Genomic DNA, 57,671 nt, shown 5'->3' with positions numbered 1-57,671 from the left:
AACTGTGGTAGAGGAAATCTTGGACTTCCACCCCGCGATTTAACTGGAGGGCCCCGGTGGCGATCGCCTCGAACGGGCGATCGCGTCGGACTTTTGACTCGTCGAAATATTCCCCGATCCAGCGTTGGACCGCCGGAATTTGCGCCGTTCCGCCGACCAACAGCACCCCATCGATATCGTCCACTTCCACCCCCTGACGGCGGGCTTGTTGCAGGACTTGAGTCATCGCCTCATCCAAACTGGCGAAAAAGTCGTGTTCGGCGAGGATTTGCTCGAAGCCGTCGCGATCGAGCGCCAGTTCGTAACTTTCTAAAGTTTCGTCGTTAAAATAAACCTCTTTTGCCTGTTTTTGCAGCGACAGCGAGATTTTCAGCCGTTCCGCCAACCGAGTGGTCAGGGGCGTTTTCTCGACCCCTTGAGTCGCGGCGAAATAATCCACCAACCAGTTATCCAGATCGCTACCGCCCAAATTTTTGCCCGCTTTCGCTAAAACCCGCGCCGTTTTTGCCTTCTGTCCCGAACTTTCCGCGAACATTTTTTCGCCCCACTTGAGGATAAACCCCAAGGGACGATTCCCGGCAGTTCCGTCGAGGCGAACCAGAGATAAATCTAACGTTCCACCGCCGAAGTCCACCACTAACAACAGTTCCCGTTCGGCGAGTCCGTATCCCAAGGCGGCGGCGGTCGGTTCGTCCAACATCCGCACTTGTTCCACCTTCAAATGTTGGCAGACGCCGCCCAACCAGTGGCGATAGGCTTCAAAACTATCGACGGGAACGGTAACCACGAGGGAATCGACGGAGAGGGGAACGTCGCGAATCCCCTGTAGCAGTTGAGTCAAGAAACCGCGTCCCACTCGTTCAAAGGTCATGGTTTGACCGTCGAGTTCCGGTAAAAAGCCTTGAATGTCGGTTCCGATCCCCCGTTTGAAACTGCGGAAAAAGCGCGGATCGGTTTTGAGATCGAGTCCTTTGTCGCGGACGGCCTGACCGATGACGAGGCGATCGCGGCTGGCGTCTTCGACGTAAACTAAGCTGGGAATCAGGGGAGGATTTTGCCCGACTTGCCAGGTCAAACCGGGTAATTTGACCAGTTCGGCTTGTTCGGTCGCCGGATTCCACCGGGCGATAACGGTGTTACTCGTTCCAAAATCGATCGCGATGGACATGGAGCCAACTGATACAGGGGATTAAGCTTCATTTAGCTTATCGGATTGGTGGCATTAAGCCAATACAGGCGGGCGAGCAGACGGGCGAGAATGACGGTTTGACGGTCGTGCTATAAACAAATTGAAGCAACGGCGATCGTAGTAATTGGGAAGAAATGACGATGGGTTACAAATTTTTATCGACGATGGCAATTGCGGTGAATATGGCTTTTTTTCCATTCACGGCGATCGCCCAGGAAATCCCGAGTGAATTGAGCGAGGGGATGCCCTACTCTGAAGCGAGAGAATTGATTTTAGAGGAGGGTTGGCAAGCCCCGGATCTCCGACCGTCCAATCCCTTAAACGGATCGCGAGAGTATCAAGAAATTGAAAATTGTTCGGGAACGGGAGTCGGCTATTGTCGCGGTTATTTTGTCAATGGTGACGGCGATCGATTAGTCGTCATTACGGTGAATGGACCTGAAAATCCCGATCTTTCTTCATGGTGGATAGAAACCGAAGAAGAATAAGTAGGGGTTGGGTTACCAAACCCCTACAGGTGATAGTCCGGCGATGGCTTCCTCTCAAGCCGGGCTTTGAATGTTTCTTTTATAAACCGTCTTTTACGACTAAGTAGATTCTTAATTTGTAGGGGTGGCAAGGCCCCTACAGTTTTAACAAGCACCATGGTCACCAGGTGGCGTTAACCAACAAATTTTTTCAGAGGTGTTTCGGCAAGCAAGCGCACGCCCAAACAGGTAAAAATAACGGCCAAACTTGTATAAACTAAACGCAAAAGGTTAAAGTTTCCATTGAAGAGGGGAATAAATTTGGTGACGTCATATTCGGCGTGCAGATAATTGGCTCCCGACCAAAAGGCAAGCTGCCAATATTTATGTGTTGCAAAAATACCGAGGGAGTATTTCGACAAGAAACGAACGATATCGGGTAGATTTTGCAACTTCAAAGAATAAACAAATCCAAATAAAGTTAAGGCCATCCAAACCATTGAAGAACGACCGTAAATATTGAGGGTATTTCCTTGCTTCATTAAGATGAGGTCTTGCAGAGAAATTGCTATATATAAAAACAGGAATAAATATTTGAGTCGAACGATTTTTTCGGTTTTATGAATTAGAAGATAAACAATTAGAATGTAAATCAAAAAATTATCCAATCGCCAATAGGGAATCTGATAATCCAGCAGTTTTGAAGTTTGAAAATAAATGACAAATAAAATTACTAAAGCAATGGAAAGTGGGGTTTTAAGGGCGTCAGGCATATAATTTTCGTACGACCACAGCAAACCACTCAGAACGATCAAAACCATTAAAAAATATAAAACTGAATCACCGACCAACGGTAAACTCGGACCTCCCAACCACAAAACTGTCAGTTGATTCCATGCAGGAATCTGAGTATTGAGGTTTTGAGAGGCGATCGCCACCACAACGATAAGATAAATCCCAGTTTGCACGATCGCCCAAAAACCAAACAGCTTAAGCAAGCGGATCGCCCGTTTTTTCAAATAATCGATATTTTCAGTGATTTTGCGATAGCCCAAAAACAAAGAAACAATAATAAATAAGGGAACGGCTCCCATTGTTAATTGATTTGAAAACACCCAAACGATTCGGGAAACCATCCAAGGTATTGGACGGTTTAATTGGGTAGATTGAGAAAACAGAATCGGCTGAAAATGCAGAAAAAGAACGAAAGAAATAGCAATACTTTTGAGGAGATCCAAGCGAAGGTCTCGGGTCGGTTTTGAGGAAGATTCGGAAACTTTCACGATTTGCTGATGTCGAACTGATAAATTTATTCACTTAAAAATAGAGAGGAAGAGGCTACCCCGTAGGGCGATCGCCCTAATTTTTACCCGAAATTTGAATAAAAAAGATCGCCGCCAATACAATTAATCCCAATAAGGCCAGAGGAACCCAAAGAGCTTGGGGAAAAGATGGGTGAGAAAACATCATGCTGACTCCGATCGCGGCGTCCTCAATCGCGGATAATTGCCAATACGATAGCAGACCCCAGGCCGATCGCCTTGAACCCCTGGAAAGAGAAGCGCTATAGTCGCAAGTAACGCCAATCTCAGGGGAGATCGCCGCCAATGAGTTCATCTACTGTCGTCACCTGGTTGCAGGAACGAACGAGCCTAGCTATTTTATCCGAACGAGTGTTAACCGCGATCGCCGAACTCGTTCAACCTCGGGAACTGGCGGCGGACAGCGAACTCGCTACCGAAGGTCGCCCCCCAGACGGACTCTACATCCTCCAAAACGGTCGTTTGGGCAGTTCCCTACACCAACCCAACACCGCCGCGACGGCGGGGCGATCGCCCGCCTCCTTGCTGCCGGGAACCACCCTCTACCTCGCCGAACTCTTACTCGATCGCCCCTGTCCCACCACAGTTACCGCCCTCACCGACGTTCGACTCTGGTTCGTACCCGCCGACGAGTTTCGACAACTGGCCGATCGCTATCCCGAAATTAACCAAACCCTTTCCCGCCAACTCGCGGATCAACTCGACAGTCTCGCCGACGCCTTCACCTACGAACGCGATCGCATGGAAGCTTTGCGACCCTATCTCGTTCCCAAAGCCAAACGCGGGATCGTCGGTAAAAGCCGCTACGCCGTCCGCCTGCGATCGCAGATCCGCGACGCGGGAGACGATCGCGGCGCCGTGTTCATTTTCGGCGAACCGGGACTCGAAAAAGACAACACCGCCGCCCTCATTCACTACGGTTCTCCCAACCGCCGCCAACCGATCGTCAAACTCAACTGCGGCCTCCTGCAAACCAGTGGCGCCGAACTGTTCGGACGGGCGGGAGGCAAACCGGGACTGATCGAATGGTTGGACGAAGGCACCTTAATTTTCAACAATATCGAAGAACTGCCCGAAGAACTACAACCTCAAATCGTCCGCCTGCTAGAAAGTGGCACTTACGTCCCCGTCACTCGTTCCGGCGAACCGACCGAAACCCCCCGAGTCTGCAACGCCAAACTAATTTTTATCGGCGAACAACATATCCCCGAAATCGAACACCAAGTCACTCACCGCATCAAAATTCCGCCCCTGCGGGTCAGAAAAGCCGACCTCGGCGCCCAAGTCGATTACTATATCAGTTTGTACTGTCGCGCCAAAGGCATCACCAAACCGCGCCTGACTCCGGAAGCCTTGCGGCGCCTGCAAGCCTACGACTATCCGCAAAACATCCGCGAGTTACAAAGTTTGGTGGAACGGGCCTTAGTCCAAGCGGGGGAAACGGAAGAACTCACGGAAGAAATTGTCTGGCCGTCACAAAGTAAGAAAAAGCAATTTCGGTTTAATTTACTCAATGCTTATCCCGGCTTGCGCCACTTTTTACGCAGTCCCTGGTGGCCCGATCGCATTAATTACGGCTTTACCCTGACCTTTTTCGCGATCGTCGTCGCTATTTTGTTATTCGGACCGCAAACCCGAGACCAAAACTTTGCTTTAAATCTATTTTGGGCGTGGTGGTGGCCGCTTATTTTACTCCTATTTCCCTTTGTCGGACGCTTGTGGTGTGCGGTCTGTCCGTTCATGATTTACGGAGAAGTGACCCAAAAGTTATCGTTATGGTTGTGGCCGCGATCGCTCAAACCGTGGCCGCGACAAGTCGCCGATCGCTGGGGCGGTTGGTTTCTATTCGGTTTATTTCTATTAATTTTCCTCTGGGAGGAACTCTGGAATTTAGAAAATACCGCCTATCTTTCCGCGTGTTTGCTCTTATTAATTACTGCCGGGGCGACGATCTTCTCCGCCATTTTCGAGCGCCGTTTTTGGTGTCGCTATCTCTGTCCGATCGGCGGCATGAACGGCATGTTTGCCAAACTGTCTATGACGGAATTGAGGGCGCAGCAGGGAACTTGTTCGGCGGAATGCACTACGTATCAATGTTATAAAGGCGGTCCACAAAAGGGAGAAGGATTGGAAACTGACGGCTGTCCTTTATATTCCCATCCGGCCCAGTTGGAAGATAATCGCGATTGCGTCTTGTGCATGACCTGTTTAAAAGCTTGCCCGCATCGATCGGTCGAGTTGAATTTACGTCCGCCGGGGATCGAGTTGTGGACCACCCACGTGCCGCGATCGCATGAAGTGGCATTAATCATGCTACTGCTCGGCGGGGTCTTTCTGCACCGCTTGCCGGAGATCGGGGTCGAGTTGGGTTTAAGTCTGGATTTGACTCAATTCGGGCCGCATTTGGGCTGGTCGGTGGCGGTGCTGGCGATCCCGGTCTTGGTCCCGATCGCCGCCCACGGGGCGATCGTCGCCTTCAATTCCTCGATCGAGCCGAAGCGCTTTCTCGAATGGGCTTATGGCTATTTACCCCTGGTGTTAGCCGGGAATTTAGCCCATTACCTGCGCTTGGGTCTGACCGAAGCCGGACGGATCGTTCCGGTGACCCTGGCGACCTTTGGCTTGAGTGGAGAAGGTTGGCCGATCTGGGTGGCCCATCCGGCAGTAGTGGAATTTTTGCAGGGAACCACGATCGTCGCGGGGTGGGTGTTGACGGTGGTATTGACCCAGAAAATCGCGCGCCAGCCGTGGCGATCGCTGCTTCCCCAACATCTAGCGTCCGGGATTTTGGCGATCGCCTTGTGGTCAATTATCGTCAGGTAGCCGTAAAACGATAAGATGCCCAATGCAATCTCTTGGGAGATCTCGTAGGAGTTAGCCAATCGTGCGGAATCGAGTTGTCAATATCAAGGCGATCGGGGTCGGCGGCGGGGCGTGTAATGCCATCAACCGCGCGATCGCCCGCAATCTGTCCGGAGTCGAATTTATCGCCGTCAATACCGACGTACAAGCCCTGTCGCAAGTACGCGCCGACCGATGTATTCAAATCGGCGATCGCCTCACCCAAGGCTTGGGAACCGGGGGCAATGCCGAACTCGGCTATAAAGCGGCGGATCGCGATCGCGAAAAAATTGCCGACGCCTTAAAAGATAGCGATCTGGTGTTCGTCACCGCCGCCATGGGAGGCGGAACCGGAACCGGGGCCGCCCCGGTCGTCGCCGAAGTCGCGAAATCGATGGGGGCCCTGACCGTCGCCGTGGTCACCCGTCCCTTTACCTTTGAAGGCAAACGGCGCGCCGGAATTGCCCAACAAGGGATCGAAGTCTTGCAAAGTCGGGTCGATACCCCGATCGCGATCGCCAACGATAAAATCCTCTCCCTCATTTCCCCGGATACCCCGATGCAAGAAGCTTTCGGCGTCGCCGACGATATTTTAATCCAAGGGATTCAAGGGGTTTCCGATATTATTACCATTCCCGGTATCGTTAACGTAGACTTCGCCGACGTGCGATCGGTCATGGCGAACGCCGGATCCGCCCGTCTCGGGATCGGCGTCGGTTTCGGTCAGTCCCGCGCCACCGATGCCGTCCTCAACGCCACCAGTTCTCCCTTACTCGATGCCTCCATTTCCGGCGCCCGAGGGGTCGTCCTCAACATCACCGGAGGCAACGATTTGACTTTGCACGAAGTCCACGCCGCCGCCGAAGCGATTTACGAAGTGGTCGATCGCGATGCCAATATTATTTTCGGTACGGTGGTAGACGATCGCCTCGACGACGAAGTGAGAATTACCGTGATTGCTACCGGATTTGAAGCCGGACGACCTCAATCTGCCAATCCCGTTCGTCCTCCAGTCGCGACCGCGCCGCCGAACCGCACCCCACCCGTCCGCCAACCCCTCAAACCGACCTTGCAAGCGCCGCCGCCACCACCAACCCCCACCCCGACCCCGGACGGTTTGGATTTACCGAATTTCCGCCAGCAACGGCGATCGCGTGAGGGATTTTAGATTGTAGATTCGAGATTGGGGATTCGAGATTGGGGATTCGAGATTGGGGATTCGAGATCGATCGGGTCTTCTCCCTTCTCTCTCCCCTCAACTTTGTTATCCTGGAATCTGCCCTCTGTCTTGTTCTATTTTTCATTATGCATAGGGTATTGACCGGGCCGTTGCGCTTGGAAAAGACCACGGTGGCGATCGCCGACTTGCCCGAACACCTGCACGGGATTAAAATTGTCCAGTTATCGGACTTTCACTATGAAGGTTGGGGACTGTCGGAACAACTGCTGCAAGAGGCGATCGCCACGAGTAACCTCGAAGATCCCGATCTCGTCGTTCTCACCGGAGACTACGTCACTCAAGATCCCGCCCCAATTCGTCAGTTAGTCGATCGCCTCAAGACCTTAAAACATCGCGCCGGGATTTACGCCGTCTTGGGGAACCACGACATCAAACCCCCGGAAACTCAAGTTAAAATCATCCAAGCCCTCACCCACGCCGGAATCCGCGTGTTGTGGAATGAAGTGGCCTATCCCTTCGGCAACGGACTGGCCCTGGTCGGAATGGCCGATCTGTACTCGGGAGAGTTCAAACCCGCCCCAGTTTTAATGCCGATCGCCCCCAAGACTCCCCGGATCGTTTTATCTCACAATCCGGCGACGGCGGAGATTTTGCGAAAGTGGCGCGTCGATTTGCAACTGTCCGGTCATACTCACGGCGGACAAATTGTTTTACCGATTGTCGGACCGATTCCCACCAAACTTAAAGCGATTCGTTCTTGGGTTCCTCAACTTTTGCGGCCCTGGTTGCCGTGGATGCAAGATTGTTACAAAGTTTACAATCACTGGCATTGGTGTGAGGGATTTTACCAAGTTGGTACCAATGCTCTTTATGTCAATCGGGGATTGGGGACGTATTTTCCCGGTCGCTTCTTTTGTCCCCCAGAAGTCACCGCAATTGTTTTGGAATCTGGAGTGTCCGAATAGGATCTCGATCCCGGTTCGTGGCGATCGCCCCCTTCGGATAACACAGTTCGTCGAACCAGTTGCAAAATGACTTGCAAAATTAAATGTAAATCCGATAAATTAATCCTATTGCTTCCTCAATAAATCGCGTTTTTGACTCCTCACACGGTAAAATGAATTCCTACTTTTTGCGATCGCTCAAAGCAATTCTTTTTCTGTTTTTTAGCTTGAGTTTGTTGGGATTGACCGCCTGCAGCCCTACTCCCACGGATTCCACTCCCATCCCTTCTCAAGGTTCCCCCAATCCTCGGCCAACCAGTACCCCCAAACGAGTACATACCGAGTTCGTCAACGCCCATCTCAATTTTTCTTTGAAGCTCTTTTCTCAAATTTACGAAGGGCAAAAAGAGCGCAATATTTTTATTTCTCCTTCCAGTATTTTTCTCGCCCTTTCGATGACCTACAACGGAGCCAGTGGCGACACCCAAACGGCGATCGCCAATACCCTCGGGTTCGGCGAGATGGATTTAGAAAGAGTTAACCAAGAAAATCTCAATTTTCAGAGTTCTTTAGAAAATGCCGACGATCGCGTCACCCTCAACATCGCTAATTCTCTATGGCTCAATCAGAACTTGCAATTTTTACCCGATTTTGTGCAAAGAGTCGGCGAATCGTACCAAGCCAAAATCGAGCGAGTTAACTTTAGCAATACCGCCGTTACCCGCCAAATTAACAACTGGGTAAAAACGCAAACCAATGGCAAAATTGACAGTATTGTAGGACGTCTCGATCCGGAGACTTTAATTTTACTGGTCAACGCACTTTATTTTAAAGGGGAATGGAGCGAACCTTTTCCGGAAGAAGAGACAACCCAAGCGCCATTTACTTTACTCAATAACGAGAAAAAACAACTTCCTTTAATGGCCCAAAGCGGGGACTATCGCTATTTAGAAACGGAACAGTTTCAAGCAGTGAATCTCCCCTACGGAAAAGGTCGCTTTAGTATGTACGTGTTTCTCCCGAAAAAAGAGGTGAGTTTAACTCAGTTTTACGAAAGTTTGACCGTAGAAGAGTGGAAAGAATGGATCGCCGAACTGCGATCGCGCCCGGGAACTGTCAAATTGCCTCGGTTTAAATTAGAATACGACCTCGCTCTCAACGATATCTTAAAAGCATTGGGGATGGAAATTGCTTTCGATCGCGATCGGGCCGACTTTTCCAACCTCGCCGATCTTGAAAAAGCTTATATCGATCGCGTCCAACATAAAACCTTTGTAGAAGTCAACGAAGAAGGAACCGAAGCCGCCGCCACGACTTCGGTAGGCGTTACTACCGCCAGCGCCCCTATGAATCCGTTTGAAATGACTGTAGACCGCCCCTTCTTTTGTGTCATTCGAGACAATCAAACCGGGATGATTTTGTTTATGGGATCGATTGTCGATCCAAGTTGAGCTTAGAGTTGAGAGGTTAGGATTTTAGATAATTAGAGCGAGAAAGTAAGACGGTGCGATCGGTTAAGGGCGGACAAGATGCCCGCCCTACCGATCGAGGGTCGAATTCTATTTTCTAATCGGCTCCACATATTGGGTATTGGCGCGGACAAAACAATTGGAAGTGCCATTTCCTTCGGAACTTTCTACATAAATCCAGGGTTTACCTTGGGGATCGAAAGTAATCACAAAACCGCCGGGACTGAGTTCGGCTTCAAATTCTTGATTGGTTTGTAAGGTTCCGACCACGGGCCAATTCCCGATATCTATCGGGCCGCCCATCGCACTCCACACTTCATCGATCGAAGCCTCACTCATGCGGCAATTTAAGCCGTTGGGGTCGGGATCGACGACTTTCCAATAAGTATGGTCCGATTTGCTCGCATAGTCTCCCGCTTCGTTGCTGCGGGGGAACACGGAACTGACGCGCCGCCGTTCGTCGGGGGGTGGGGTATAGCGATCGTCGGGGGGTGGGGTGCCTCTCCCTTCTAACGGGGGTGGGGTTCCCGGGGGTTGGGTGGGCGGTGTCACCGGAGTTGCGGGGTTGGCGCGGGTGGGGGGCGTTTCGCGAACTTCCGGGGTGGCGGGGGGTGCGGGACTGTCCGGCGGTGGTGGTGGCGGCGGTGGGGTCTGGGTTTCGCTGGGGGTGGGACTGGCGGCGTTTTCGACATCGGCGGGAGGGGAACCGCAACTGAGACTCGTGGTGGCTAACAGTCCGGTAAGGGCCATCAGGGCGATCGCCCGGGACGAGGGGCGCGAGAGTTTGGTGGAACGAAATAGAGGGTGGAAATTCATCATTGGTCCTCTGACTGCTAACAATATGTTGAAACGTAATGTTGAAATGTAAGGGTTTATCTCGATCGCTCGGTCCCACTCATTCTCTATTGTCGCGATCGATCGCCGAAACGTGGACGAATCCCGGACAGTTTGAGAATCTCCACAGTCTCCACACTCTAAACTCCAAACTTTAAAATCTAAACTCTAAAATCCCAACCTACTCGTTTCCCGAACCAAACCGATAGCCTTTGCCATAAACCGTATGAATTAGGGGTTTGTCCCCAGATGCTTCGATTTTACGGCGTAACAGACGAATTTGAGCGGCGAGGACGTTGCTACTCGGTTGGCGATCGCTCCCCCACAGATGTTGGTAAAGTTGCTCGTGGGATAGGAGTTGACCGGGATAGCGCATGAAATACGCCAGCAGTTGAGTTTCTTTTTCCGATAACTCGATACTGCGTCCGCCGCGATAGGCGAGTTGGTTGTCACAGTCGAGTTCGAGGTCGTCGAAGCGCATTCGCTCATCGTCCGGGGGGGGTTCCCCGGGGCGCGATCGCCGCAACTGGGCTCGAACCCGGGCGAGCAGTTCCCGCAGTTCAAAGGGTTTGACTAAATAATCGTCCGCCCCCGCATCTAAGCCACAAACGCGATCGTCGAGGGTATCTTTCGCCGTGAGAAATAGCACCGGGGTCAAATCCCCTTCTCGGCGCAGTTCCTGGCAGATTTCTACCCCGGACAGTTCCGGAAGCATCCAATCGAGAATCAGCAAGTCGTAGCCCCCCCGAGCGGCTAACTGGCGCCCTTGCGACCCGTCGTAAGCGACATCGACGCGATACCCTTCCCGTTCGAGAACTCGGGAGAGGGGATCGGTCAGTTCGATTTCATCGTCTACTAAGAGGATGTTCACGATCTCAGTTATCCTTGCAAGAGTCGAATCGGTCGGCTATCAGGTACTATTTTCGTGGACGTTCACGCCTTTGACCAAACTTTCTACCCCTCATGATTACCGTCGCCCTTCCTAAAGGTTCTCTGTTACGCGATAGCATCGAATTGCTCAAGTCGATCGGCTTCGATTTTAGTGCGTTTCTCGATTCGTCGAATCGGCAATTGCAAATTCTCGACCCGACGGGAACGGCAAAAGCACTGCTCGTTCGGGCCCAAGATGTCCCGGTTTACGTGCAGTACGGACAGGCTCAGTTGGGAATTGTCGGTTACGACGTCTTGCGCGAGAAACAGCCCCAGGTCTCTCATTTATTGGATTTGGGGTTTGGGGGCTGTCGCTTGTCCGTGGCGGTGAAAGCGTCGAGTCCGTACCGACGATCGCTCGATCTCCCGGCCCACGGTCGCGTCGCCTCGAAATTCGTTCACTGCGCCCGGGATCACTTCCGCCAGTTAGATTTACCTGTGGAAATCGTGCCGCTTTACGGGTCCGTGGAACTCGGCCCGATTACGGGAATGTCCGAGGCGATCGTCGATTTGGTGTCCACCGGGCGCACGTTGAAAGAAAATGGCTTGATCGAAATCGAGATTCTGTTTGAAAGTACGGCGCGCTTGATCGCGCACCCGTTGAGTTACCGCCTCGCCAACGACGGTTTGGATCGGGCGATCGCCCAAATCCGCGAAGCAGTGTTAACCCCCGCTCGATCGTAGGATATAAGTTGCATCGGCGATCGCGAACCGATCGCGGGCGATCGCGTAGCGGACGATCTCGATCTCGCGAGAGACGAGTTGCGGGTCGTAAAACTTTAAATGGCCCTCGTAGCGCATCCCCAATTTTTCCATCACCCGGCGCGAACCGAGATTGTCCGGATAGGCGATCGCCATGACGCGATCGAGCTGTCGCCGCTCAAACCCGTAGCGTAGGGCCGCCCGACCCATCTCCGTCGCCAAACCGCGCCCCCAGTAAGGTTTCGCCAGCATGTAGCCGATTTCGACCTCGGTAGTATCGAGGAAATATTGCAAACCGCAATATCCCATCAACTGGCGATCGCGGCGATCGACTGCCGCCCAAAAGCCGAAATCGTGTTCCCCGTAATGGGCGAGGATCCGACCTAAATTTTCCTCGGTTTGAGCGCGGGTCATCGGCTGGCGATCGCGCATGTAATACATCACCTCTCGGTCGGCCCGAATCGCACGCAGATCGTCGAGATCGGCGGGCGTAAACGGTCTGAGCAACACGCGATCGGTTTCAATTTCGTGCATTTTCGGTCAACTCCCGCCCCTGCGTTACAGTGGAAAAGCTTTACAGCCGATCTACTTTACAGCCGATTTACAGGATAGGCGATCGCCCGTTCCCCGCCGTCGCTCTCCGACAACCGACTCCTCATCCTCCATTTCGCCGTTAAATCATGCCTTCTCCCGCGTCTCCCAACCCCGCCCAGCGATCGCCCCGTCGCGAGAACGACTGGCGATTATTCCTGCGACTGATTCCTTACGCCCGCCGCAGTGGCAAACTGCTGCTGATTTCCCTGATTTTGCTCGTCCCCCTTTCCCTCGCCGGGGCGATCCAACCCATTTTAATCGGTCAAGCCGTTTCCCTGATTCGTTCCGAACCGAATGTTTTCGGCTTTTTGCAACAGTTGAGCCTGTCTCAAGGCTTAAATCTACTCGCTGGCTTACTCTTACTGACGATCGTCTTGCGCTTCGCCCTGCAAGCGATTCAGGGATACTTAGTGCAGGAAGTCGGCCAACGCACCACCGCCGAAATTCGTAACGACCTGTTCGTTCACATCACCTCTCTCGCGGTGAGATTCTTCGATCGCACCCCCGTCGGCAAACTGATCACCCGCCTGACCAGCGACGTCGAAGCCCTCGGCGAAGTCTTCTCCACCGGGGCGATCGGGATCCTCACCGATCTCTTCTCGATCTTCACGATCGCCGTACTCATGTTTTGGCGACAGTGGCAACTTGCCACCCTCCTCGTCTTGATGCTCGTTCCCGTCACCGCCTTAGTCGTTTACTTCCAACAACGCTACCGCACGGAAAACTACCGAGCCCGGGACGAACTCTCCTCCCTCAACGCCATGCTGCAAGAAAATATTAGCGGCATCGGCGTCGTCCAAATCTTTCGGCGAGAACGGTTTAACGCGCAACTGTTTCGCAAAAATAACCACCGCTACATCCGCGCCGTCGATCGCACCATCTTTTACGATGCCTCCGTCTCCGCCACCCTCGAATGGATCGTCCTCGTCGCCGTCGCCGGAGTCCTCTGGTGGGGCGGTCGCCTCGTCCTCCAAAATACCCTCACCGTCGGCGAACTGGCCGAATTTATCCTCTTTTCCCAGCGCCTATTCGACCCCTTACGCCAATTCGCCGATAAATTCACCGCCATTCAAGCCGGGTTTACCGCGATCGAACGGATTACCGACATTCTCAACGAACCCATCGAAATTCGCGACCCCGAATCCAAAATCCTCACCCTGCAAGGCGTCGCCGGGAACGGTCATTCCCCCGACCCCAGCCAAAACACCCATCTAGGCGAAATTCGGTTCGAGCATGTTTGGTTCGCCTACAAACAAGACGATTACGTGCTCAAAGACCTCAACTTCACCATCAAACCCGGGGAAAAAGTCGCCCTCGTCGGCCCCACCGGGGCGGGCAAAAGTTCGATTATCCGCCTGTTATGTCGCCTCTACGACATCAGCAACGGTCGCATCCTCGTCGATGGAATCGACATTCGCGACCTGCGCCAAGCGGAATTACGCCGTCACGTCGGCGTCATCCTCCAAGACGGGTTTATCTTCGCCGGAGATGTCAAAAGTAACATCAGTCTCGGCGAAACCTATCCCCCCGAGATGATTCGCATGGCGGCGGAAAAAACCAACGTCGCCGGGTTTATCGAAGACCTTCCCGACGGTTACGATACCCAACTGCGCGAACGCGGCACTAATTTGTCCGGGGGTCAAAAACAACTGCTCGCCTTTGCACGAGTTGCCATCCGCGACCCGCGCATTTTAGTCCTCGACGAAGCTACCGCCAGCTTGGACGTGGGAACCGAAGCCCTGATTCAAGAAGCCCTCGATCGCCTCTTGGAAAACCGCACCGCCATTATTATCGCCCACCGCCTCTCGACGATTAAAAATGTCGATCGCATTCTCGTTCTCAAACGCGGCGAACTGGTCGAAGCAGGCAATCACGAGGAATTACTCGCCCAAAATGGGCTGTATGCCAGTTTGTACAAGTTGCAAATGTTGGGAACTTAGCTCGTTCTCGGGTCTGATGGCGGCCATCTTCGCCGCCCTTTCCCTCAATTTGGAGGCCGTCGCCGCGCGATCGCATCTCCAGCAGCAACACAATCTTAAAATTGAGCAAAAAAAAGCACGGGTTAACGGTGTTTTCCTTTACACTATGGCACTGATTCTACCTAGTGAATGCGATCGTGCCAGAAAATTTCGTCAATTCAATCGAACTCCTGTTGCTTTTGCTCAATCCGTTTTTGATGAGCATTTATCCGATCGACTTAATCGAACAGTTTAACTTTAAAAAATTTATCCGCGTTTTGGTGCGGGGTGCCAGCATTAGCACCTGTGTCTTTATTGTCTTCGCTTGGTTGGGAGATGCGATTTTCTCCGACCTGCTACACGTTCGTTTTGCCTCTTTTTTAATCTTTGGCGGCGTCATTTTCGGCATTGTCGGCATTCGCTTCGTTTTCTCCGGAACCGCAGCCTTACAATCGTTACGCGGCAATCCGGAACATATTGCCGGATCGATCGCCATGCCGTTTATGATCGGACCGGGAACGGTCAGTGCGAGTGTTTTAGCCGGGACTAAATTAACGCCGATTTGGGCTTCAATTGCGATCGCCACTGCCTTAAGTTTAACCGTGATTTCAGTCGCTTTGCTCAAAAGTCTTCACGATTTTGTCAAAGAACGCAATCAAGCATTAGTAGAACGCTATATCGAAGTGGTCGGGCGAGTGACCGCCTTAATTATCGGAACCTTTGCGGTAGAAATGATTTTGCAAGGCATCGATTTATGGTTGGGGAAAGCCCCGGTTCCGTTTTCTTAATCCTTTTCAAATCCTTGTAAAAAATTGCGACAGGCGGGCAAAATACCCGCCTATTTGAGTTTACCGATAGGCGATTTGCTCGAAGCGATCGACGAATAACTTCAAGGTGACGAGATTGACCGCCAAACCCACCAGCCAATACAGCCAAAATCCCGCCTCTCCTGCGCCGAGAATCCACACCGTTTTTGCGACCCAATAGTGCGGGAAAATTCCCATTCCATATTGCCAAGGTTCGGGAATGAAATAAGCGGCGATCGGAATTAAAAAACCGACGGTTCCGATCGCCTTCAATAAGCCAAATCCCTGCACCTTATTTTCTGCAAAACAGAAGAAGAATAACGCCACAATTGGCGCCGACAATGCCGCTACGAGGGCGATCGCAACGACCGACCAGAAGGGAAAGTCTACCAATCCGGCGATCGGAATATTAATGAGGGTTAAAAGAACGCTCAAAATCGTGGGAATGGCAATGCGATAAAGTAAATAAACAGTTAATGGTAAAGGAGTCACTAAAAGCGCCGTCAGCGTGCGTTCGTCCCGTTCGTCTAATAATAAAAAACCGATCGCCGTCCCCATTAACATCGGCGTAATTACGACAATTACAAAACTGACAATCAGGGGATAGTAAAGGGTCAGATCGAAGAAATTAACAAATGCATCCGCCGCGAGAGGGGTCAGCCAACGTATTAACAATGCATAGACAATCGGTAAAATAATGAGATAGCCTAAAAAGGAATCGCGTTGGATGGTTTTGAGGTCGGTCATCCCCAACCCTTTAATTGCTTTAGAAACAGTCATGTTTCGCTCTCCTTTAACGGCGTTCGCCGTTGACGATGAAATAGTGAAAACAGCGATATCCCCAGGCATAGGTGAGGGCGATCGCCGCCAGCGAATATCCAATGCTGTAGAATATTTGCCAGGTTGCAACGTGTTGAAACCCTGCTTTAATTAACAGTAATGGGGCTTGAGTGGGGATGAGATAGAAAAGCGGACTTTTGACGATCGCGAAATAGTCTAAAAACGGCATTTGCAACAGAGTTAAGTAGACTAAAGACGGTAAGAGAAAGTCAGTTATCGACTGATAGCGAAAGACGACGACAAAGCAAATTAGACTATAAAATAAACCCATGCTAATAATGCCTAATAGTAAAGGAATGGGCTGAAAATCTAAGCCGTAGGTAAAGACGACGATCGCCAAACTTTCGACGGTGGCGAGAACGGTGAGGGTGAAGGTTTTCGAGATTAAATATTCGTTCACTCGCAACGGAGTTAAAATTAAACTCTCTAAGGTTCGTTCGCCTTTTTCAAATAAAATACTCCCTCCGGCAAATAGATAGGTACTTCCGGCGATCGCCACTAAGAATAAGACGGGAAGGACGACCGCGAGAATCTCTTTGGTTAAAAACTGTCTCATGGCGACGATAAAAACGATCGCCACCACCAGACTGACGCTGTAGAAGTTATGGCGAATTTGCAGTTTCAAATCGAGTAGAATTGTAGAAACTAAGCGACTCATACTAAGGTTCTTCCCGTCACTTCGATAAAAATATTGTCGAGAGTTGTTTCTAAGGTATGCAAGGTTTGAACGTCGCGATCGCGCAAAATTTGCAGAAATTCTGAATTATTTCCCAATCCTTCTAAGGGAAAGTCTCGACTGATGAGATGGCTGTTTTCTCCATATTCCACCCGCACTTTTCGTTCGCCATATTGTAGTTTTAAGGCTTTGGGAGAGTCGATCAATTCAATATTTCCATCGACAATAAAGGCGACGCGATCGCAGAGTCGATCGGCGACGGTCATGTTATGAGTGGTCAGAAAAACGGTGGTTCCTTGCGCTTGTTGTTCGCGAATTAGATCTTGAATGATTTTGGCGTTTACCGGGTCTAAACCGGAGGTCGGTTCGTCGAGAAATAACAGCCGAGGTCGGTTTAATAAGGCGCGAATAAAGTTGAGGCGCATTTTCATCCCTTTGGAAAACTGAGAAACCATGACGTCCGCGTCTTTGGCGAGTCCGACTCGTTCTAATAACTGTTGCGGATTTTCGGTTTCGCCGCGATAAAGCGATCGGAAATAGTTTAAGTTTTCGAGGGCGGTTAATTTTAGGTAATGATTGGGTAGTTCAAATCCGACGCCGATGCGTTCGTAATAGTCACTTTTCCAGGTGTCGAGGGATTGATTAAAGACGGAAATGCGACCGCCGTATCCCTTTAAAAGGCGGATGAGAATTTTTTGAGTGGTGCTTTTTCCGGCCCCACTCGGTCCGAGGAAACCGAAAATTTCTCCTTCGGAAATGCTGAAGTTTAAGCCTTTAATGGTCGGTTGAGAACTGCGGGGATAGGTAAAGGTGAGATGTTCGACTTCGATGCAAGAATTCGCCGAGTTTGGGGTCGATTGTTGCGGTGCAACGGTGTTGAGATCTCCGGCGAGATCGGGTTTTACGTTAGTATTCACGATGAATGGAAACCTGAGTGAAAAATGAATAAGAAAAATGAATAAAAAGTGGGTTGACGAGTGGGTTAACGAGTGAGTTAACGGCGATCGCTCCCTATTGTTCGTTCCCCCTCGGGTTACCCGACGATCGCCTCGACTTCAAACGTTCCTACCCTTACAGAAGTCGGACGGGCGATCGCTTTCCAAGCTAGCCCGTGTTTTTGGGCCTGTCAAGTTGTATGGAGATCGCCAATTCAAGGATCGAAAAGGCGAAAAAGTATAAAAAATGGATAAGAAAAAAACAACGAGAGGGGATGGGGTCTCGATGGGTGGGTTCGTATCACTGAAACTAACTCAGGAACTAACCCAGAAATGTCGGTGATTTCTAGGAAAACATCACACTTTTGACTCAAATGGGAAAAAGAGAATCTCGATCGCTTGTAGTGTCTCCGAAGCGGATCGCTTGAGTGAGTCTATCTCATGGCGATCGCCGGATTTATCCTATGTCGAACACAATTCTTAAGCTTACTTAAATAATTGATAAAGTTATGGGAGGGGCTGACGATCGCCCGTCCCCGCTTGGGAAGGTGGGCCGATCTCCGCTCGACTGAAAACTAAAATTGCTTGCTACGAGGGAGTTTCGGCGACTGGCGATCGCGCGCGGGTGCAGTCCGTCCGGCGGGCGATCGCCCTTGGCGGATCGGGGGCGAACGTGCGACTGGAAAAGTCCGGGCTGTGGGTGTTGTTTCCACGGAGGTCGCTGCGATCGCCCCCGATTAAGATTGAGGAGACGAGTATCCCCCTAAATCAAACAACAAATCGACTTCTCGCCAATCTCAACGGGCGATCGACTTCTGGGGTAAGGGCGCCGATCGTGATGAAGTTAACTTATCTTCTCCTTAAGATCGCTATCTTCTCCCCGAAGCGATCGCCCCTACGCGACACTAACAGAAGAAAGACAGATTCGTGAATTCCTCTAGGATCGAGCCGACAGGCGTTTTTGAGGAAGCGCGGGCCATTGCCGAGATTGAGTCGAGAAGCCATGAGTGACAACTTTATTCCGTTAGACGCCAACACCTATCAATCCATGCAACAAGAACTGACCGCCTTGCGTGAAGAAGTCGTTCGCCTGCAACAATCTCAATTAAAAATGCCCTTTCACGCTGCCAGACAGCGAACCTTATTTAACGCGATCGGTACGATTCGCGCTTCCCTGAACTTAGATACGATTTTTGAGAAAACAACCCGAGAAATCCGCCATCTGTTCGAGTGCGATCGCGTCGGCGTGTTTCACTTTGATGCGGCGTCCAACTTTACCGAAGGACAATTTATCGCCGAAAATACCGATTCAAAATACCCCTCGATCCTAGCGACCCAAGTGCGCGATCGCTGTTTCGGCGAAAACTATGCCACGGAATACGCCCGAGGTCAAATCCAGGCGATCGCCGATGTCGAAACTGCCGAGATGAGTGACTGTCACCGGGACATCCTCAGCCGCTTTCAAGTGCGCGCGAACCTCGTGGTTCCCCTCACTTATTGGGGACGCTTGTGGGGATTACTGTGCGTACATCAGTGCGATCGCCCGCGCCAGTGGCAACGTGAAGAAATCGACTTCATCCAACAAATCGCCGCCCATCTCGGGGTTGCCTTGCAACAAGCGGAATTGCTGCGGCGCACCAAACAACAAGCCCGAGAACTGCAACGACTCAACCGCGAACTGGAAAGCGCCGTCCGCGATCGCACGGCGGAACTGATGGCGACCAACCAAGCTTTAGAAGCCCAAACCCGGGAACGGGAAGCGGTCGATCGCGCCTTGAACCTCCAAGAAATTCGCCTCGCCCAAATTGCCCGCCATCTCCCCGGTGCCATTTTCCAATTCACCAGTCGTGACGAGATCTGGCAAATCGAATACATCAGCGAAGGGATCGAAGCCCTCGCCGGAATTAGCCCCGAGGACATGGTCGCCGACTTCAACCGTTTCGTGCAACTCATCCATCCCGACGACCTCGAAAGCTACACTCAATCGGTCTTCAAAGCCGTCGAACGTCAAACCCCCTGGCATTACCAAGGACGTTTGATCCGACCCGACGGCGAGATCCGGTGGTGGCAGGGGGATTCCACCCCCACCCGAGACGAACGGGGAAATATCGTCTTCTGCGGCGTTTTGCTCGATATCAGCGATCGCAAACACGCCGAAACCGCCTTGCGCCAACTCAACGAAGAATTAGAAGCGCGGGTCGAACGGCGCACCGCCGAATTAGCCGACAGCGAACGCAAATTCCGCTTGCTGTTCGAGCAATCTGCCGACGCTATTTTACTGCTCGACGAAACCGCGATCGTCGATTGCAACCAAGCCGCCTTGGACTTACTCGGTTTTAGGAATAAATCCGAAATTGTCGGACTCCCTCCCTGGGAAATTTCGCCGACCAAACAGCGCGACGGCACCCCTTCCCGGGATAAAGCGCGATCGGCGATCGCCAAAGCTCTCAAAAAAAGATCCCACCGTTTCGAGTGGCTGCACTGCCGTACCGACGGCGAAGTTTTCCCCGCCGAGGTCGTGCTGACCGCGATCCCGTTCGGACGGCGTCCGATCTTGCACGCCGTTTTGCGCGATATCAGCGATCGCTACCGCGCCGAAACCGAGCGCGATCGCTTCTTCAACCTCTCCGCCGATTTACTCTGCATTTGGGGCTTTGACGGCGCCTTCAAACGGGTGAATCCCGCTTTCGAGCGCGTTCTCGGCTATTCCCAAGGGGAACTCGAAGGCACGCCCCTGCTCGATTTCGTCCATCCCGACGATCGCCGCGCCACCCTCGACGAGCGCGATCGGGTCGTGACCGGGACCGTCAGCCGCCGTTTTGAAAATCGCTACCGTTGTCGGGACGGTTCCTATCGCTGGTTGGCGTGGACCGCCGTTGCTTTTGCGAAAGACGGTCTGGTCTATTCCGTCGCCCGCGATGTCACCGAACGCAAGCAACTCGAAAAAGAACTCGCCTTGCGCCAAGCCCGACTCGATGCCTTTTTCGACCATGCCCCCGTCGGACTGATTATTTTAGACCCCGAGTTGCGCTGCATTCAAATTAACGAAGCCCTGGCGCGGGCCCACGGCTTACCTCCCCAGGAGCATCTCGGCAAATCGATCGCCGAAATCTGGCCCGGGATGGGGGACCAGGTCGCCCCCGATTTTCGCCAAGTCCTCGCCAGCAATACCCCGATTTTAAATCGCGAAGTCTTTGGCGAACTGTGCGATCGCAATCGTCAATTTTGCCATTGGACGATCTCTTTCTTTCCCTTACCCGGGGAGGGCGATCTCGAAGCGTCTCCCCAGGAGAATCGCCCCAGTGGCGTCTGTGCGGTCTTCGTCGAAATTACGGAACTCAAACGGGCCGAACAAACCCTGCGCGACAGTGAAGGACGGTTTCGCGCGTTGGTCGAAGCGACCTCACAAATCATCTGGACCACCGGATCCGATGGCAAGGTCAACCAACCCCAACCGAGTTGGTGTGCGTTCACCGGGCAGAATTACGAAGACATTCAAGAATGGAAGTGGCTCAGTGCGGTGCATCCGGACGATAGCGCCTTCACCGAACGCGAGTGGGCGAATGCGATCCGTCAAAAAGCACTGTATCAAATCGAACATCGCTTGCGTCGTTTCGACGGCGAATATCGTTATATGAGCGTGCGTGGGGTTCCGGTCCTCAATCACGACGGCAGCATCCGGGAATGGGTGGGAACCCATACGGATATTACCGAACGCAAACAGGCGGAAACGGCGCTGAAGCAAACGACTCAGAAGTTACAAGAAGCCCAGCGTCTGGCCCATATCGGTCATTGGGAATTCAATCTCAAAAGTGGGGAGATCTTTTGGTCGGAGGAAGTTTTCCGGATTTTCGGCATCGACCCCCGCGAGGCTGTGCCGACCTTGGAACAACATATCAAGCAGTACGATCGCGACGATCGCCTCGCGTTTCAACAGACGATCCTCGAAGCCCTCGAACATGGGGAACCCTACGATCGCGAGTTTCGCATCGTCCGTCCGGATGGATCGTTGCGTTATATCAATCAGAAAGGGGCGATCGAGTGCGACGGCGAGGGTCGTTTGGAGCGTCTTTACGGGACGGTTCACGACATCACCGACCGCAAACAAGCGGAATTAGCCCTCACTCAAAAGGCACAGGATTTAAAAAATACCCTCGACCAGTTACGACGGGCGCAAAGCCAATTAGTTCAAAGCGAAAAAATGTCCGGTTTGGGTCAGTTGGTGGCGGGAGTCGCCCACGAAATTAATAATCCGGTGAATTTTATTTACGGGAATTTAACGCATACCCGCGAATATACCGAAGATTTGTTGGAGTTGATCGGACTTTACCAACAGTGTTATCCCGATCCGGTCGAGGAAATTTGCGAGTTAATCGATCGCGTCGATTTGGAGTTTTTAATTGAGGATTTACCCAAGGCGATCGACTCGATGCAAATCGGCGCCCGGCGCATTCGCGAAATTGTCGCCTCTTTACGCAACTTTTCTCGCTTGGATGAAGCGGAAGTTAAGCGGGTAGACCTTCACGGCGGGCTGGAAAGTACGTTGACGATCCTGCACAATCGCCTCAAACCCAAAGGCGATCGTCCGGGAATTGAAGTGATTAAAAATTATGGCGATCTTCCCGAGATCGAGTGCTATTCGGGTCAACTCAATCAGGTGTTTATGAATATTATCGCTAACGCGATCGATGCCCTCGAAGAGCGCGATCGCTACCGCAACCCTGAACAGCTCAAAACTTATCCCAGTCAAATTACCATTTCTACGAAATATCTCCCGTCGGAGCAATCCGTAAAAATCGCGATCGCCGATAACGGCCCGGGGATTCCCGAAGCGGTTCAATCCCGCATTTTCGATCCCTTTTTTACCACAAAATCTATCGGTAAAGGAACCGGGTTGGGGATGTCGATTAGTTATCAAATCGTGACAGAAAGACATGGCGGAACGTTACAATTTATGTCAGAAATTGAAAAAGGGACGACGTTTGTGATGATTATTCCGATCTCTCAAGGAACGACTTGAACTCTAAAGCTGCTATGCTCCGACTCGAAGCCTTTGATTTGCGATCGCCCACTCAATATCTTTCGGATGGCGATCGCGATCGATTCCTGACCTCCGTAAATCTGAACTCATAAAAATGCTAAGACAATTAATTTTATCCCACCCAATTATGAAAGAAGCTAATTTTCCTTTTCAACTCAATTCCCCCCGCATGAATTCGGGAGAAACTCACTCTAGAATTCAACGGCGCGATCGCCAAGGGTACCCTCACGGTCGCATTGAAATTTTATCGGTCGAAGCCGCTAAAAATCGCTCGCCCTCGCTCCATCACATTCTCGAAGCTCGGGGCTATCGCGTCACGGCGACAACTGGAGGCGAACTCGCCGTTTCTCTCGCTCAAGAATTGGTTCCCGATTTAATTTTACTCGCCGTAGATTTACCCGACTCGAAAAGTTATGAAATTTGCCGTCAGTTCAAAGAAGATATCACCCTTAAAGATATTCCCGTTTTCTTTGTGATTCCTGGTTCGGAACCTCCTTGCAAAAGCGATATTTTTCAAGTCGGCGCTGCCGATTATCTGCTCGAACCTTTCGAGGAACGAGAAGTCTTGAGTCGGGTGGATCGTCAGTTAGAGTTAATTGCAGCTAAACGAGAAATTATGCAACTCAATATTCGACTGTACGAACAAGTCGATCGCCGCGCACAACGGTTACCTTGGGGTCGCGATCGCCGTTTGAATCCCTCAATTTTTGACCCCCTCACTCAATTGCCGATGCGATTGATGTTTTTAGAGTATCTCGAAGCCGCTTTGGGGCGCAAACGAATCGATCCGGCTTATTCTCCGGCGGTGTTATTTTTGGAGTGCGATCGCTTCAAAGTCCTCAATAATTCTTTCGGTCACGATGTCGGCGATCGCTTACTCGTCGAAATCGCCCGTCGCATCCAACCTTTATTAACCCAAAATGACATAATGGCCCGTCTGGGAGGGGACGAGTTCGCGCTGTTTCTCGACGACCTGCACGAGGGCGATCGGTTTAGAGCGATCGCCGATCGCATTTTGGAAGTGCTAGCACAACCGTTTTTGATTCAAGACTACGAAATTTTTATCCATACCAGTATCGGGATCGCGATCGGCGATCGCGATTACCAGCGTGCCGAACATTGGCTCAGAGATGCCGATACCGCCATGTTCCGCGCCAAAAGCCTCGGTAAAGGACGCTACCAACTCTTCGACCCGTCGATGTACGCCAGCGCCTTGCAATTCCTCCAACTCGAAGCCGACTTGCGACACGCGATCGAACGGAACGAGTTTCAACTCTACTACCAGCCGATCGTCTCTCTCACAACAGGTAAAATCGTCGGCTTTGAAGCCCTCTTGCGCTGGCCCCATCCCACGCGCGGCTTGGTGTCCCCCGTCGAATTTATTCCGATCGCCGAAGAAACCGGATCGATTGTCGCCTTAGACCGTTGGGTCTTGCGCGAAGCTTGCCAACAATTATCTCAATGGCAAACTGAAGGATTAATCGACGAGAAAATTGCGGTCAGCGTCAATTTTTCCGCCCGCCAATTTTCCCAACCGGATTTAATCGAATATATCGATCGCATTTTAACGGAAACTCAGCTCAACCCGCGCTGTTTGAAACTCGAAATTACCGAAAGCGCCATTATGGAAAATACGGAATCGGCAGCCGCGATTTTACGGCAGTTGCGCGATCGTCACATTCACCTGAGCATCGACGATTTTGGGACGGGATATTCCTCGTTGAGTTACTTGCATCATTTCCCCGTCGATACGATTAAAGTCGATAAATCTTTCGTCCAACGTCTCGATGGCAGTACCCATAATTTAGGGCTGATTCCGGCGATTATCAGCATCGCTCAAACCATGGGAATGAGCGTCATTGCCGAAGGGATCGAAACGGTGGAACAATTGACCCAATTGCGAGCGCTCAAATGCAATTATTCTCAAGGATTTCTGTTCTCCCAACCCTTGAAAGCCCAAGAGGCGATCGCCCTCTTAACCACGGCCCCGCAATGGTAGTTTTTCTCCAAAGATCGCCCTTAACTTCTCGACCCTATTCGTAAATACAGCACTGAAGTTAAAATCAAATCGCGAGTCAATTCGTACTGGCGATCGCCCCGAAAGATCGACCATGCTATCTCGTTATTCGAGTAAATTTCCTCACTCTTCTTTCTAGTCTCGGGTCTAGCAAACTTCCCTAAATCAACTGCGTCAGTGCCAAGAGTTTAAAACAAGCTTGACGAGTTATAATCCAATACTTTGCTCCTCAAGTAAAGCAGGGAAGAGATTATTTTTTTGATTTTATTGTCGATTAATTCGATCTGATTTGATAGAATTTATCATGTGGGGAAACGGATGAAAAATTCATCACGAATATAGCCGTCTTCAATCCGTTGAATCTCAGATTGAAACCGGGAAAGTTACCCGAATTCCCGTAGGGACACGGCATGGCCGTATCCCGGGAACCGATGAATTTTACACCAAAATCGAGGATGGCTATAGAGCCTTTGAGTTGGGCTTGGCGCACTCCCCAGGAAGGTTTTTTTAGATCCTAGATTTGGCATCCAATTTATGCTGAAATTTCCCCGAAAATTGAGGTTAAGGGATTTCACTTTCAGGCCATTGATAGTAGTGTTGCAGACAGTGTCGGATAATATTTTGGTGGCCGAAGGCGAGGTCTTGAGCTACAGTGGGGGCTAACTCCAACCATTGTGTTTCGGCCACTTCATCGAGAGGAACTTGAGGAGCGAGTGGCGGTAATTGTTCGACCCAAAACATCAAGGGAAACCATAAGGTTACATTTTGAAGGCGTTGGGGAACGCTGTAGACGAAATAGGGTTGTTCGAGATTGCCTTTAAATTGTCGGCTGTTGGCTTGAAGGTCTAATAAATTTAAGCCCAATTCTTCATAAACTTCTCGTAAAAGGGCTTCGCCGACGGTTTCATCCCAATCGAGATAGCCGCCGGGGAGCGCCCATTTCCCCCGTTCGTCGGGGAGACCGTCACCGCGTTTTCCTAACGGGACGAAATAGCGATCGCCCCGTTCGTCGGTTACAACAAATAATAAAATTGCTAAAACGGTAACGCTGCGGCTGATCCATTCAATATTACCGTCGCGTTCGATATACCAGTTCACTCGATTGTTAAATTTCATGGGGGTTCTAAAGTTGAATTGAGTTCAGTTGAAATCGAAGGGTTTTGTTGATGTGGGACTGGACTGGACGATCGCTGGGTTCTAGTTTGACTTTACTCGATCGGCTCGACGGATCGATCGCGGGCTGCTGGCGGTTTTCGATGGGTTCGTGGCACACTTTGGAGAGGCTCTCGCTGGCGTTGGCGAGCGCCCTACAGCCCCCCATTTCTGATTTTCGATCCCTATGACTTTTCTGCACCCCTTGAGAGTTTGGCGCCAACTCGGGCGTAACCCGATTCCGCTCAGTCTGACCTTAGTCATCCCCTTCGTACTCGAAATTATCGTCGTGGTCGGTTTGGTCGGATACGTCTCTTACAAGCAAGGCGAGGGCAATGTAGACGAACTGGCCCAACGACTGATGCGAGAAGTGGGCGATCGCATCGAACACGATCTCGAAACCTATCTTGCCATTCCCCATCGCATTAACGCCACCAATGCGGCAGCCTTGCGCTTGGGACAGTTAAGTGCGGAAGACGTGAGTGCGTGGGTGCCGCATTTAAGCGAACAGCTCGATATTTTTACCCAAGTCCACAGTATCGTGTTCGGGAATGCCCGGGGGGCGTTCGTGGGGATCGAACGGCGATCGCAACCGGAACGGGTTTTGATGCTGTCCGATGGGTCTACGAATTATACGTTAAATACATACACCTTAAGCGATCGGAACGATCGCGGCGAACTAATTTCCGCCACGCCGAACTACAACCCGCAAGAACGGCCTTGGTACGAGGCGGCGATCGCCGCCGGGGAGAGCACGTGGAGCGAAATTTTCACCCAACTGGACACCAAAGATCTCACTTTAGCGGCGGTGCGCCCGGTCTACGATCGCGATCGCCAAGCGATCGGCGTCGTCAATAGTAGCTTGCACTTGGCGCGGATCGGGGAATTCCTCGCCCAACTCGATATCGGCGAAAACGGACAAGGAGCGATCCTCGATCGTCAGGGCCGACTGGTCGCCACCTCCACCGGAGAACCCCTGGCCCAACTCGCGGACGGACGGGTGCGACGAGTCCACGCCCGGGAGAGCCGCGATCGCCTCACCCGCGAAATCGCCCGCCACCTGGCACAAAATAGCACCCGAGGGGTCGCAGACCGCCCGTGGCACTTTCAGCTCGACGGCGATCGCTACTTCCTGCGCACCTTTCCCTACCGAGATCGCTGGGGATTGGACTGGCAGATCGCGATCGTCGTACCCCGGGCCGAATTTACGAGCCAGATCGCTCAAAATTGGCGCACCACCGTGGGATTGTGCCTGGGGGCCCTCGTCGTCGCCAGTGGGGTCGGCATCGTCACGGCCCGTTGGATTGGGGCGCCGATGCGCCGTCTGAGTGCGGCCAGCCGTCGCATGGCCCGGGGAGAGTTCCCCGAACGGGTGCGCGGGTCGCGCATTGCCGAAGTGCAAGACCTGGCGATCGCCTTCAACGCCATGAAAGACCAACTGCAAAGTCACGCGCGATCGCTCGAAGCCAGGGTACAACAGCGCACGGAAGCCTTAGAACGGGAAATCAACGAACGCCAATTACTCGAAGACAAGCTGCGATCGTCGGAAACCGAGATTCGCGAATTTTTCGAGGCGATGACCGAAATCGTCTTGCTAGTAGACGCCGACGGAACCGATATCAAAGTCGCGCCGACCCATCCCGATCGCCTCTACCCGCCGGGAACCGACATTCTCTCCGAAACCGTGCAACTATTTTTCGGCGATCGCGGCGAGATCGTTTACGATCGCGTCCGCGAAGCCCTCGACACCGGACAAATCGTTAACTTCGAGTATCAACTCCCCGTCGGCGATCGCCCGGTGTGGTTTTCCGCCAGTCTGTCCCCGACCGGAGAAAACACCGTCGCTTGGGTCGCCCGCGACTTAAGCGCCCTCAAACAAGCCGAAGCCGCCTTGCGCGAGAGCGAGGAGCGCTTTCGCACCCTAGTCGCCAACATTCCCGGGGTCGTGTACCGCCGGGGGGTCGGCGAGTCCGGATCGGTGGAATTTATCAGCGATGCGGTCGAAAAACTGACCGGATACCCGGCGGCGGAGTTTCGAGGCGATCGCCCCCGTCGCTGGCTCGATCTGATTCACCCCCAAGATCGGCCCGGAGTCGTGGAACGGGTCGCCGAGGCGATCTCCAAGCAAGAACCGTATCTCGTCGAATATCGGATCCGCCACGCCCTCGGCGAGTGGCGCTGGTGTTACGATCGCGGTCGCCCCCGAAGCGATCGCGACGCTACCCCCACCTATCTCGACGGCGCCATTTTCGACATTACCGAGCAAAAACAACAAGAACAATCCCTGCGGGCGATCGTCGAAGGGACCGCCGCCACCACCGGACGGGAATTTTTCCGCTCGTGTACCCGCTACCTCGCCGAAGTGCTGCGCGTCCGCTACGCCGTCGTTACCGAAGTCGTAGACGAACGACGCACAAAAGTTCGCACCTTAGCCTTTTGGCTCGGGGACGATTGGAGCGACGATCTCGAATATTCCCTCAAAGGGACCCCCTGCGAGCAAGTCATCCGCCAAGGCACGATTTATTACGAATCGCGCAACGTGCGCGACTGCTTCCCGGGCGATCGCGACCTCATCGATCTCGGCGTCGTCAGCTACTTAGGCATTCCCTTAGTCGATCTGCGGGGCAATATTCTCGGCCATTTAGCCGTCCTCGACGTGCAACCGATGGAGCGATCGCCCCAACAAGAACTCATTTTGCGGATCTTCGCCGCCCGCGCCGGAGCCGAATTGGAACGGCAGCAAGCCGAACAAGCCCTCCAACGACGGGCGATGACCGACAGCTTACTCAGTAGCATTTCATGTGCCTTTCTCGACCGCGACGCCGACAGCGCGATCGCCCTGACCTTGCAAGTCCTCGGCGAATTCAGCGAAAGCGATCGCTGCGCCCTCATGCGCTACAGCAGCGATCGCCAACGGCTGAGCGTCACCCACGAATGGTGTCGTCCGGGGGTCGCGCCGACCGCCGCCGACTGGCAACAGCGATCGGTCGGCGAGCTTCCCTGGTTGCACGAACGACTGCTGCGCGGCGAGATCGTCCACCAGAGCGATCGCGACCGCTTACCCCCGGAAGCCGACCGCGAACGGGCCGAATTCGAGCGGGCGGCGATCGTCTCGACCCTGCGAATTCCCACGATTCACGCCGGAGAAACCTGGGGCTGTCTCGCCCTCGACGCGGTCGATACGGCCAAAGAATGGACCCCCGAACAGCTCTCGGTGCTCAAACTCGTCAGCGAGATCGTGGCGATCGGTCGGGCCCGACACGAAGCCGAACTCGCCCAACAGCAAGCCGCCCAAGCCGCCCAAGCCGCCAACCGCGCCAAGAGCGAATTTCTCGCCAACATGAGCCACGAGTTGCGAACCCCCCTGACCGCGATTCTCGGACTCTCGGAAGTGCTGCGCGACGAAGTCTTCGGACCGCTCACCGCCAAACAACACCAGAAACTCGCCACCATCGAACAAAGTGGCGAACATCTGCTCGAACTGATCAACGACGTGCTCGACTTGGCCAAAATCGAATCGGGCAAAATGGAGCTGCTATTTGCGCCTACGGACATCCAAGGGCTGTGCGATAGCAGTCTCGCCTTTATCCGCCAGCAGGCCCACCAGAAACAAGTGAAACTCTCGTGCGACATTCCCCCGCGCTTGGGGAAAGTGACCGTAGACGAACGGCGAATGCGCCAAGTGCTGATTAATTTGCTCAGTAACGCGGTCAAATTCACCCCGGAAGAGGGACAGGTCTGGATCGAAGTGCGCGGCGATCGCGAGGCGGAAGTGCTGCATCTGAGCGTCGTGGATACGGGAATCGGCATCGCCCCGGAAAATATCGACAAACTGTTCGAGCCTTTCGTACAGTTAGAAAGCTCCCTGGCGCGCCGCTATGCGGGAACGGGTCTGGGGTTGGCCCTGGTGCGCCAGGTGGTCGAACTCCACGGGGGCAGCGTCTCCCTCGCCAGTACCGTCGGCGAAGGCAGTCGGTTTACCGTGTCGGTTCCCTGGTCGTCGGCGACGTCCGAGGAGGGGGCCGAAACGGCCCTGTCGGCAGCTCTGACTGGGGAAAACAGGCGATCGGCGCGCAATCCCTCGGCCCAGTGGTCGCGGGTGTCGATTGTCGAAGATTCCTCCCCGGTGGCGGAACAAGTCGCCCGCTACTTGTCGGAATTGGGGGTCGGCGAATGCGAAATTCACGCCCTGGGAACGGGAACGGTGGAAAAAGCCCTCGAATTTAAGCCCGAGGCGATTATTTTAGACTTGCAATTACCCGATCGCTCCGGTTGGGACGTATTGAGCCAACTCAAGGCCCATCCCGAAACCTGCCAGATTCCGGTGTTTATTATTTCCGTGGTAGACGAACCTGTAGGACTCGACGAACTGGGGGTGAGTGCGTATTTAGTCAAACCGTTCTCCCGCCAGCAGTTTCAACTGGCGTGGCGCAAGTTCAGCTTCATGCAGCAGCGCCACGAGTCGATCGCCCCCGGGGAAGAGGACTCGCCGTTACTGTTGTTGGCGGAAGATAATGAAGCTAATCTCTCTACCATTGTCGAATATTTGGAAATCAAGGGCTATCGGGTGGCGATCGCCCTCAACGGACGCGAGGCGATCGACCTGAGTGAGGAACTCGGCCCGGACTTGATTATCATGGATATTCAGATGCCGGAAATGGACGGTCTCGAAGCGACCCGAGAATTGCGATCGCGCCCCCGTTTTGCCCGGGTGCCGATCGTCGCTCTCACCTCTCTGGCGATGCCCGGCGATCGGGAAAAATGCCTCGCTGCAGGCGTCGATCGCTATCTCGCCAAACCTGTTAGTTTGAAAAAGCTCGTCGCCGCGATCGAAGAACATCTGGCGATCGAGCGCACCTGACCCTTTCGGCCCGAGCGATTCTCCCTCTTACCTACTATGACAGACACAGACGCCAAACAACACTCGATTTTACTCGTTGACGACGAAGCCAGTATCTTTGAAGTCATCGAAGGCTTATTGTATCGAGAAGGTTACCAATTAAGTTACCTGTCGAGCGGTCGCGAAGCCTTAGATCGCATCGACGAGATCGAACCGGACGTGATCCTGCTCGATTTGATGATGCCGGAAATGGACGGGATCGAAACCTGCCAGCAGATTAAAGCCAATCAACGCTGGTGTCACATTCCGATTATCATGGTCACCGCTTTGAGTTCTAAAGAAGATTTAGCGCGCTGTTTGGAAGCCGGGGCCGACGACTTTTTAGCCAAACCCGTCAACAGTTTGGAATTGCGCGCCCGGGTGCGATCGATGTTACGCATCAAGCTGCAATACGACGCCCTCGCCGCCACCCAGCGCTTGAGAACTCTCAATTTATTTAATGCTTTTGCCACCTGAAGCGGGGGCGATCTCCGACCGACGCGGTAAGGCGATCGTCAGGGTCGTCCCTCGGTCGAGTGTGGAGGTACAGGATAACTGACCGCCGTGTTTTTTAATAATTTGATGGGCAATCGACAGGCCCAACCCCGTTCCCGACCCGACGGGTTTGCTGGTATAAAACGGGTCGAAAATCCGCGATTGGAACGCTTCGGCAATTCCCAAACCGTTGTCGCCGATCTTGATATAAATCCCCGCATCGCCCTCGCTGGCTCCGGTGGTTCCGGTTTCGACAGTAATTTTGGGGGTAAAATTGGCGTCGGTTTTCGCTTTTTCGGTCAAGGTATCGATCGCATTGTCCAGCAACCCGATAAACACCTGATTGAGTTCGCTGGGATAGCATTCAAATTTGGGTAAGTCCCCGTAAACCGTAGCGATGGCGATCTCCCGTCGTCCGTCGTTGAGTTGCAGGCGATGTTCGATCAGTTTGAGGGTATGGTCTAATTCGCGGTTGAGATCCACACTTTTAACCTGGGCTTCATCTAAATGCGAGAAATGGCGCAAGGCGGAAACGATCGTTTGAATGCGATCGGCGCCATTTCTAATCGAACCGAGCAAGCTTTCAAAGTCTTCCCGAATAAACTCTAACTCGATCGCTTCGATGGTTTCGATGACGTCTGAGGGCGGATCGGGATAGTGTTGTCGATAGCAGTCGATCAGCTCGAATAAACCATCGAGATAATTGAGCGCCGGGGAAACGTTGGAGGCGATAAAGGTCACCGGATTGTTAATTTCGTGGGCGACGCCGCCGACCATTTTACCCAACGAGGCCATTTTTTCGCTGTGGATGATTTGCGCTTGGGTGCTTTGCAGTTGGCTGACCAGGGCTTCGAGTTGTTCCGCTTTCTCCCGTTCGCGGCTTTCGGAGTCGCGCAAAGCCTGTTCGGCGCGTTGGCGTTCGGCGATTTCGGTTTGCATCTGCTCGAACAGAGAACATTGTTTGAGGGCGATCGCCAGGTGAACGCTCAACTGACGCAAACAGTCGATCTCGAAGCTTTCCCAATGGCGCGGTTGGCGCTGGTGGGCGATTAACAAGCCCCACAAGTAGGGATCGGCGTCCTCGTCTGGCTTAAAACTGCGCTGTTCGACGATCGGAACGACTAAATTCGCCCGAACCTCCAAACGGGCCAGCAGTTCGACGTGACAGGGGGTTAAATCGCTTTCGTCGATATCGGCGATCGCCCGAATGCGGCCCTCGCGATAGAGGTCTACGTAAGTGCCTTGAAAGCACGGATCGGCGATCGCGCGTCCCAACAAGGAAGGACAGTCCGAGGTGAGGGCTTCGGTGCTGATAAAGCCGTCCCAATCGGGTTTGAAGCGGTAGACCACCACGCGATCGACGTTTAAATACTGCCGGACTTTCTCGACGACGGTTTCCAAGACGCGATCGACCGACAGGGACGATCGAATGAGATCGAGGATGCACGAGATCGTTCGTTCTCGCTGTAAGCGTTGCTGTAGGGCGAGTTGCGCCGCAATGCGATCGCGCGATTCTAAGGTCAGGGCGCTCATGTAGGCCAAATAACTGACAAAATTCTGTTCTTCGATCGTCCAGTGGCGCTGATTGCCGACGGTTTCCAAGCAGATGACGCCGACGATCGCCCCATTATGATAAATCGCCACGTCGAGCATCGAACCAATGCAGAGGGGAATTAAATAAGATTCGGCAAAATCGCGGGTGCGCGGGTCGTTGAGGGCGTCATCGACTGGCACCGCTTCCCCGGAGGCGATCGCCTCGAAATATGCCGGATAATCGGCGACGGCTAGTTTGAGACCCCGGCTAAAGCGATCGCGTTCCCGTTCGTAGAGGTGGATGCATTCGATCTGCGATCGCTCTTCGTCGTAAAGCCAAATACTGCCCCGTTCCAGTTCTAAGGTCCGCGTCGCCAACTTGAGGATGTCTTGAAAAGCCCGATCGCGATCGCCTCGGTAAATACTCGGTAATTTCGCCAAATCCACCAACCCCTTTTGTTGGGCCCGCACTTGAGCCTCGTTTTTTTGCAGGGTGAGATTGAGCTGTTCGAGTTCCGAAGTCCGATGGCGGACGCGCTCTTCCATTTCGTCGTAAGCTCGGCGCAGCAAGTATTCTGACTCCTGACGTTGCAGTTCTGCCGCCGCCCGAAAGGCGAACACCCGCACGATATTTTCGCTGTCCCCGTCATTTTGCCACGGGCGATCGGAACACAAGCCCAAAATCCCGATCGCCTCTCGATCGTTGTCGAGTAAGGGAATACTTACACAGTAGGAATTCTCCCGATCGGGTCGTTCAAACGGTAGGGAGAAAAAACCATCGGCGCGATCGGCAGTTTCTAAGTTAACTGGATTGAGGCAATAGTTCTCGGCGACGCGATTTCGCGCTTCCCGGGGCCACACCGCGATCGGAATCGGCACGATCGGTTCGCTGCTACTCAGGCGGGCGACGAACACTTCACTCACATTCAGAACTTTAGCGAGATTTTCGACGAACACCGGAAAAAATGCCTCTCCCGTCACCGATGCCGTTCCCGCCACAATCCGATTTAAGGCCGCTTCCGCTTGTTGCCGTTCTCGAATTTCTGCTTGCAGTTTTTGGTTGATGAATTCTAATTCTTGGGGGGTTTTTAAAGATAAAAATTGCGGGATTAAGGTGACCATCGTCCCGGCGGTGTAACAGGAAATTAGGGCGGTGATGCCCTGTTCCACTCCCGAGAGCCAGTACGCCGGATACCACAACGTCCAAACATCTAATAAATGCCCTAATCCACACAGGATAATAAAGGCGCCGAATAATTTAAAAATGCCTAAAAAAGGAACATCTCGACGTTTGTAGATAAAATAAATTAGCATCGACGGAATCGAGAAATAGGCGATCGCGATCGCCGTGTCGCTGACCACGTGCAGGCCGACTAAAGGGGTTTGCCACAAATAACAGTGGCCGTGGGGCATATAAATATCTGGAGAAATGATTTTTTTGAGCAGTTCAAACAACATGAGTTTTAAGGGTACGATTCACTAAAATAAATGGGTTGCCCTGATGCGCTAATTTGCCGCAGAGATTTTAGCGGACAAATAAGACTATCCGCCATGGTTCGAGCTGGCTCGACCGCGATCGCCGCGTTCTGAAGTATGTTTGAGGTAGATCGTTTAGAAAGACGTTAAAAACGCTGGTTCTTTAAAGGGCGTTCGCCACAGTCGAGGCGATCGTTTCAGAAAAGAAAAACAGGCAACAGCCAATAGCAACAAGCAATTATTTTAAGGAGGAGAAGACAACATCTTCTGGATTGAGCGACGATTGGATGATTACAGTTTACCCCGCTTTTCGATCCAGATCGCGATCGGTTTGTCGTCTATTTTGTAGTCTCTCGTCGCTTCCAAAGTAGCTCGTTATCAAAACGTTAGTGATTGGCGGCGGCTGACGATTCCAAAGTAAAAATTTATGGTAACTTGTCATTCCATAAAGTAAACTCGGGTTTCGCCGCGCTTTTGAGGTCGTCGAGCGAGGATTTTTCGTCCGAGTCGAGCGAGATTGATTTATATTTAAAGTAAAGTGGGGCGATCGCGTCACTCAAGCGCACATTTAGCACTTTATTGGTCGCGATTAATATATTTTTTTCATAAAGTAAAAACTACAAATCTGATTTTTCAACTAATGCAATTATTTTCTGAGCGATCGCCCCGGTAAAAATACGGATTGGATTCACGTTACTTACTTAAAACCACGCAAAACACCGAAAAAACAATCGACGAGCGACCATATTTCCACTTTTCTATTCCCCTTTTTCACAAGAAGAATTTAACCGGATACTCCTCCCCCGAATCTCCCCCGAGTCGGGAACTCCGACCGCGATCGTCAAGTAATAACTCCGCGATCGCCACGCGATCGATTCGGGTATACGCTCCCCCAATCTTTAAAATTTTAAAGTTTTCAGAGAGATTGACGGATCGGTGAATTGAGCTCAAATGATTTTAGGTACAATAGACTTAGTAGCTACGATTCGTGTTCGGCTCAGCCTCTCTATCTAAAGGGCAAAACTTGGGTCGGCGATCGCCGAATATTCCCCCCGATTTCAGCTTTAAGCGGCGAGCGAATAAATTGCCGCTAGATTTTCAATCGCTCGTTTTCATTCTGACACCCAGATCGATCGGATCGTTTAAAACCCTACTTTTTATTCGTTTAGACCTGGATCGAAGCCTAAAAGCGGCCTTGATTTTACCAACAGGTCAATTTTTGAAAAAACTGAGAGGATTCAATGGAAAACTGGAATTTCCTTTCGAGCAAATCAGAGTCCGAATCGCACCGAGAACGGCTAGTCGAATGCGAAGCCAAATGCCACCATTTAAACCAAGCCTTGCAACAAGTTTATGACGCATGGGAGCGATCGCGCGTTCGCGAAGCCAAAGAGAGTATATATCTTGTTTTAGACCTGACCGGAAACGTTCTCACCCTCGACGGCGCCGGGGAACAAATTTGGGGGTACTCCAGGGAAGAGCTTCTGGGCGCTTCGCTCTTGCAGTGGCTCCATGAAGAAGATCGCGGGAGCTTCGAGACGATGCTAGACGATTTTAGGCATCAGCGCCAATCTCAGGGCTATTGGCAGGGAAAAGTGCGCCACGGCGATGCGACAATATCCCCTATTCGCGCGATCGCCCGCAAAATTGCCCTAAATGAGACCCTCGACCGCGCCGGACCGCAGGCGATCGCCTGTTGCCTGTTGCCGACTCATTCCCCGCCTTCCCCCTGCCCTACGCCTTCAAAAACGATTTCAATGGACTTACACGAGCTGATTCTCAGCAATATAACCGAACCCGTTTTTATCTGCGACCATAGCGGGGCATTTACCTATATTTGCCCGAATCTCACCCATTTATTCGGCTATTCTCTCCCCGAAATCCGCCAACTCGCAAATGTCAGCCAACTCCTCGGCCCTGGCTTTCTCCAATATTTGGCGGACTGTCATTTTTACGATCGCCCGGTCGGGGCCGAACTCGACAACCTCGAATGGGAAATCCGCGATCGCGACAACCGCCACCACCATATCCTCATTTCAGTCAAACGAGTGGCGATCGACGGCGGAACCTTACTCTATACCTGCCGCGACATTACCGAATACAAACAAATTCAAAGTGAATTAAATCAATATCAACAACATCTAGAACAACGAGTCAGCGAGCGTACCGCCCAAAATACAGCCTTAATCGACTCGTTGCAAGTCGCCAACCAGCGACTCAAAACCGAAATTCTCCGCCGCCGTCAGGTCGAAAAAGCCCTGCGCGACAGCGAACGGCGCTTGAGTTCGATCGCCGCCAACCTACCGGGGATCGTCTTTCGCTATATCGTCCACGCGGACGGGACTCATTCCCTCCCCTATATCAGTGCGGGAGTTTGCGAATTTATCGGCATCACGGCGGCAGAAATCGGCAACAATCCCGATCTGTTCCTCGAATGCGTTCATCGCGACGATCTCCCCTCCCTCCTCGATACCCTAGACCATTGCTGTCAAACCCTGACCCCTCTAGACCGCGAATGGCGGATGGTATCGCGCGACGGGACGGAAAAATGGGTGCGCGGAATCGCCCGAGTCTACCGCGAAGACAATGGCGACGTGGTCTTTGACGGGGCCGATCTCGATATCAGCGAAACCAAAGCCACCGAACGGGCCTTATCCGCCAGCGAAGCGAAGCAACGGGCTTTACTGGCGGCGATTCCGGACATGTTGTTTCATGTCGATCTCGACGGCAATTTTTTAGATTTCATCCCCGGACGGGAGGTTTACCCCCTGGTTCCGCCGGAAGAATTTTTAGGGCGCAACATCCACGAGGTGTTACCGGAGGGGTTCGCCAACCGCATCGAGGAGAACTTGCAGCGTTGTTGGCAAACTCAAACCGTCCAATGGTTTGAAACCGATCTGTGGCAAGACGGTCGCATCCGTCATTACGAAGTGCGCGTCACCCCCGTGGAAAACGAGCAGTTGTTGACGATGGTGCGCGATGTCTCCAACCGCAAACAGGCGGAACTCGCCTTGCGCCAACAGATGCAGTGGAGTCAACTGTTGTTGCATTCCACCCTCGATGGCTTTTTGGCGATCGCCCCGAACGGACAAATTCGCGAAGTCAATCCGGCATTTTGCGCGATGACGGGTTACGAGCGATCGCAACTGCTACAGATGAGCTTGTGGGATTTGGAAACAAGTGCGGGGGATGGCGACGGGGTCACCTATCTCGAAGGCGCTTCCCAATTCAATTCGGTTCGCTGGGAGACTCAATACCGCCACGCGAACGGATCGGAAATTGCCGTGGAAGCGAGTATCAGCTTTGTGGAATTAGCCGAAGAGCAGTTATTTTTCTTGTTCGTGCGCGATATTACCGAACGAGTGCGATCGCAGGTGGCGTTAGCGCGCAGCGAAGCCCGGTATCGGGCGATCGTCGAAGATCAAACCGAATTAATTACCCGCTTTAGTCCCGATATTACCCTGACCTTTGTCAACGAAGCGTGCTGTCGCTATTTCGGCTGTACGAAAGAAGAAATGCTCGGCAAAAGCTTTATCCCCTTAATCGTCCCGGAAGATCGCCAAGCCGTCTTAGAGGGTCTGCGTTCTCTGTCTCCCGAGATGTCAACGGTCACGATCGAACAACGGTTAATCGTGGGTGAAGGGGAAATACGCTGGATGCAGTGGAACAATCGCGCCTTTTTCGACGAAAACGGGCAACTGGTCGAACTGCAGGGCGTCGGACGCGACATTACCGATCGCGTTTTCGCCGAACAGTCCCTTCACGAGAGTCAAAAATTTATCCGAAAAATTGCCGAAACGGCCCCGACGGTGATTTACGTGTACGACTTGGTCGAAGAACGCACGATCTATATCAATCATAAACTGTCGGAAATGCTGGGGCGACCGGAGATTGAAAAGCAAGTCTTAGAAAGGGGTTGGCCTTTACAACTGTTACATCCCGAAGATGCGCTCAAGTATGGCGAACGCTTGCAAGAATGGCAGAGGGTGAAAAATGCGGAGGTTCTCGAATGGGAAGTGCGGATGCAACATGCAGACGGACAGTGGCGGACGTTGCGATCGCGCGATACCGTCTTTAGCCGCAATCCCGACGGCACCCCCAGGCAAATTTTAGGGATGGCGATCGATATTACCGAAAGCAAACAAGCGCGACGAGAACGCGATCGCCTGTTCGAGATTTCTTTAGATCTGATCGCGATCGCCGATTTCGAGATGGCCTTTCACCGGGTCAATCCCGCCGTGGAAAAGATCCTCGGCTACAGTCCCGAAGAATTTGTCGCGTTAACCGGATTGGATTTAATTCACCCCGACGACTTAAGCTCTACGGAGGTAGAGCTCGAAAAACTCAAAAGGGGTGAGTTGTCTATAGGGTCGGAAAATCGCTATCTTTGCAAAAATGGTTCCTACAAATGGCTCAATTGGACCGCAGTTCCCGTGGTCGAAGAGGGCTTGATTTACACGATCGCCCGGGATGTCACCGAACGCAAGCACGTCGCCGCCGAACGCGATCGCTTTTTCAACTTATCTCTCGATACGATGGTCGTTTTGGGATTTGACACTCGCTTTAGGCGAGTCAATCCTGCCGTCATGGAAGTTCTCGGCTACACCCCGGATGAATTTCTGTCCCTGTCCATTTTCGATATCGTCCATCCCGACGATCGCCGCGCCACTGCCGAACAATTGAATCGGTTAAAACAAGGCCAACGAGTGGCGGGCTTTGAAAACCGCTACCGGGATAAAGATGGGTCGTATCGATGGCTGTCGTGGTCGGCGTTCGCGATCGTCGAAGAGGGCTTAATTTATGGAGTGGCGCGCGATACGAGCGATCGCAAGCAAGTCGAAGAACAATTGCGAGAAAGTCAGGAAAAATATCGGGTTCTATTTGAAATTTTCCCGATCGGATTGGCGATTTCCGACCCCAACGGCCAGATCGTCGATGCCAATCCGGCGATGGCCCGGATTTTAGGAATCGCCGAACGGGAGTCTTTACAACGGGCGATCGACGATTACCACTGGCAGATGATTCGCCCGGACGGAACGCCGATGCCTCCCGAAGAATATGCCTCGGTACGGGCCTTGAACGAAGGGCGATTGGTCGCCAATGTGGAAATGGGTTTAATCAGACCCGACGGCGAGATTGCCTGGCTCAATGTCACTGCAGCGCCGATTCCTCTCGAAAAATACGGGGTGGCGATCGCCTTTACCGATATCGGCGATCGCAAACGCGCCATGCAAGAACTGCAACGCCGAGAGCAAGAATATCGCACCCTCGCTGACAACACCCCGGACATCATCGCCCGCATCGACCGAGAACTGCGCCACGTTTACGTCAATCCGGCGATTACCAAAGCCACGGGCTTAGCTGCAAGCGGCTTTATCGGTAAATCTAACCGCGATTTGGGAATGCCCGAGGATCTCTGTCAGGTGTGGGAGAAAACGATGCACGAAGTGTTCGAGACTGGGGAAGAACGAACCGTCCAATATGAATTCCCGACCCCGGAAGGCAAGCGCGTCTATCAGTCCCACCTGGTGCCGGAGTTTTCTCCCGATGGCGCTTTAGACTACATCCTCGGTTTAGCGCGAGATATCACCTCGTTAACCCAGGCCAACCAATCGGTACAGGTGGCGCGGGCGCGTTTGGAACATTTACTCACCGCCAGTCCGGCGATGATTTATAGCTACAAAGCGTCTGCACCCTATCAGATCGGCTTTGTCAGTCCTAATATCCAGACCTATCTGGGTTATCAGGTCGAAGAAATTGTCGGCATGTCGAACTTTTGGCACGATCGCGTCCATCCGGACGATCGCAACTGCATCGAGGCGGCGCTTCCCCGCTTATTCGAGGTCGGCTCTCACATCCACGAATACCGCTTTCAACACAAGGATGGAAGCTATCGCTGGCTTTACGATCGCCTCCAACTCGTCTGCGACGACGAGGGGCATCCGTTAGAAATTATCGGGTCGTGGATCGACATTACCGATCGCAAACAGGCGGAGGAACGGGCGATCTTTCTGTCGAAGGCGATCGAAACCTCCAGCGATGCGGTGGGGATGTGTAACCCCCAAGGGGTCGCTCTATATCACAATTCCACGTTTATCGATTTATTCGGCTATACCGTGGAACAAGTGGCGGAAGCGGGCGGTCCGACGAGCATTTACAGCGATCGCGAGGTGGCCCGCGAGGTGTTCGAGACGATCCGAGGCGGGGACAACTGGCGCGGCGAGGTGCAGATGCACGATCGCCACGGACACTTGTTAGATATCCTGTTGCGCGCCTACCCGATTAAAAATGAGGCGGGGGCGATCGTCGGTTTGGTCGGCATCCATACGGATATCGGCGATCGCAAGCGGATTCAGGAAGAACTCGCCCATCATGCGGCGGAGTTGGCGCGATCGAATGCAGAGTTGGAACAGTTCGCCTATATCGCCTCTCACGACCTCCAAGAACCGTTGCGAATCGTCAGCAGTTATACGAAATTGTTGGCGAAGCGTTACGGCGATCGCCTCGACGCCAAAGCGGAGAAATACATCAATTACATCACCGACGGCAGCGATCGAATGCAACAGCTCATCGAAGACCTGCTCGATTATTCCCGAGTCGGCACGCGCGGTCAAGAGTTCGAGTCGATCGAAAGTGAGGAGATCTTACAACAGGCGATCGCCAATTTGCACGTCAGCATCCACAAAAATCACGCCGCCATTACCCACGACCCCTTACCCGCGATCGTCGGCGACGCCAAGCAACTCGCCCGCCTGTTGCAAAATTTAATCTCCAATGCGATTAAATATCGAGGGGAGCGATCGCCTGCGGTTCACGTCTCGGCCCACCGTCAGGACCGCACCTGGGTCTTTTCGATCCGCGACAACGGGATCGGGATCGATCCCAAACACCACGATCGCATTTTCACGATCTTTCAACGCCTCCATACCCGGGAAGAATATCCGGGAACGGGTATCGGGCTGGCAATTTGCAAAAAGATCGTCGAACGTCATGGCGGTCGCGTCTGGGTCGAGTCAGAACCGGGAGAAGGGTCAATTTTTTACTTTACCCTGCCCGATTCTCCGGCGCCGACTTAGGGCCGTTCCCGGGTCGTTCAGCGCGAAGTCGCCATCGGTCGCCAGACAAATACCCCCTGCCAATTGTCCGGAGGCGGATTTTTTTGATATAAATAACAGCGTTTAATAAATACTTCGCAGGCGCGATCGTCCGCTTTGATTTTTAAGGCATTTTGAAAGCAGGCGATCGCCTTTTGCCATTGGCGGTCTCGGTAGCAATTCACCCCGCGATCGAAGAGTTGAATAAACTCTCGTACCAGAGGACTAATATTATTTTTTTCATCAATTAATTCGTAAACTGCGACGGGTTTAGTTTTGCCCTTGACGGCGACAAAATCTAACAGGCGAACCTCGATATAATCTCGCGCTTGTTGGTAAGTCGATTCGCTAATTAAAATATCGGTACCGTAGTATTTATTTAACCCTTCCAAGCGACTCGCCAAATTGACACTATCCCCGATCGCCGTATAATTGAGACGGTGTTCGGTTCCCATATTGCCGACGATCGCTTCTCCCGTCGAAATCCCGATGCGATCGCGAAACACCGTTTTCCCCGAACTTTGCCATTTTAAAGATAATTCATCGAGCGTTCTCTGGGTGGCTAACGCCGCCTGACAGGCTAAAAGGGCGTGATTTTCCAAGCGCAAGGGCGCGCCCCAAAATGCCATAATCGCATCGCCAATATATTTATCCACCGTTCCTTGATAGCGATGGATGACCTTGCTCATTTCGCTGATATATTCCCCTAAACTTTCGACCAATTCTTCCGGTCTGAGGTTTTCCGCGATCGCCGTAAAATCAGCAATATCGGAAAAATAAATCGTAATTTCTCGCTGTTCTCCTCCCAGACAGGCTTCTTCTTCCCGAGAGATCAATTCGCGAACCAGACTCGCCGGGACGTATTTTTTAAACGATCGCAATCCTTTGACCATATTTTCAAAAGATTCGGCCATGTCTTCAACTTCAATTAAAAAAGATTTCACTCGTTTGTGGGTATCGAGTTTAAATTCTTTGATTTTTTCTGTTTCTTTCGCCAGCAACGATAAAGGCTGAGAAATTGTATTCGCCAGTAAGACCCCGAAGGCGATCGCCAAAGCCATAACGCTATAAGATACCGCGATCGCAATGCGATTGTAGCGATCTACACTTTCCATAAAATCCCGTTCGGGAACGACGATTCCGATCGACCAATTCAAGCCACTAGCTTCGGGAAAGCGCGAATACATCGCTAAATAAGGATTGCCATGAACTTGAAAAGGGAAATAAGCGGCTTGTTCGTCGAGACCCTGGAAATGACCGAGTTTGACTTGTTCTTGAAAGGTTTTAAAAGAAGCGGCGATCGCGCGATCGCTGGCGCGTTCTACTGCTAAAAATTGATAGTTTTCAGGATCGCGATCGTCGTCTAAATTAGAAGTAACGACGATATCTTTAAGCTCTTCTCCCGGGGCGATCGGAAGGGCGACAATTTGACCGTTTTGATTGAAAATAAAGCCTTTGCCCCGCTTGCCAATTTCGAGCTCGTTGAGAAAGTAAGACAGGTTTGCCAAACTGATATCGATTGAAAAAACTCCCTGTAAATTTCCGGCGCGATCGTAAATCGGCATCCCTCCAGAAATTCCCGGCTGTCGGTCGGAATAGAAGATATAAACATCCGTCCAAATAAAGCCACGTTTGGCGATCGCCCCTTCGTACCAGGGACGTTTTCTCGGGTCGTAAGCTAAATTACTCGGTTCGATCTCGTTGCTATAAATTTCCGCCCAAGCGCTCGGATTTTCGTGTTGCCATTGGGTGATGGCGCGATCGCCCTGGCGGGTGACTGTTTTAATGCTATAGGTATTGTCCGGCATCCGTTTGAGCATGATAAAATCACCGGACGGTTTGCCGTAATTGAACATTAAAAACTGTTCGTTGGCCAGCATTTGGCTTTTAAAATATTCGACCAGGGTTTCGGTATTGTCGAGTTGCACCAGTTGCCTTTCGCTCAAGCGACTGCTAATTTTAGACGTGACAAAAGCAGCATTTAAATAATGAAGGGTTTTCTCGACGACATGAGCGGATATTTCCCGCATCAACGATTCGCCTAAAGAGTGAATGGAGCGCTTCGTACCGAGATAAGAGATGGAGAGAATCGTTCCCGAGGACAGGATAACTAATACCGTCGAAAGGGAAACGATGCTAAAGCGCACGGTGACTTTCAGTTTGGGCATTTTAAAAATTCTCCGATCGCTGCGATCGATGGGACAGACTTTAACAGATAAATCTGACAGTGGAACGATCGAAAATTTTGGGTTCAAAACCCCGCCCTTCTAGGGCGGCTTGACCGTAAAATGGGTACAGAGGATTAAACTGCCAAAATGACACTTAGAGCGTTCCGATATTGCTTCTATCCGACTCCCGAGCAAGAGTCCCTCTTGCGCCGAACCCTCGGCTGAGTGCCACATCCCCCAACCTCCCTTGGGAAGGGGGGCGAAGGGGGGATATGGAAGCGAGATCTCATCCATGGAAAGAGCGACAGGAAAAGGTAGGATATCGCGAAACCTCGAAGATGTTGACGCAATGGGAGCAAGAAGAGACGTTGCAGTTTCTCGCAGAAGTCTCTGCGGTTCCCCTACAACAAGAATTGCGCCACCTCGAAAAGGGATATTCCAACTTTTTCGCCGGAAGAGCCAAGTATCCCCATTTTAAAAACAAACGGAACGGTGGCAGTGCCGAATCCCCCTCAGCCCCCTTACCAAGGGGGGTTTGGGGGGATGGCGAGACGGTTCTCTGTATTTGGCGAAAAGCAAAGAAGCCCTCGACATCCGATGGAGTGGTCAACTCCCCAAGGGTGCAGAACCCTCTACCGTCACGGTACGACTCGATCCCTCGGGACGTTGGCACATCTCCATCTTGGTAGATGACGATACCATCAAACCGCTTCCCCAGTCCGATAAAAGTGTCGGCGTCGATGTGGGAATCGCCCATCTCGCCATCACTTCCGATGGCGAAAAGGCGGAAAATCCCCCCAACCGCCCTTACCAAGGGGAGTTGGGGGGGTTGCCTGAGACGCGCCCAGAAGGCCCTCTCTCGTAAGATGAAGGGTTCTCGCAATCGAGAAAAAGCACGTCGTAAAGTTGCCAAAATTCACGAACAAATTAAAAATACTCGGAGTGACTGCCTGCACAAACTGACAAGCCGATGAGTACGTGGGCGAAACCCCCGCCACGGACTGTCCGACTAACTACAAAGGGGCAGTTCGCATCACCAACAGCGTCGTCCTCAATGGCGACGGGATGGAAACCTGGGATCGGGGTTTCGATGCGGCAGGAAAGTAGTTATGGGGAGCGGATAAAAAACCGGATCGCTTTCGCAAAATTGCCGATACGGCGACCCAAAAGTGAGATTATCTGTTTGAATTTATGAAAAGAATCGTTTTCTGTGACTTTGACGGTACGATTACCACACAAGATACATTTGTGAAGATGATGCGCGAGTTCGCCCCAGAATGCGCTCGCGATTTGCTCCCGGAGATCTACGCTTTGCGCTTGAGCTTGCGCGACGGCATCCGTCAGACCCTCGAATCGATTCCCTCGCGGCGCTATGGGGAAATTCTCGACTTCATCCGTCCGGAACCGAGGCGATCGGGTTTTGTGGAGTTTCTCGACTTTCTCGACGCCCGCAACGTCCCTATTGTTGTGGTTTCCGGCGGATTGCGCGGCATGGTCGAAACGGTTCTGGGGGATTTGCGATCGCGGGTCCTCGCCATCCACGCCGTCGAAGCGGACACGAGGGGGGAATATTTGCGGGTTTTTTCTCAGTTTGAAGGGGGAACCGAGTTGGTCGCCAAGGTCAAGGCGATCGAACATTATGCCCCGGAACAAGCGGTGGCGATCGGCGATTCCGTCACCGATTTGAATATGGCCCTTCACGCCCCGATTGTCTTTGCCAGAGAACGACTCGCGGAGTATTTAGAAGCCCGCGATCGCGCTTATTTCCCCTGGAATGACTTTTTTGACATCCGCGATCGGCTGCAGCAGTTATGGGAAATATAAAGTTCCTGCTTTTATATAAAACATTCAATTATATTCTTGTTCTCCGTCCAATGCCAACAACTCCAAAGTCTTCGGATCGCGCTCCCCGTCATAAAATCGCTCTAAGGCTTGCACGAACACCCCATCGGCGGGGGATGCCACTGCGAATAAGGTCGCACAAGATCGAAATTTCAAGTCGTCCGGAGACCCGAAGATCTCACGAGCCGATCGCCGTGCAATTTGCAACACTGTTGTCGTGCATTCCCGCAAGCGATCGCCCAACACCGGATGAGCTAAATAGGCTCTCGCTTCGGCGAGGCTGTGGATGGCGTAGCATCTGGACGTAAAACTCAAGCCCAAGCCTCGATATTGCGGGAAAATGTACCACATCCAATGCGATCGCTTCCGTCCCGCTTTCAGTTCGCCTAAAGCTCGCTCGTAGCTTATGGCTTGCGCGTCGAGGAACCGCTTTAAGTTATACGGATCGTCTTGCATCTGCGTTTCGCTCCCCTCTATCCGCTTACGCTGCTCACTGAGCATGAGTATATCGGATTTCGCGATCGACTGCCATGGATGGTGGCGAAGCCCGGGCGGCGATCGCCGCTCTCATTATACCTATACCTTTGTTGACCACAAATCAAGCGATCGAAACGTAGGACACGGCAATGCCATGTCCCTACCCAAGATCCGCAAATAAGTATAAGTCAGCCTACTTTAACGATTCTGAAACAGGAATCGACCCTTTCCATCGGCGGGATGAAAAGGGCTTTCTACAACAGAAAAACTAAAAGCCGTGACGTAAAACCGATCCATTTCTTAAGTGAGATGATTGAGTATCTCGGATAATCAAATGGCGTTTGGCATCGAGGTCGATCGCCCCTTCTTTACGCAACTTACCTAACATGCGCGTGACCGTGACTCGACTCGTACCGATCGCGCTGGCGATATCTTGGTGCGTTAAACGAACCAGCAAGCGGGTTCCTTGTGAGACAGGTTGCCCCATTTCCTGTTTTAACAGCAATAACAATTGATGCAAGCGATCTTCCACTCGTCGCTGACCCGCGATCGCCAACATCGCTTCCACTTGGCGCAAACGGCGGGCGAGTTGGGGTAACATTTCTTGAGCCAGTCTGGGAGAGGATTCGACTTCTGCCACCGAAAACCACATTAAATAAACATCGGAAAGGGCTTTAGCTTGATAAGTTTCCAAACAACTCAACCACAAGCTAAAACACATTGACGGGCCGACCCAACCGAGTAAACCTTCTTCGCCTGTCGGATAAAGGGTGCTCAGTTGCACTAAACCCTGACCGACTTGCCAAACCCCTTGTGCTAAAACGGGGATGGTCTCTCCTTTGGCGTAAAAATGCAGTCGGCGTTCTTCTCTGGGATGGCGCCGTTCTGTTTCGAGGACAGCTTTTAATGTTGGGGGCATATTTGTCTCGACCAGTCAAGAACACTGGTTACAAACCTTTGGGTTTCAGGCTACCCGGTTAAGGTAAAGCCCAGGTAATGTTTTGATTACCCCCACACTAAACTTTCGTTAATTCGTTAATACACTTGTAAAACCGATATTGCAATGGTCAACCCCATGGGGTACGAATCGCATCGTGAAGTTCCCTTTTTTTAAGGGAGATGGACGGGGATTCGCCCTACTCCACGCGATCGAACAAACGCGAGAAAAACCGATTCAAATTCGCTGGTGCTTTGGCGATCGCCCAATTGCAGACCTTCTCTCTCGCCCCGCGATCGCCCCCATATTTTCAACGCTTCTATTTTTCCCCGATCGCTCTAGAACCCTTTTTGACTTTTGCGAGAAATTTGGCGGAAATTATACAGTCCAAAAATAATCCAAAATGCCAGTAAAGCCCCCGTCAATATTAACACTTTCACCGAACCGAGTTCGACAATTAAAGCAGGAGCGGCAGCCGTAAATAACCCCCCACCGACAATCGGCTCGAAAAACAGTTGTTTGTAAGCGAAACTTTCAAACGCACCGGAACGATTTTGCGGATCCACCATTCTCAATAACACAATTCCAGTCGCCGTCACTCCCATCGATTGACCCACATCGCCGATGCCTCGCTCGAACCAATAGGACGGCAAAAGACGCGGACCGAGAAACAGAAACGCCCAAATATTCCAGACGATCCCGGCAATTGAGAGAATGAGAAAAGCGAGAAAATTTTCGCCCAAAACTTGGAGCGAAATTGAAGCGAGTGCGGTAGCGATCGTCACGTCTAAAGCAACCCCGGCAATGCGTTTCATTAAGTCCGGATCGACCAACAAACTGCGACCCAAACGCACCATGATTAATTGAAAAATTAAGCCGCCGACGAGGGCCATTGGAAACAGGGGAACGTAGGTCATAATCTCTGTGCCACCTCGACCCCAGGTGACGGCTTCTAAAGAAATTAATCCTTGTAATAGCAGCCAACCGATCGCGATCGCGATCGCCACAAATCCCAAATTTAACGAGAGCGGATCGATGAGCATATCTCTCATCAATCGCGCTCTTGCCGCCCGTATTTCCGAGGTAGGATCGTGCGCCGTTTCCCCGTCCGACCCCGACGATTGCGCCGTCGAAGAGACGGCGATATGGCCTTTCTTCCGTCCCCACGCCGATAAAATCGTCCCGGAAACGATCCCGGAAACGATGCCGACCGTCGCCAATCCTAATGCTAACTCCGCCCCTTCAGGAAAGCCTAACCGATCGAAAGTAGCGGCCATTCCCGCAGCCGTTCCGTGTCCTCCTTCAAAGGCAATTTCGATCAGCGCTCCGGCGATCGGATCGAGACCCAATAGCGGCGTTAAAATTAACAAAGTCAGTAATAAGCCAACTACATATTGACCCCAAGCAAGGGTTTGACCGAAAGCGACTTGAGGGGATGCTTTTCGCCAAATTTCCCGGGGACTGGGAATCGCTTCGCCGAGAAAAAGGGTGGCGAACACGACATTAATAAAAATTCCTGGAGATTGGCTCCAAACTTGGCGCATCGTTTCGGGAAATAAGCCTTGAGCGAGGGGAGACTCGACGGGAACGATCGCCCCGAGTACTTGCGGCCCGCATAACAAAGCTAACACCCCCGCCACGATCGAACTCGGAATGAATAACGATCGCAAAATCCCGATATGCTGTCGGATAAAGCGCGCGATCGCGATTAAAATTCCGAGCACGATAAAGGCAAAAAAAGCATCGACTAATTCAAACACGATCGCGATCGCCCCCTAACTATCTGGTTAATATAGCTGGTTAATCTAGAGCTGAGCTTGAGACCCCCGATTCAAACCCATTTAAAAATCCAACAAATCCAACTGTTCCACAGGTTCCGATTCCACGGTTTGCTTATCTAAATGACGCGCTCCCTTCCGCAATCCGACCGCTATTTTACTGTGTTTTTCAATCTGTCCCATCACCTGGCGCGCTCGTCGAATCACCACATCCGGCAATCCCGCCAGACGGCCCGCTTCGATGCCATAAGAACGGTCCGCGCCGCCCGGCTGAACTTGATGTAAAAAGATAATGCGATCGGGTAATTCTTTAACCGTTACTTGATAGTTTGCCACATTAGAAAGGAGGGACGCCAGTTCGTTGAGTTCGTGATAGTGGGTGGCGAAAATCGTGCGCGCTTGAATCTCCGTGGCTAAATATTCCGCAACGGACCAGGCGATCGAAAGTCCGTCAAACGTGGCCGTCCCGCGTCCGATTTCATCTAAAAGAACGAGGGATTTTGAGGTCGCGTGATTGAGAATATTCGCCGTTTCATTCATTTCGACCATAAACGTCGATTGACCCGTGGCTAAATCGTCTACCGCACCGACGCGCGTAAAAATGCGATCGCAAATCCCCAACCGCGCCGAAGTTGCCGGGACGAAACTCCCCGTCTGCGCCATCAATTGAATCAAGCCGACCTGGCGCAAATAACAACTTTTGCCACTGGCATTCGGTCCGGTGAGAATGATTAAATCCGGACTCGGCGAGCTTTCCGACCGTCCCAAGCGCGTCGAATTGGGAACGAAAAAACCCTCGTTAATCGACACTTCAACCACTGGATGGCGTCCGTCCACGATCGCGATTTCCCGTCCGTCCACCATTTGCGGACGGCAGTAATTGCGTTCGCTCGCAATTTTCGCCAACCCACACAACACGTCAAGCGCGGCGACGGCGCGGGCGACTTTGCGAATCGGTTCGGCAAAATTGGCCACCCGCGATCGCAATCCGGCAAAAAGTTCGTATTCCCGGCGGTTGAGGTCGTCGCGAGCCGTTAAAATCCGCGATTCGCGCTCTTTCAACTCCGGCGTGATGTAACGCTCCTCGTTCGTTAATGTTTGACGACGGACGTAATCTTCCGGCGCGCGATCGCTTTTCGAGCGCGCGATGCTGATGTAATAACCAAAAGTCTTGTTATAACCGACCTTTAAATTAGCAATCCCCGTGCGTTCCCGTTCCGTCACTTCCAAATTGGCAATCCACTGCTGGTCCGCCTCGACTTGCGCCTTCATTTCGTCGAGTACCGTATCCACCCCCGAACGAATTAAGCCCCCTTCCGTTAAATGTAGGGGTGGATTTTCGACTAAATACTGGCGTAACTGTCGTCCGAGTTGTTCTAAATCCGGATTGACCGTTTCCACCGCTTTTAAATAGCGGGAACGACCTTGCGCCCCCAGTTGCGCCAATTGCGGCAGTTGTCCCAACGAATCCGCCAGGGAGACTAAATCGCGAGCGTTGGCGGTCCCGGACCCGGCGCGACCCGTGAGCCGTTCGAGGTCGTAAATTTGCCGTAATTGCTGTTGGAGACTCTCGCGCAAGGTTACATTCTCGACTAACTCTTGAATGGTGTCTTGACGCGCTTCGATCCCTTTGCGTTGTAAGAGCGGTTGCAGCAACCACCGCCGCAGGGTTCGGCTTCCCATGGCGGTGACCGTTTTATCCAAGGCCCAGAGTAGGGAACCGTGAAACGTCCCGTCGCGAACGGTCTGCACGATTTCCAAGTTGGAGCGGGTTTGGCGGTCGATGGTTAAAAAGTCGCTAATCGTATAGGTGCGAACGGGTTGGAGGGGAATCGAATTTTCTTTTTGGGTATCTTCGAGATATTCGAGCAAACCTCCCGCAGCGCGCACGGCGAGGGGTAAGTGTTCGCAACCCAAGCCTTCGAGCGATCGCAGGTTGAATTGGATCAGAATGCGCGATCGCGCCTCCGAGCTTAAAAATACTGTATTCGATCGCAAGGAATAACAAAATGAGGGGGGCAACCCTTCGGGTAAATGGGGCGACCCTTCCCCCGGTCTGAGCAAGGTTCCGGTCAAGTCCGGCGCGTTCGTCGGAATCAGGACTTCAGAAGGTTGCAGTCGGTCTAATTCTTGGGCGAGGTGTTCGATGCCTTGCGCTTGGGTGGTGAAAAATTCCCCGGTAGAAATGTCGGTATAGGCCAGTCCCCAGTGATGTTTGGCGACGACCACCGCCGCTAAAAAGTTATTGCGTCGGGAGGGCAACATCTCTTCTTCGAGCAAGGTTCCGGGGGTGATCACCCGGGTGACTTCCCGACGGACTAAGCCTTTGGCTTCCGCCGCATCTTCGACTTGATCGCAAACGGCGATCGCGTACCCTTTCTCCATTAATTGCATGGCATAGCGGTCTAAGGCATGATGCGGCACTCCGGTCATCGGAACCCGCCCGATTTTTCCCCCTTGTTTGCTCGTCAGCACCAGTTCGAGTTCCCGCGCCACAGTAATCGCGTCTTGAAAGAAGGTTTCAAAGAAATCGCCGACCCGATAGAGCAAAATGGCGTGAGGATAGCGGTCTTTGACCTCTACGTAATGCCGATACATCTCCGAAAGCTGTTCCCGGTCGATCTCTCGATAATCGGCGTTGCGAATTTCTGCGAGGTTCGTTCGCAAGGGAGCAGCATCGCTCGGGGTAGATGCGGAGGAATATGCACTCATAAGAAAACGGCTTGAGGGTCGGTCTTTTCCAAACTTTATCTTAAAACCCCTCGGACTCCACCCCAAAGATTTTAAGTTTGAAGAACTACACTTTTTCGTAATATCAATAGCTTGAAGTTCTTATTTTAGAGAGATTTGAATCAATTTTGAGACATAAAAATTTGAATCTCCATTTTTAGAAAAAACTCGCCGAAACCCTGCCAAAATCGGCACGAAAAAAATTTTTTACCAAAAAGGTTGACAAATCCGGGAAACTGAGTCAGTATGATTAAGGCCAAGCGCAAAGGCGCACGGCGCGACCGCGAGGGACTGTAGTTCAACTGGTCAGAGCACCGCCCTGTCACGGCGGAAGTTGCGGGTTCGAATCCCGTCAGTCCCGTTCTCAAGTTCTCAAACTCTAAGAATCGTAGATTTTAGGTTCCAGTTCGGACTCTAAGATCTACGATGTTGGTGTCAAGCTTAAGCAGAGAGAGAATCTTCCGTGACCGTTAGAGTTCGGATAGCACCCAGTCCGACTGGGAACTTACATATAGGAACGGCCAGAACGGCTGTTTTTAACTGGTTGTTTGCCAAAAACCAGGACGGCCAGTTCATTTTACGGGTCGAAGATACAGATCTAGAGCGATCGCGACCCGAGTTTACGGACAATATTTTAGAAGGTCTCGAATGGTTGGGGCTAACCTGGGATGCGGGTCCGGTGTTTCAGTCGAAGCGCCTCGACCTCTATCGCCAGATGGTGCAAACTTTGTTAGATCGGGGTTTGGCGTATCGCTGTTACTGCACGCCGGAAGAACTCGACGAGATGCGATCGCAGCAGAAAGCCAAAGGTCAAGCACCCCGTTACGACAACCGCCACCGGGACTTAACCCCCGAACAGATCGAAACCTTTGAAGCGGAAGGCCGCACCGCAGTGATTCGCTTTAAAATCGACGACGATCGCGAAATTATCTGGAACGATCTCGTGCGCGGTCGCATGGTCTGGAAAGGGAGCGACCTCGGCGGGGATATGGTCGTGGCGCGCGCGTCGAGTTCGCAAGAGATCGGACAGCCCCTTTATAACTTAGCGGTCGTCGTCGATGACATCGACCTGCGGATTACCCACGTCATTCGCGGCGAAGATCACATCGCCAATACGGCGAAACAGATCTTACTTTACGAAGCATTTGAGGCAGATATTCCGGAATTTGCCCATACCCCTTTGATCTTGAATCAATCAGGTCAAAAGCTGTCGAAACGCGATGGAGTCACCTCCATTTCCGATTTTAAAGAAATGGGGTTTACCGCCGAAGCGTTAGTCAATTACATGACGCTGCTGGGGTGGTCGCCGCCGGACAACCAAGAAATGTTTACCTTGGCGGAAGCGGCGAGCAAGTTTAGTTTCGATCGCGTCAACAAAGCCGGAGCTAAATTCGATTGGGATAAGCTCGACTGGCTCAACAGTCAGTACATCCACCGAATGCCTGTAGACCAGTTGACCGACGCGCTGATTCCCTTCTGGCAAAAAGCGGGCTACACCTTCGACGCCACGGCCCAGCGCCCATGGTTGGAAGCGTTAACCGCCTTAGTCGGTCCGAGTTTGACGCGACTGACCGACGCGATCGAAATGAGCCGCACCTTTTTCGTCAGCGACGTGGAAATGACGGAAGCAGGGAGCGAGCAGCTCGAACGCGAAGGCGCTACGGCTGTTCTGGAAGCCATCCTCGATGGCGGATCGAGTCAGCAGACCCTGACCGAAGAACGGGCCCAAGATCTCATTAAAGAGGTCACGAAAGCCCAAAAAGTCAAAAAAGGGTTGGTAATGCGATCGCTGCGGGCAGCGTTAACCGGAGATGTACACGGACCCGACCTGATACAATCGTGGGTACTTCTCCACCAGCGCGGTCTCGATCGAACCCGCCTGGAAAAAGTCCTAAAGGTTCATGTAGAAGAGGCTAGTGCCTTGACTGGAAATCCTTCAACCGAACAACCGAAAGACACCCAGACCGATACTTCGGCTTCCCCTCCCGGTGGAGCGACTTCGGCTTCTGTCACCCCCGATGCTACGACTAGTCAACTCGACGGGATTAAAAACCAAATCGTGACAATTTTGTCCGATCTCCCCGAATACGTGACTGCTTTTGTCAAAGACTATCAAAAACCGCTCGTTACCGTCGGGTTAATTTTAGCGATTTTGGTCTCCCTCAGAGTGTTAGTGGCGGTACTCGATGTCCTCAACGGCATTCCTTTAGTACAGCCGACCTTTGAGATCGTGGGTTTGAGTTATTCCATTTGGTTTGTCTATCGTTATTTACTCAGCGCGTCCACGCGCAGCGAGTTATCGAGCCAACTCGAACAACTCAAACAACAAGTCGCTGGCGACAAATCTCCCAAAAACTGAGGTTTTTACGGGAGCCAAACGGGCGACTTGCACCTGGATGAGACTCGATCGAGTCGAATTCGACCCGATCGCGGGCGCTTGAGAAACCCCCTCGATCGTGTTGCTGTTTCCTCACACGCTCGTCGAGGGTTGCGATCGCGCAACCAACGCTCTCTACACCTGTGTTTCTAAGCGTTACCCAGCCCGTTCCGGGGCGATCGAGCCGAATTTCTAAATTTTAATCTTTCTCGATGATGGACGCACCACCCGGGCGTCCATTTTTACATGGATCCTTAGCCCGGGCGATCGCCCCACCCCGCGCGCTTTCCGGGGCGAAAGTTGCTCCGATCGCCCTCGTTACGTTAAATTTAGTTAAGATTATGATAGAGATTGACGATCTGGCCCTGTCGCTGCGAGTGTCAACTCGCCGGAACCCTCCCGGGGAACCGCGATCGCATCCCTACCCAAATCCCTATAGATCAGCAGCTTTTTCTTATTCCTGCATCCTATCTATTGACTTGACTTTCTTGTCCCAACCGTCTAAACCCTATTGCTTATGAAATTTTCTTGGAGAATACTCGTACTGTGGTCATTACCCGCCTTGGCGATCGGCTTTTTCGTCTGGCAAGCAGTTTTCGCGCCGACGGGAATCGATGCGGGCAATAACGCCGCCAGTACCCGCATGAGTTACGGGCGCTTCTTAGAATATCTCGATGCCGGACGAGTCGAAAGCGTCGATCTGTACGAAGGGGGCCGCACGGCGATCGTCGAAGCGGTCGATCCCGAACTCGACAACCGACCCCAACGCTTGCGAGTAGACTTACCCGGAAACGCCCCCGAATTAATCACCCGCTTGCGAGCATCCAACATCAGCTTTGATTCCCACCCGCCGCGTAACGACGGCGCCATCTGGGGAATCTTGGGCAATCTCCTCTTTCCCCTGTTGCTGATTGCCGGGTTATTCTTCCTGTTCCGGCGATCGAGTAACGTTCCCGGCGGTCCGGGCCAAGCCATGAACTTCGGCAAGTCGAAAGCCCGCTTTCAAATGGAAGCCAAAACTGGCGTCATGTTCGACGACGTCGCCGGAATCGAAGAAGCGAAAGAAGAACTGCAAGAAGTCGTTACCTTCCTCAAAAAACCGGAACGCTTCACCGCCGTGGGCGCCCGCATTCCCAAAGGCGTTCTGCTCGTCGGCCCTCCGGGAACGGGTAAAACCTTGCTGGCGAAGGCGATCGCCGGAGAAGCGGGAGTCCCCTTCTTCAGCATTTCCGGCTCGGAATTCGTGGAAATGTTCGTCGGCGTCGGTGCGTCCCGCGTGCGCGACTTGTTCAAAAAAGCCAAGGAAAACGCCCCTTGCATCATCTTTATCGATGAAATCGATGCGGTCGGTCGCCAACGCGGCGCCGGAATCGGCGGCGGAAATGACGAACGCGAGCAAACTCTCAACCAGTTGCTCACGGAAATGGACGGCTTTGAAGGCAATACGGGCATTATCATCATCGCCGCTACCAACCGTCCCGACGTTCTCGACCAAGCTTTATTGCGTCCCGGTCGTTTCGATCGCCAAGTCGGCGTCGATGCTCCCGATATTAAAGGACGCCTGGAAATTCTCAACGTCCACGCGCGCAATAAAAAGCTCGCCGACGAAATCTCCTTAGAGGCGATCGCCCGCCGGACTCCCGGCTTTACCGGAGCTGATTTGGCGAACTTGCTCAACGAAGCCGCCATTTTAACCGCCCGTCGTCGCAAAGAAGCGATGACCATGCACGAAATCGACGACGCGATCGATCGCGTGATCGCGGGAATGGAAGGAACGCCGTTAGTCGATAGCAAGAGCAAACGCTTGATCGCCTATCACGAAGTCGGTCACGCGATCGTCGGAACGTTGGTCAAAGACCACGACCCGGTACAGAAGGTGACCTTAATCCCGCGCGGACAAGCCCAAGGCTTGACCTGGTTTACCCCCAGCGAAGATCAAAGCTTGGTCTCGAAATCGCAACTAATGGCGCGGATTATGGGCGCTTTAGGCGGTCGGGTCGCGGAAGAGGTGATCTTCGGCGATGCGGAAGTGACCACGGGCGCCGGAAATGATTTGCAACAAGTCACCGGAATGGCCCGTCAGATGGTGACCCGCTTCGGGATGTCCGATCTCGGTCCGCTTTCTTTGGAAACCCAACAAGGGGAAGTCTTCCTCGGTCGCGATTTGATGACGCGATCGGAATATTCCGAAGAAATTGCCGCGCGCATCGACGCTCAAGTGCGATCGATCGTCGAACATTGCTATGAGGAAACCCGCCGCCTGATCGGCGAAAACCGCATGGTGATGGATCGTCTGGTGGATCTGTTAATCGAGAAAGAATCGATCGACGGCGAAGAGTTCCGCCAAATCGTGGCGGAATATACTGAGGTTCCGGAAAAAGAACAGTACGTCCCTCAGTTATAAGTTGTCATCTGATTGAGTGACGCGATCGCCCCGTGCGTCGGTGCTTCCGAGGGGCGATCGCCCCAAACCCCCCTCATCGATCTGAAGGGGGGTTTTTGATGAGAGGGGGAAGGCTTACGAGTGCGCTTTTCCCTACAGTACCTCAATTTTGAAAAAAAATAACCCCCCCATCTCAAAGAGAAAGGGGGGCAACTCATTATCAGTAGGACTGGGATCCTAATTCCTTGAGAAGCTCTGAAAATAGGATCTCGGCTATCTTCCTTGACGTCCCGTTTCTAGCTGCTCTAAGGGCATCCCCGCTCTTCTTCTCAAGTCGCCCGTCACGTTCGACGAAAGCGCGCTTGAGGAATTGCTCCAAAATGCGCTCCCTGACTTGAGTAGACTTGCATCTTGCGCCCCTCCTGCAGCTGCCGTCGCTATTAAGCCTTTTCTCGAAGTTATTGTTGAGGTAGAGCCAGAGCGTCGATCGCGCTTCCGCAGACCCTTTCATTTTGCTGCCGGATCGAACACTAGTCCCCGATCGCCCCTCAGTCCGCCCGACGCCTAGCGCTTGTTTGAATCGACGCTTGCTGCGAGGTTTGGCGGTCTTGTGCTTCTGTCCGGGGCGGGTGACTGATTGGGTGTAATCGACAATTGCCCGTCCGTCCTCGCCTAGGAAGTCCTCAAAAGGATAGATCCGCACCAACAACCACGCACGCTCACGATCGCCAAACTCGAACCGAGAAAATACACGGTTATAAGGCTCGAAAATGGGAGAATAAAGGATCTCTTGAGCGGCAATAGCAAGACGTGTTTCTGTTAGTTCGAGGAGACACAAGCATCGAGCTAAGTCCTTTGTTTCTTGAGAGATCTCGGTCGCTTCGCCTTTCTCTAGGGCTCGATGGTATTGGTTTCCAAAACGAGTGTGGTAACTCTTACTCAGCTCCCAGGATCCGTTCTTGGTCCACCCACACAACCATGCCCAGAATGCAGGCAATCGATCGGGATGGAGAGATCGATTAGAGGCAGTCTGGACCTTGCTCTTCTCGATCCACTCCCCCCTAGCAAATCGTTGTTTGAGTGAGTTCGTGATAGCCGTAGATTTTTTGGTCGTGCTCTTAATGTCGAGCATGAGCGATCGCAAATCCTTAATCTTAGGATGACGAGCCTTTAACCAAAATCGGCGATCGAAGGTGCGAAGATACCGCTCCCGATAAAGCCACGCCATCAGGACGGCGTCGAAGGGGTCGTCTTTGTTGTCAGTGCCTGCAAACGATTTTCGAGTTTGCCTGACTAGAGTCTGATTACAGAAAACGTAAGGTATGGCGCGATGTTCGAGCGACTCCACCAGAAAAGTTGAGTAACTTCCGGTGGGTTCGAGAACGACGATATCGGGAGCCATTTCGGCGATACGTTCTACTGCATCCATGTCCATATCGAGACATAGGTGAAATCGGTCGAACTGCTCAGACTCGTAAAAGTCTCTGGGAGATATTCGGAAGCTGACTGCCTGACACATCTTTTCTAATTGACAGTATGACCAGGTTTACAAACAATGGAGCGAACTCGATCAAACCAGATGTGGTCATAATAGTGATGCTTGGC

At 52.3% G+C, this 57,671-nt stretch carries 38 protein-coding genes, 1 tRNA gene and 1 pseudogene (1 of these 40 running past the window's edge); 24 read left to right on the top strand and 16 right to left on the bottom strand.

Annotation, left to right across the window (positions count from 1 at the left end; genetic code table 11):
- On the bottom strand, nucleotides 1-1,168 hold the 5' portion of the coding sequence (locus JJD41_RS22490) for an Hsp70 family protein (RefSeq protein WP_200669765.1). The gene continues 425 nt to the left of window position 1, outside the view; 1,168 of the gene's 1,593 nt are visible here — the first part of the coding sequence; it begins with the start codon at nucleotides 1,166-1,168; its stop codon lies beyond the left edge, outside the window.
- A 161-nt stretch (nucleotides 1,169-1,329) separates the two neighbouring features.
- Here JJD41_RS22490 and JJD41_RS22485 point away from each other — a divergent pair, with 161 nt between their 5' ends.
- Entirely contained in the window at nucleotides 1,330-1,677 is a 348-nt protein-coding gene (locus JJD41_RS22485; protein ID WP_200669763.1) for a hypothetical protein, read from the top strand.
- A gap of 173 nt (nucleotides 1,678-1,850) precedes the next feature.
- Here JJD41_RS22485 and JJD41_RS22480 read toward each other — a convergent pair whose 3' ends face one another.
- Entirely contained in the window at nucleotides 1,851-2,894 is a 1,044-nt protein-coding gene (locus JJD41_RS22480; protein ID WP_200669761.1) for an acyltransferase family protein, read from the bottom strand.
- Between the two features lie 369 nt (nucleotides 2,895-3,263).
- Here JJD41_RS22480 and JJD41_RS22475 point away from each other — a divergent pair, with 369 nt between their 5' ends.
- From JJD41_RS22475 to JJD41_RS22460, 4 genes are all read left to right on the top strand, one after another.
- Nucleotides 3,264-5,801, top strand: coding sequence for a sigma 54-interacting transcriptional regulator (locus JJD41_RS22475; RefSeq protein WP_200669759.1), 2,538 nt, complete (start codon nucleotides 3,264-3,266; stop codon nucleotides 5,799-5,801).
- A 61-nt stretch (nucleotides 5,802-5,862) separates the two neighbouring features.
- Nucleotides 5,863-6,987, top strand: coding sequence for a cell division protein FtsZ (gene ftsZ, locus JJD41_RS22470; protein ID WP_200669752.1), 1,125 nt, complete (start codon nucleotides 5,863-5,865; stop codon nucleotides 6,985-6,987).
- Nucleotides 6,988-7,124: 137 nt separating this feature from the next.
- A complete protein-coding gene (locus JJD41_RS22465) occupies nucleotides 7,125-7,964 on the top strand; it encodes a metallophosphoesterase (RefSeq protein WP_200669751.1) in 840 nt (279 codons plus the stop codon).
- 152 nt (nucleotides 7,965-8,116) lie between these two features.
- On the top strand, nucleotides 8,117-9,394 hold the full coding sequence (locus tag JJD41_RS22460) for a serpin family protein (RefSeq protein WP_200669750.1): 1,278 nt from the start codon (nucleotides 8,117-8,119) through the stop codon (nucleotides 9,392-9,394).
- Nucleotides 9,395-9,502: 108 nt separating this feature from the next.
- On the opposite strand, the gene JJD41_RS22455 is transcribed toward JJD41_RS22460, so the two are convergent.
- Both JJD41_RS22455 and rppA read right to left on the bottom strand, forming a co-directional pair.
- Nucleotides 9,503-10,231, bottom strand: a complete 729-nt coding sequence (locus JJD41_RS22455) for a hypothetical protein (RefSeq protein WP_234489064.1) — start codon at nucleotides 10,229-10,231, stop codon at nucleotides 9,503-9,505.
- 196 nt (nucleotides 10,232-10,427) lie between these two features.
- The gene (rppA, locus tag JJD41_RS22450; protein ID WP_200669748.1) at nucleotides 10,428-11,117 is read right to left on the bottom strand and encodes a two-component system response regulator RppA; all 690 of its coding nucleotides are present in this window, start codon (nucleotides 11,115-11,117) and stop codon (nucleotides 10,428-10,430) included.
- Nucleotides 11,118-11,209: 92 nt separating this feature from the next.
- On the opposite strand from rppA, the gene hisG reads away from it, so the two are divergent.
- On the top strand, nucleotides 11,210-11,860 hold the full coding sequence (gene hisG / locus JJD41_RS22445; protein WP_200669747.1) for an ATP phosphoribosyltransferase: 651 nt from the start codon (nucleotides 11,210-11,212) through the stop codon (nucleotides 11,858-11,860).
- On the opposite strand, the gene JJD41_RS22440 is transcribed toward hisG, so the two are convergent.
- Nucleotides 11,840-12,412 (bottom strand): GNAT family N-acetyltransferase, encoded by a 573-nt coding sequence (locus tag JJD41_RS22440; protein WP_200669745.1) that lies wholly within the window; start codon nucleotides 12,410-12,412, stop codon nucleotides 11,840-11,842. The genes hisG and JJD41_RS22440 overlap by 21 nt on opposite strands.
- 146 nt (nucleotides 12,413-12,558) lie before the next feature.
- Between JJD41_RS22440 and JJD41_RS22435 the strand changes: the two genes are divergently transcribed.
- Nucleotides 12,559-14,412, top strand: coding sequence for an ABC transporter ATP-binding protein (locus tag JJD41_RS22435; protein WP_200669744.1), 1,854 nt, complete (start codon nucleotides 12,559-12,561; stop codon nucleotides 14,410-14,412).
- Between the two features lie 176 nt (nucleotides 14,413-14,588).
- Nucleotides 14,589-15,218, top strand: a complete 630-nt coding sequence (locus tag JJD41_RS22430; RefSeq protein ID WP_200669742.1) for a MarC family protein — start codon at nucleotides 14,589-14,591, stop codon at nucleotides 15,216-15,218.
- A gap of 60 nt (nucleotides 15,219-15,278) precedes the next feature.
- Here the strand turns inward: JJD41_RS22430 and JJD41_RS22425 are convergent, their stop codons facing one another.
- From JJD41_RS22425 to JJD41_RS25500, 3 genes are read right to left on the bottom strand one after another with little or no spacing between them, the layout of a single operon-like run.
- On the bottom strand, nucleotides 15,279-16,016 hold the full coding sequence (locus JJD41_RS22425) for a hypothetical protein (protein WP_200669740.1): 738 nt from the start codon (nucleotides 16,014-16,016) through the stop codon (nucleotides 15,279-15,281).
- A gap of 13 nt (nucleotides 16,017-16,029) precedes the next feature.
- The gene (locus JJD41_RS22420; protein WP_200670264.1) at nucleotides 16,030-16,734 is read right to left on the bottom strand and encodes a fluoroquinolone export ABC transporter permease subunit; all 705 of its coding nucleotides are present in this window, start codon (nucleotides 16,732-16,734) and stop codon (nucleotides 16,030-16,032) included.
- Nucleotides 16,731-17,669, bottom strand: a complete 939-nt coding sequence (locus tag JJD41_RS25500; protein ID WP_200669738.1) for an ABC transporter ATP-binding protein — start codon at nucleotides 17,667-17,669, stop codon at nucleotides 16,731-16,733. Before JJD41_RS25500 ends, JJD41_RS22420 begins: the two co-directional genes overlap by 4 nt.
- Before the next feature lie 53 nt (nucleotides 17,670-17,722).
- Here JJD41_RS25500 and JJD41_RS22410 point away from each other — a divergent pair, with 53 nt between their 5' ends.
- The 4 genes from JJD41_RS22410 to JJD41_RS22395 all read left to right on the top strand — a co-directional run bounded on the left by JJD41_RS22410 (nucleotide 17,723) and on the right by JJD41_RS22395 (nucleotide 24,727).
- A complete protein-coding gene (locus tag JJD41_RS22410; protein WP_200669736.1) occupies nucleotides 17,723-17,860 on the top strand; it encodes a hypothetical protein in 138 nt (45 codons plus the stop codon).
- A gap of 412 nt (nucleotides 17,861-18,272) precedes the next feature.
- Nucleotides 18,273-18,428 (top strand): hypothetical protein, encoded by a 156-nt coding sequence (locus JJD41_RS22405; RefSeq protein WP_200669734.1) that lies wholly within the window; start codon nucleotides 18,273-18,275, stop codon nucleotides 18,426-18,428.
- Between the two features lie 262 nt (nucleotides 18,429-18,690).
- Nucleotides 18,691-22,707, top strand: a complete 4,017-nt coding sequence (locus JJD41_RS22400; protein WP_200669732.1) for a PAS domain S-box protein — start codon at nucleotides 18,691-18,693, stop codon at nucleotides 22,705-22,707.
- Nucleotides 22,708-22,855: 148 nt separating this feature from the next.
- Nucleotides 22,856-24,727, top strand: coding sequence for a two-component system response regulator (locus tag JJD41_RS22395; RefSeq protein ID WP_200669730.1), 1,872 nt, complete (start codon nucleotides 22,856-22,858; stop codon nucleotides 24,725-24,727).
- Nucleotides 24,728-25,306: 579 nt separating this feature from the next.
- Here JJD41_RS22395 and JJD41_RS22390 read toward each other — a convergent pair.
- Nucleotides 25,307-25,861, bottom strand: a complete 555-nt coding sequence (locus tag JJD41_RS22390) for an NUDIX hydrolase (protein WP_200669728.1) — start codon at nucleotides 25,859-25,861, stop codon at nucleotides 25,307-25,309.
- Between the two features lie 223 nt (nucleotides 25,862-26,084).
- Here JJD41_RS22390 and JJD41_RS22385 point away from each other — a divergent pair, with 223 nt between their 5' ends.
- Both JJD41_RS22385 and JJD41_RS22380 read left to right on the top strand, forming a co-directional pair.
- Nucleotides 26,085-30,758: a response regulator gene (locus tag JJD41_RS22385; protein ID WP_200669726.1), complete on the top strand. Its 4,674-nt coding sequence runs from the start codon at nucleotides 26,085-26,087 to the stop codon at nucleotides 30,756-30,758.
- Nucleotides 30,759-30,794: 36 nt separating this feature from the next.
- Nucleotides 30,795-31,253, top strand: a complete 459-nt coding sequence (locus tag JJD41_RS22380) for a response regulator (RefSeq protein ID WP_200669724.1) — start codon at nucleotides 30,795-30,797, stop codon at nucleotides 31,251-31,253.
- Here JJD41_RS22380 and JJD41_RS22375 read toward each other — a convergent pair.
- Nucleotides 31,230-34,262, bottom strand: a complete 3,033-nt coding sequence (locus JJD41_RS22375; RefSeq protein ID WP_200669718.1) for a GAF domain-containing sensor histidine kinase — start codon at nucleotides 34,260-34,262, stop codon at nucleotides 31,230-31,232. The genes JJD41_RS22380 and JJD41_RS22375 overlap by 24 nt on opposite strands.
- A 1,259-nt stretch (nucleotides 34,263-35,521) precedes the next feature.
- Between JJD41_RS22375 and JJD41_RS22370 the strand changes: the two genes are divergently transcribed.
- On the top strand, nucleotides 35,522-41,356 hold the full coding sequence (locus JJD41_RS22370) for a PAS domain S-box protein (protein WP_200669716.1): 5,835 nt from the start codon (nucleotides 35,522-35,524) through the stop codon (nucleotides 41,354-41,356).
- 17 nt (nucleotides 41,357-41,373) lie between these two features.
- On the opposite strand, the gene JJD41_RS22365 is transcribed toward JJD41_RS22370, so the two are convergent.
- Entirely contained in the window at nucleotides 41,374-43,542 is a 2,169-nt protein-coding gene (locus JJD41_RS22365; RefSeq protein WP_200669714.1) for an adenylate/guanylate cyclase domain-containing protein, read from the bottom strand.
- Nucleotides 43,543-43,689: 147 nt separating this feature from the next.
- Between JJD41_RS22365 and JJD41_RS25850 the strand changes: the two genes are divergently transcribed.
- The 5 genes from JJD41_RS25850 (at nucleotide 43,690) to JJD41_RS22350 (ending at nucleotide 45,366) form a co-directional block, all read left to right on the top strand.
- Nucleotides 43,690-43,767 (top strand): helix-turn-helix domain-containing protein, encoded by a 78-nt coding sequence (locus tag JJD41_RS25850; RefSeq protein ID WP_370583941.1) that lies wholly within the window; start codon nucleotides 43,690-43,692, stop codon nucleotides 43,765-43,767.
- Nucleotides 43,768-44,107: 340 nt separating this feature from the next.
- Entirely contained in the window at nucleotides 44,108-44,407 is a 300-nt protein-coding gene (locus tag JJD41_RS25125) for a hypothetical protein (protein ID WP_234489063.1), read from the top strand.
- The gene (locus JJD41_RS25845) at nucleotides 44,316-44,516 is read left to right on the top strand and encodes a transposase (protein ID WP_370583927.1); all 201 of its coding nucleotides are present in this window, start codon (nucleotides 44,316-44,318) and stop codon (nucleotides 44,514-44,516) included. The genes JJD41_RS25125 and JJD41_RS25845 overlap by 92 nt, the downstream gene beginning before the upstream one ends.
- Nucleotides 44,517-44,520: 4 nt before the next feature.
- On the top strand, nucleotides 44,521-44,649 hold the full coding sequence (locus JJD41_RS25840) for a CpcT/CpeT family chromophore lyase (protein WP_200669712.1): 129 nt from the start codon (nucleotides 44,521-44,523) through the stop codon (nucleotides 44,647-44,649).
- A gap of 84 nt (nucleotides 44,650-44,733) precedes the next feature.
- Complete coding sequence (locus tag JJD41_RS22350; protein ID WP_200669710.1) at nucleotides 44,734-45,366, top strand: HAD-IB family phosphatase; 633 nt, start codon at nucleotides 44,734-44,736, stop codon at nucleotides 45,364-45,366.
- Between the two features lie 24 nt (nucleotides 45,367-45,390).
- On the opposite strand, the gene JJD41_RS22345 is transcribed toward JJD41_RS22350, so the two are convergent.
- The 4 genes from JJD41_RS22345 to mutS form a co-directional block, all read right to left on the bottom strand.
- Nucleotides 45,391-45,885: a DUF1810 domain-containing protein gene (locus tag JJD41_RS22345; RefSeq protein WP_234489061.1), complete on the bottom strand. Its 495-nt coding sequence runs from the start codon at nucleotides 45,883-45,885 to the stop codon at nucleotides 45,391-45,393.
- Nucleotides 45,886-46,129: 244 nt separating this feature from the next.
- Nucleotides 46,130-46,780: a Crp/Fnr family transcriptional regulator gene (locus JJD41_RS22340; protein ID WP_200669707.1), complete on the bottom strand. Its 651-nt coding sequence runs from the start codon at nucleotides 46,778-46,780 to the stop codon at nucleotides 46,130-46,132.
- A 356-nt stretch (nucleotides 46,781-47,136) separates the two neighbouring features.
- A complete protein-coding gene (locus JJD41_RS22335) occupies nucleotides 47,137-48,558 on the bottom strand; it encodes a sodium/glutamate symporter (protein WP_200669706.1) in 1,422 nt (473 codons plus the stop codon).
- Between the two features lie 81 nt (nucleotides 48,559-48,639).
- On the bottom strand, nucleotides 48,640-51,288 hold the full coding sequence (gene mutS, locus JJD41_RS22330) for a DNA mismatch repair protein MutS (RefSeq protein ID WP_200669705.1): 2,649 nt from the start codon (nucleotides 51,286-51,288) through the stop codon (nucleotides 48,640-48,642).
- 305 nt (nucleotides 51,289-51,593) lie between these two features.
- Here mutS and JJD41_RS22325 point away from each other — a divergent pair.
- The 4 genes and pseudogenes from JJD41_RS22325 (at nucleotide 51,594) to ftsH2 (ending at nucleotide 56,087) form a co-directional block, all read left to right on the top strand.
- A tRNA-Asp gene (locus JJD41_RS22325) sits at nucleotides 51,594-51,667 on the top strand.
- Nucleotides 51,668-51,769: 102 nt separating this feature from the next.
- Nucleotides 51,770-53,200, top strand: a pseudogene (gene gltX / locus JJD41_RS22320) (glutamate--tRNA ligase); the annotation flags it as partial.
- Nucleotides 53,201-53,365: 165 nt separating this feature from the next.
- Complete coding sequence (locus JJD41_RS25110) at nucleotides 53,366-53,665, top strand: CAAD domain-containing protein (RefSeq protein ID WP_370583939.1); 300 nt, start codon at nucleotides 53,366-53,368, stop codon at nucleotides 53,663-53,665.
- Nucleotides 53,666-54,200: 535 nt separating this feature from the next.
- The gene (gene ftsH2 / locus JJD41_RS22315; RefSeq protein ID WP_168567939.1) at nucleotides 54,201-56,087 is read left to right on the top strand and encodes an ATP-dependent zinc metalloprotease FtsH2; all 1,887 of its coding nucleotides are present in this window, start codon (nucleotides 54,201-54,203) and stop codon (nucleotides 56,085-56,087) included.
- Between the two features lie 199 nt (nucleotides 56,088-56,286).
- Here ftsH2 and JJD41_RS22310 read toward each other — a convergent pair whose 3' ends face one another.
- The gene (locus tag JJD41_RS22310) at nucleotides 56,287-57,585 is read right to left on the bottom strand and encodes an IS110 family transposase (protein ID WP_459543074.1); all 1,299 of its coding nucleotides are present in this window, start codon (nucleotides 57,583-57,585) and stop codon (nucleotides 56,287-56,289) included.
- Nucleotides 57,586-57,671 lie beyond the last annotated feature (86 nt).

Origin of the sequence: Oxynema mangrovii CENA135 (assembly GCF_016632315.1) — a bacterium.
GTDB classification, from domain to species: domain Bacteria; phylum Cyanobacteriota; class Cyanobacteriia; order Cyanobacteriales; family Laspinemataceae; genus Oxynema; species Oxynema aestuarii.
This window is presented reverse-complemented; position numbering and strand designations above follow the sequence as displayed.

What these genes read in the sequence shown, in the direction of transcription:
- JJD41_RS25845 (WP_370583927.1), top strand. Translation starts at nt 44,316, where the DNA reads ATGGCGAAAAGGCGGAAAATCCCCCCAACCGCCCTTACCAAGGGGAGT.
- JJD41_RS22475 (WP_200669759.1), top strand. Translation starts at nt 3,264, where the DNA reads ATGAGTTCATCTACTGTCGTCACCTGGTTGCAGGAACGAACGAGCCTA.
- JJD41_RS22375 (WP_200669718.1), bottom strand. Translation starts at nt 34,262, where the DNA reads ATGTTGTTTGAACTGCTCAAAAAAATCATTTCTCCAGATATTTATATG.
- JJD41_RS22370 (WP_200669716.1), top strand. Translation starts at nt 35,522, where the DNA reads ATGGAAAACTGGAATTTCCTTTCGAGCAAATCAGAGTCCGAATCGCAC.
- JJD41_RS22460 (WP_200669750.1), top strand. Translation starts at nt 8,117, where the DNA reads ATGAATTCCTACTTTTTGCGATCGCTCAAAGCAATTCTTTTTCTGTTT.
- JJD41_RS22350 (WP_200669710.1), top strand. Translation starts at nt 44,734, where the DNA reads ATGAAAAGAATCGTTTTCTGTGACTTTGACGGTACGATTACCACACAA.
- JJD41_RS22390 (WP_200669728.1), bottom strand. Translation starts at nt 25,861, where the DNA reads ATGAAATTTAACAATCGAGTGAACTGGTATATCGAACGCGACGGTAAT.
- ftsH2 (WP_168567939.1), top strand. Translation starts at nt 54,201, where the DNA reads ATGAAATTTTCTTGGAGAATACTCGTACTGTGGTCATTACCCGCCTTG.
- JJD41_RS22420 (WP_200670264.1), bottom strand. Translation starts at nt 16,734, where the DNA reads ATGAGTCGCTTAGTTTCTACAATTCTACTCGATTTGAAACTGCAAATT.
- JJD41_RS22465 (WP_200669751.1), top strand. Translation starts at nt 7,125, where the DNA reads ATGCATAGGGTATTGACCGGGCCGTTGCGCTTGGAAAAGACCACGGTG.
- JJD41_RS22440 (WP_200669745.1), bottom strand. Translation starts at nt 12,412, where the DNA reads ATGCACGAAATTGAAACCGATCGCGTGTTGCTCAGACCGTTTACGCCC.
- JJD41_RS22425 (WP_200669740.1), bottom strand. Translation starts at nt 16,016, where the DNA reads ATGACTGTTTCTAAAGCAATTAAAGGGTTGGGGATGACCGACCTCAAA.
- JJD41_RS22385 (WP_200669726.1), top strand. Translation starts at nt 26,085, where the DNA reads ATGACTTTTCTGCACCCCTTGAGAGTTTGGCGCCAACTCGGGCGTAAC.
- JJD41_RS22340 (WP_200669707.1), bottom strand. Translation starts at nt 46,780, where the DNA reads ATGCCCCCAACATTAAAAGCTGTCCTCGAAACAGAACGGCGCCATCCC.
- JJD41_RS22395 (WP_200669730.1), top strand. Translation starts at nt 22,856, where the DNA reads ATGAAAGAAGCTAATTTTCCTTTTCAACTCAATTCCCCCCGCATGAAT.
- hisG (WP_200669747.1), top strand. Translation starts at nt 11,210, where the DNA reads ATGATTACCGTCGCCCTTCCTAAAGGTTCTCTGTTACGCGATAGCATC.
- JJD41_RS22455 (WP_234489064.1), bottom strand. Translation starts at nt 10,231, where the DNA reads ATGATGAATTTCCACCCTCTATTTCGTTCCACCAAACTCTCGCGCCCC.
- mutS (WP_200669705.1), bottom strand. Translation starts at nt 51,288, where the DNA reads ATGAGTGCATATTCCTCCGCATCTACCCCGAGCGATGCTGCTCCCTTG.
- JJD41_RS22435 (WP_200669744.1), top strand. Translation starts at nt 12,559, where the DNA reads ATGCCTTCTCCCGCGTCTCCCAACCCCGCCCAGCGATCGCCCCGTCGC.
- JJD41_RS22380 (WP_200669724.1), top strand. Translation starts at nt 30,795, where the DNA reads ATGACAGACACAGACGCCAAACAACACTCGATTTTACTCGTTGACGAC.
- JJD41_RS22485 (WP_200669763.1), top strand. Translation starts at nt 1,330, where the DNA reads ATGGGTTACAAATTTTTATCGACGATGGCAATTGCGGTGAATATGGCT.
- JJD41_RS25850 (WP_370583941.1), top strand. Translation starts at nt 43,690, where the DNA reads ATGACACTTAGAGCGTTCCGATATTGCTTCTATCCGACTCCCGAGCAA.
- JJD41_RS22400 (WP_200669732.1), top strand. Translation starts at nt 18,691, where the DNA reads ATGAGTGACAACTTTATTCCGTTAGACGCCAACACCTATCAATCCATG.
- JJD41_RS22310 (WP_459543074.1), bottom strand. Translation starts at nt 57,585, where the DNA reads ATGTGTCAGGCAGTCAGCTTCCGAATATCTCCCAGAGACTTTTACGAG.
- JJD41_RS22365 (WP_200669714.1), bottom strand. Translation starts at nt 43,542, where the DNA reads ATGCCCAAACTGAAAGTCACCGTGCGCTTTAGCATCGTTTCCCTTTCG.
- JJD41_RS22345 (WP_234489061.1), bottom strand. Translation starts at nt 45,885, where the DNA reads ATGCTCAGTGAGCAGCGTAAGCGGATAGAGGGGAGCGAAACGCAGATG.